Genomic DNA, 57671 nt, shown 5'->3' on the forward strand with positions numbered 1-57671 from the left:
CCGGGGCACGGGAGGCCTGTCCCGGCGGGACGACGGCACGTACGCCGTCGAGGCCGAGGCCACCGAGGCGCGCGGCACCGGCGCGGTCCGGCTCGGCCCACTTCCGCAGCGCCGCCTTGCTCGCGAAGTCGGCGACGTTCTTGTCCAGCGGGTCGCTGGTGTACTGGTGGAAGCGCCAGGTGGCCTGGATGCGGGGCTTGCCCGCGGTCACGTAGTCGGCGATCCACAGGGCGTCCCCGGCATAGGACGTGGTGTCGACGTTCAGCCAGAAGTCGCGGTTGCAGTAGAGGACGACCCGGTTGTCCGGCCGCAGCTCCTTCAGCTTCTTGATGAAACGGTCCTTCTCGGAGTTGCTCGCGTGCGTGCCCTCGCTGGTCCGCTCCCAGTCGACGGCGAGGAGGTCACCGGGCCTGTCGGGGGCCTTGCCGACGAAGTACTCGGCCTGGGCGGTCAGGTTGCCCGGCCACAGGAAGTGGTAGAAGCCGACCACCATCCCGGCGTCGCGGGCGCGCTGGGTCTGCGCACCGAGCCGGGGGTTGACGTAGGAGCGGCCCTCGGTCGCCTTGACGAAGACGAACGAGAGGCCGTCGGTGTCGTACGAGGAGGACTGATAGGCGCTCACATCGATGCCGTGCAGCATGGGAACTCCCGAAAGGGACCGAACCGGCTGGGAGTTGGGTTATGCCCCGGCGCCGCGCGGTCGATCCTCCGCTGAAACGGAATCGCCCGTTCACTGGGTGGCTCCGGTGGTCCAGCGGCGCGCGGTCAGCACTCGATGATGTTGACCGCGAGCCCGCCCCGCGCCGTCTCCTTGTACTTCACCGACATGTCGGCGCCGGTGTCCTTCATGGTCTTGATGACCTTGTCCAGCGACACCTTGTGCGTGCCGTCGCCGCGCATCGCCATCCGCGCCGCCGTGACCGCCTTGACCGCGGCCATGCCGTTGCGCTCGATGCACGGGATCTGGACCAGACCGCCGACCGGGTCGCAGGTCAGGCCCAGGTTGTGCTCCATGCCGATCTCGGCGGCGTTCTCCACCTGTTCCGGGGTGCCGCCCAGCACCTCGGCCAGCGCCCCCGCCGCCATCGAGCAGGCCGAGCCGACCTCGCCCTGGCAGCCGACCTCGGCGCCGGAGATGGAGGCGTTCTCCTTGAAGAGCATGCCGATCGCGCCGGCGGCCAGCAGGAAGCGGACCACGCCGTCCTCGTCCGCGCCGGGCACGAAGTTCATGTAGTAGTGCAGGACCGCCGGGATGATGCCGGCCGCCCCGTTCGTCGGGGCGGTGACGACCCGGCCGCCCGCCGCGTTCTCCTCGTTCACCGCCATCGCGTAGAGCGTGATCCACTCCATCGCGTGGGCCGCCGCGTCGCCCTCCGCGCGCAACTGGCGGGCGGTGACGGCGGCGCGCCGGCGCACCTTCAGGCCGCCGGGCAGGATGCCCTCGCGGGACATGCCGCGCGCCACGCACTCCCGCATCACCCGCCAGATCTCCAGCAGGCCCGCGCGGATCTCCTCCTCCGTGCGCCAGGCCCGCTCGTTCTCCAGCATCAGCGAGGAGATGGACAGGCCCGTCTCCTTGGTCAGGCGCAGCAGCTCGTCCCCCGTGCGGAAGGGGTACTTCAGGACCGTGTCGTCCAGCTTGATGCGGTCCGCGCCCACCGCGTCCTCGTCGACGACGAAGCCGCCGCCCACCGAGTAGTACGTCTTGGCCAGCAGCTCGGCCCCGGAGGCGTCGTACGCCCACAGGGTCATGCCGTTGGCGTGGTAGGGGAGGGCCTTGCGGCGGTGGAGGATCATGTCCGCGTCGAAGTCGAACGCGATCTCCCGCTCGCCGAGGAGGTTCAGACGGCCGCCGGCCTTGATCGCCTCCACCCGCTCGTCGGCCGTCTCCACGTCCACCGTGCGCGGCGAGTCGCCCTCCAGTCCCAGCAGCACCGCCTTGGGGGTGCCGTGGCCGTGGCCGGTCGCGCCCAGGGAGCCGTACAGCTCCGCGCGCACGGTGGCGACGGAGCCCGTGAGGCCCTCGTTGCGCAGCCGCCGGGCGAACATGCGCGCCGCGCGCATCGGGCCGACCGTGTGGGAGCTGGACGGGCCGATGCCGATCGAGAACAGGTCGAAGACCGAGATGGCCACGGGAACTCCTCAAGACGGGGGTGGTGCACAGGGGGCGGGCGCCGCGCCCGCTCGTGGCGGGCACGGCGCCCAGGGGCCGGGGGTCCGGCCCCTTCGCCGGTCCTACTCGCCCGGACCGGCGTAGAGCGGGTGCTTGCCGGCCAGGGCCTTGACCCGGGCGCCCAGCGCCGCGGCGTCGTAGGACGGCTTCAGCGCCTCGGCGATCACGTCCGCGACCTCGGCGAAGTCCTCGGCCGTGAAACCGCGGGTGGCCAGCGCCGGGGTGCCGATCCGCAGACCCGAGGTCACCATCGGCGGGCGGGGGTCGTTCGGGACGGCGTTGCGGTTGACCGTGATGCCGATCTCGTGGAGGCGGTCCTCGGCCTGCCGGCCGTCCAGCTCGGAGTCGCGCAGGTCGACCAGGACCAGGTGGACGTCCGTGCCGCCGGTCAGCACCGAGACGCCCGCCGCCTTCACGTCGTCCCGCACCAGGCGCTCGGCCAGGATGCGGGCGCCTTCCAGCGTACGACGCTGCCGCTCCTTGAAGTCCTCGCTCGCGGCGACCTTGAAGGCGACCGCCTTGGCGGCGATCACATGCTCCAGCGGGCCGCCCTGCTGACCGGGGAAGACCGCGGAGTTGATCTTCTTGGCGAGCTCGGCCGTGGAGAGGATCACACCGCCGCGCGGGCCGCCCAGCGTCTTGTGGGTGGTGGTGGTGACCACATGGGCGTGCGGCACCGGGTTGGGGTGCAGCCCGGCCGCCACCAGGCCGGCGAAGTGCGCCATGTCGACCATGAGGTACGCGCCGACCTCGTCGGCGACCTTGCGGAACGCGGCGAAGTCCAGCTGCCGGGGGTAGGCCGACCAGCCCGCCACGATCAGCTTGGGCCGGTGCTCCCGCGCCAGCCGCTCGACCTCGGCCATGTCGACCAGGCCGTCGTCGCCGACGTGGTAGGCGACGACGTCGTACAGCTTGCCGGAGAAGTTGATCTTCATGCCGTGGGTCAGGTGCCCGCCGTGGGCGAGGTCCAGACCCATGATCGTGTCGCCCGGCTTGAGCAGCGCGAACATCGCGGCGGCGTTGGCCTGGGCGCCCGAGTGCGGCTGCACGTTGGCGTGCTCGGCGCCGAACAGCGCCTTGACGCGGTCGATGGCGATCTGCTCGACCACGTCGACGTGCTCGCAGCCGCCGTAGTAGCGGCGGCCCGGGTAGCCCTCGGCGTACTTGTTGGTCAGGACCGAGCCCTGCGCCTCCATGACCGCGACCGGGGCGAAGTTCTCCGAGGCGATCATCTCGAGGGTGGACTGCTGGCGGTACAGCTCGGCGTCGACCGCGGCGGCGACGTCGGGGTCGAGCTCGTGCAGGGGCGTGTTCAGAAGCGACATACGGTCCACTGCCCCTCAGCCGGCGACGAAGGCGGTGTACTCGTCCGCGGAGAGCAGGTCGGCCGGCTCCCCGGCGACGCGCACCTTGAACAGCCAGCCGCCCTCGAAGGGCGCGGAGTTCACCAGCGACGGGTCGTTGACGACGTCCTCGTTGATCTCGGTGACCTCGCCGGAGACGGGGGAGTACAGGTCGGACACCGACTTGGTCGACTCCAGCTCGCCGCAGGTCTCACCCGCGGACACGGTGTCGCCGACCTCGGGGAGCTGGACGAACACGACGTCGCCGAGCGCGTTGGCCGCGTGCTCCGTGATGCCGACCGTCGAGACGCCGTCCTCGGCGGCCGACAGCCACTCGTGCTCCTTGCTGTAGCGCAGCTGCTGGGGGTTGCTCATGGCCTGAATTCTCCTGTACGCGAGGGAGTGCTGGTGACGGGGGGACTGCTGGGACCGCTGTGACCAGCGGAAATGTGCGCGGCGTCACGCCGGGCGGCCGATGGCCGCCCGGCGGCTACTTCCGGCGCTTGTAGAACGGCAGCGCCACGACCTCGTACGGCTCGTGGGTGCCCCGGATGTCCACGCCGACGCCGGCGGTGCCCGGCGCCGCGTGCGCCGCGTCGACGTACGCCATCGCGATCGGCTTGCCCAGGGTGGGGGAGGGGGCGCCGGAGGTGACCTCGCCGATCACCTCGCCGCCGGCGACGACCGCGTACCCCGCGCGCGGCACCCGGCGGCCCTGGGCGACCAGGCCGACCAGGACGCGCGGCGGGTTTTGCTCGGCGCGGGCGGCGGCCTCGGTGAGCGCCTCGCGCCCCACGAAGTCGCCGTCCTTCTCGAACTTCACCACCCGGCCGAGCCCGGCGTCGAAGGGCGTCAGGGAGGTGGTCAGCTCGTGTCCGTACAGCGGCATGCCCGCCTCCAGGCGCAGCGTGTCCCGGCAGGACAGGCCGCACGGGATCAGGCCGACGCCCCCGCCCGCCTCGGTCAGCGCCTGCCACAGCTCCACCGCGTGCTCCGGCCTGACGAACAGCTCGAAGCCGTCCTCGCCGGTGTAACCGGTGCGCGCGATCAGGGCGGGCACGCCCGCGACCGTGCCGGGCAGCCCGGCGTAGTACTTCAGCCCGTCCAGGTCGGCGTCGGCCAGCGACTTCAGGATGCCCGGGGACTGCGGACCCTGGACCGCGATCAGCGCGTACGCGTCCCGGTCGTCGCGGACCTCGGCGTCGAAGCCGGCGGCGCGCTCGGTGAGGGCGTCCAGCACCACCTGGGCGTTGGAGGCGTTGGCGACCACCATGTACTCGGTCTCGGCGAGCCGGTAGACGATCAGGTCGTCCAGGATGCCGCCGTCCTCGCGGCAGACCATGGTGTAGCGGGCGCGGCCCGGCTTGACCGCGCCGATGTCGCCGACCAGGGCGTAGTCCAGCAGGGCGGCCGCCTGCGGGCCGGTCACCGTGATCTCGCCCATGTGCGACAGGTCGAAGAGACCGGCCCGGGTGCGCACGGCGTTGTGCTCGTCACGCTCGGAGCCGTAGCGCAGCGGCATGTCCCAGCCGGCGAAGTCGGTCATCGTCGCCCCCAGCGCGCGATGGACGGCGTCGAGCGCGGTGCGGCGCAGCGGGGACACAGAGGATTCGGTACTGCTCATCGGTCGGTCGTCTCCCAAGTACACGACAGGCGAGGTCATTCCTCCCCATCTGTCATCGGAACCTGAGAGGTTCGCCATGACCACACACGTGGCCCTGGCTTGCACCTTGGGTGGGACCACCGCACGGCGGCGGCCCGCTTTTCAGATGTGCCTCGCCCGCGCGGTAACGGGGCCTGAGAGATTCAAGGGAGGGACTTGCTCCTTCGGCGCCCCAGCCCGAGGCTGGGAACTCTCCCGCGCGGATTCAAACGGCCGGTATGCAGTTGGCGCGCTCATCATCGCACGCCTCGCCCGATCGCGGCAGGCCGCCATCTGTAACCGGTCCGTGGCACTACGCGCACGAAAACGCGAGGACCGCTGATTACCTTCTCTTTACACTCGAGGGGGAGGGAACTCGTGAACCGCCCCAGGGGAGACGATCACGGTGAACAGGACCACGGCGTACGCCACGACCTCGGGCCTCGCGCTGCCCGGGCAACCCTCCACCCCGGCCCCGGAGGCGTGCGGCCCGCTGCCCGCGCCGGTCGTCCGTGACCTGCGCGACCGGGCGGGCCGCAGCCCGCACGCGCTTCTCTTCGGGCCCCGCGACCTCGTCGTGGTCACCGGCCTGCCCGGCAGCGGCAAGTCCACGCTGATGCGCCGCACCGTGCGCGGCCGGCGGGTGGACTCCCAGGACACCCGCGACCGCTGGGACCGACGCATGCCCCGCTTCCTGCCCTACGCCGTCTACCGCCCCCTGGTCCGCCTCGCCCACTACGCCGGGCTGCGCCGCGCGCTGCGTTCCGGCGAGGGAGTGGTCGTGCACGACTGCGGCACCCAGTCGTGGGTGCGCGCCTGGCTGGCCCGCGAGGCCCGGCGCCGGGGCGGCACCCTGCACGTGCTGCTGCTCGACGTCGGTCCCGACGAGGCGCTGGCCGGGCAGCGCGACCGCGGCCGCGGGGTCTCCCGCTACGCCTTCCGCCGCCACCGCGCGGCCACCGCCCGCCTGCGGCGCGCCGCGCTGCGGGGCGACCTGCCCCTCGGCTGCGCCTCGGCGGTGCTGCTGGACCGGGCCGCGGCCGACGCGCTGCGCCGGATCGGCTTCACGGGCTGAGCGCGCCGGAGGCCCGGCACGCCGTCCGGCCCGGCGGGTCTCCGGCCGCCCCCGCTGCCCGTACGGCCGGACGGGTTAGCCTTTTCAGCCACAGCAGTGGCTTCGGACCAGGCGGTAGGCAGATGGACTTCCCGGCGGGTTTCTCCGCGGACTTCCCGGCGCAGGCGCACCCCCATTCGCACGGCGGATGGCCCGGCAACGAGCTGGAGGAGGTGCTGTCGGCCGCGCTCGGCGCCGGCCCGTCGGCGAATGGGCGGATCGTCGAGGTGCTGGGCCGCAGCTTCCTGTGGGTGCCGCTGCCGAACGGCGGCGGCCCGCACAGCGGTCCCCTGGACCTGCCCGCGCTGGAGATCGAGGGCCAGGCGTACGTCCCGGTCTTCAGCTCCGAGGAGCAGTTCCGCCAGGTCGCCGGCGCGCACATGTCGTACACCATCGCCCCCGCCGTGGAGTTCGCCCGCGGGCTGCCGCCGCAGGTGGGCATCGCCGTCAACCCCGGCGGCGTGGTCGGCGTCCCGCTGCCGCCGCCCGCCGTGGCCGAGTTGTGCCGGGCCGGGCGGACCCCGCTGGACGGGGCCGCGAGCGGCGGCCGGGTCCGCCTCTTCGAACCCGACTGGCAGGACGACCCGGTCGACTTCCTCACCGCGGCCTCCGGCGAGTTCGACGCCACCGGCGTCGTCCGCACCGCCCGCCGCTGCCTGGCCGCCGTCGAGACCGCCGATCCGGTGATGTTCGTCGGCGTCGAGCTGACCCACTGGGAGGGCGACGCGCGCGCGGTCCCGCTCGACGCCCTCGGCCGGGCCCTGGGCAAGGTGCCGGTGACGTGGCCGGTCAACCTGGTCCTGCTGGAGGCAGCCCAGGACCCCGTGTGCGACTGGATGCGGGAGAAGGTCCAGCCCTTCTACCAGAGGGGACGGTGAGCGGCCGGACCGACGGCGCCGCACGCTGAACGGTCCTCCCCCGGGACCGCATAACCTGGTTTCATAGCGCGGTCGAGGGTGTTGCACGAAGGGGCGGTAGAAGAGTGAGCGCGAGCGGCACGGCCGCGGCCGGCCAGGTCGAGCACATGCTGCGCCAGGTGACGCCCGGGCGCTACGACGCCTACGAGGCGCTGCTGCGCGCCCTCGCCACCCCCGGCTCCGGCCAGGTATGGATGCTGCTGTGGCACGGTCAGGCCGGCGCGGCGGACGCCCAGTACGCGGGCATGCAGGTCGACGGCTACGGCTACGCGCCCTGCGTCACCTCCGCCCAGGAACTCTCGGCCAGCGGCTGGAACCGCTCCTACGAGGTGGTCGACGGCCTGGAGGTGGCCCGCGCCCTCTACCCCGACCACTACGGACTCTGGCTCAATCCGCACGCCCCCGGCGGCGGCGTCGGCATCCCCTGGCTGGACCTGCGCCGGATCGCCATCGGCCTGGAGCGGCAGCCCGCCGGACCGCTGCGCCTGTCCGAACCGGCCATCGAACTCCCGCAGTTCTACGCGCTGCTCGCGCAGAACGCCCACCGCACCCCGGCGATCCGCTCGCTGCGCCGCGCCTGGGTGCAGCCGGCGCTCGGGGCGCCGTACCTCGCCATCGGCCTCGACGTGTACGACGCCTCCCCGGCCGCCGTGGACTCGGTGCGGGCGATGATGCGGCAGTCGATCGGCGCGGTCCCGGACGGACTCCCGGTGTCGACCGTGGCGATGTCCGACGCGCACGACCCGGTGGCGCTGTGGCTGCGCGCCAACGCCCGCCCCTTCTACGACCGGGAGGCCCATGTGGCCCCCGCCCAGGCCCCGGCCGCCGGCTACGGCTACCCGCCGGCCCCCGGCCGCCCCTGACCGGCCCCGGCGGCTCCTGAGCAGGGCCGGGCCCCGCCCGGTCCGCTTCCGGAGACGGCGGCAGAGGCTCTCGCGGAGACCGGCCGCTCCCGTGCGGACCCGGTGGCTCCCGTACGCTCGGCCCCTCCCGGACAGACCCGGCCGCTTCCGGCGGCCTTCGGCACGCTCCCGTGCGGACCCGGCCGCCTCCGGGCAGCCCCCGGGAGCTCCCGTGCGGACCCGGCCGCTTCCGATTGACGCCCGGCCGCTTCTGGACCGCCCGGAGCCGGGATCCACCCCCGACCGCCCGGAGCCGGGATCCACCCCCGACCGCCCGGAGCCGGGACCCACCCCCGACCGGCCGCCGCCGGAGCGGCGACCGTTCCATGAACGGCCCGCCGCGCGCGCCACGGGGTGGATCTTCGCGCGTAGAGGCGGGCGGAAGACGCCGGTCTACCCCCGATGCCCCGATTCACCCGCGTCCGGCCCCCGCTACCCGCCGTCCGGATAACGGAAGCCCTCTGACAGCATCACGGTTGCGCATCCTTTCCCCGCCAAGGCTGGCAACTGATCGCCTAAGCGTTGAAGACTCCCGCACCAAGGGGCGTTCGCCCCTGTGTACGACGGACTGACCACGCCGCTACAGCGGCAAGTGCGGGCCGGCTACCGCCGGTTGAGAGGGGTCCCTGCCAGATGACGGCACCATTGCACGAGCCGACCGCGGAAGCGGCCCCGAGTGCGGCTGAGGAAGCGGCGGCAGCCGGCGCCGAGGCGAAGGCCGTCCAGGGCCGCTCCCTGGGGCGGATCGCCTGGGAGCGCCTGAAGCGGGACAAGCTCGCCCTCGCGGGCGGCATCGTGGTCCTCTTCCTCGTCGTGGTCGCGCTGCTCGCACCGGTGATCACGAGTCTGGTCGGGCAGGACCCCGAGACGCACCACGAGGATCTGATCGACCCGCTGTTCGGCACGCCCATCGGATCCTTCGGAGGCATCAGCGGCGAGCATCTGCTGGGCGTCGAGCCGGTCAACGGCCGTGACATCTTCGCCCGGATCGTCTACGGCGCCCGGATCTCGCTGCTCGTCGGCTTCCTGTCGGCGGTCGTCGCGGTGGTCCTCGGCACCGTCCTGGGCATCCTGGCGGGCTTCTTCGGCGGCTGGGTGGACTCCCTCATCAGCCGGGTCATGGACGGCCTGCTCGCCTTCCCCCAGCTGCTGTTCATCATCGCGCTGGTCTCCGTCATGCCGAACCAGATGCTGGGGCTCACCGGCACGGGCGTGCGCGTGTTCGTGATGATCCTGGTCATCGGGTTCTTCGGCTGGCCGTACATCGGGCGCGTGGTACGCGGCCAGACCATTTCGATGCGAGAGCGCGAGTACGTGGAGGCGGCCCGGTCGCTGGGCGCGGGGCGGTTCTACATCCTGTTCAAGGAGCTGCTGCCCAACCTGGTCGCGCCCATCATCGTGTACACGACCATGATGATCCCCACCAACATCCTCACCGAGGCGGCACTCAGCTTCCTGGGCGTGGGCGTCAAGCCGCCCACGGCCTCCTGGGGGCAGATGCTTTCGAGCGCGATCGACTACTACGACTCGGATCCCCTGTACATGGTGATCCCGGGTGTGGCGATCTTCGTCACCGTTCTTGCCTTCAACCTCTTCGGCGACGGCGTGCGCGACGCGCTGGACCCGAAGGGCTCCCGCTGAACCGCCGTACCGCAAGCGACCCGTGGCACCGCGCACGGGGTCTCTCATCTAATCCGGAGGATCCGAGATCGTGACTACCCAACGCACCTCAGGGCGGCGCAAGCAGGCCATGGCCGCTGCCGCCGTGGTCGCCGCGCTGCTGACCACGGCGGCGTGCGGCGGCGGCGACGGCGACAGCGGCGGTTCGAAGAACGGCGCGGCCGGCTTCGACGCCGCGAACAACAAGGTCGCCCAGGCCTCGCTGGCCAAGAAGGGCGGCACCCTGAAGTTCGCGGGCGCCCAGGACGCCGACTCGTGGGACACCACGCGCGGTTACTACGGCTTCATGTGGAACTTCGCGCGCTACTACAGCCGCCAGCTCGTCACGAACAAGACGGAGCCGGGCAAGGCCGGCGCCGAGCTGACCCCGGACCTCGCCACCGGTCTCGCCAAGATCAGTGACGACGGCAAGACCTACACCTACACGCTGCGCGACGGCATCACCTGGGAGGACGGCCAGCCGATCACCTCCAAGGACATCAAGTACGGCATCGAGCGGGTCTGGGCGCAGGACGTGCTCTCCGGCGGTCCGACGTACCTGAAGGACGTGCTGGACCCCGAGGGCGAGTACTCCGGTCCGTACAAGGACAAGTCCAAGGACAAGCTCGGCCTGAAGGCCATCGAGACGCCGGACGACAAGACCATCGTCTTCAAGCTGCCGAGGCCCAACTCGGACTTCGAGGAGATGCTGGCGCTGACCTCCGCCTCCCCGGTCCGCCAGGACAAGGACACCAAGTCCAAGTACGGGCTGCGCCCGTTCTCCTCGGGCCCGTACAAGTTCCAGTCCTACAACCCGGGCAAGGACCTCACGCTGGTCCGCAACACCGAGTGGAAGCAGTCCTCGGACCCGGTCCGCAAGGCGTACCCGGACAAGATCACGGTCAAGTTCTTCTCCAACGCCAACGACATGGACGCCCGGCTCATCGCGGGCGACTACGACCTGGACATCATGCAGACCGGCATGTCGCCCCAGGGCCGCACCACCGCCCTGAAGCAGCACAAGGAGAACCTGGACAACCCGATCTCCGGCTACATCCGGTACGCGGTCCTCGCGCAGAACGTGAAGCCGTTCGACAACATCCACTGCCGCAAGGCGGTTCTCTACGGCGCCGACCACGTCTCCCTCCAGACCGCGCGCGGCGGCCCCGTCGCCGGCGGCGCGATCGGCACCAACATGCTGCCGCCGTCCGTCCCCGGCGCCGAGGGCCAGAAGTACGACCCGTACGAGATGGCCGGCGCCAACAAGAACGGCAACGTCGCCAAGGCCAAGGAGGAGCTGAAGGCCTGCGGCAAGCCCGACGGGTTCAAGACCACCATCGCGGTCCGCAACAACAAGCCGGTCGAGGTGGCCACGGCCGAATCGCTCCAGGCGTCGCTGAAGAAGGTCGGCATCGACGTCGAGATCGACCAGTACGACGGCGCGCAGAACTCCAGCGTCGTCGGCAGCCCTTCGAACGTGAAGAAGAAGGGCTACGGCGTCATCATCATGGGCTGGGGCCCTGACTTCCCGTCCGTCCAGGGCTTCGGCTGGCCGCTGTGGCACAGCAAGGCCATCCTGGAGAGCGCCAACAACAACTACGCGCTCATCAAGGACAAGGCGATCGACGGCCTCTTCGAGGATTACGTCAACACGCTGGATGAGGCGGGCAAGACGAAGATCGCCACGGAGATCAACCACAAGGTGATGGAGGGCGCGTACTACCTGCCCTTCGTCTTCGAGCGGTTCATCAACTGGCGCTCGGACCGGTTGGCGAACGTCTACACCACCGACGCGTACAGCGGTCAGTACGACTTCGTCAACCTCGGTCTGAAGTCCGCGAAGTAACCGGCACACCCGCCGTACGGCACGAAAGGCAGGTGAAGGCCGGCGCGGCGTGACCGCGGGCCCCGGAAGACCTCCGGGGCCCGCGGTCCGCGGCGGGCCGTTAGCTGTGCTCGCTTACCTCATCAGGCGGTTGTTCGCCGCCGTAGTGATGCTCGTGGTCATCATCATGGTGGTCTTCAGCATCTTCTTCCTCATTCCCAAATGGGCGGGCGTCGACGTCGCCCTGAGCTTCGTGGGCAAGCAGGCCGACCCCGCCGCCGTCGAGGCCGTGCGGGTGAAGCTGGGGCTGGGCGAACCGGTCTACGTCCAGGTCTGGGAGTTCTTCAAGGGCATCTTCGCGGGCCGCACCTACGCGGCCGGCGGCGACGTCACGCACTGCTCCGCGCCGTGCTTCGGCTACTCCTTCCGCAGCGAACAGGCCATCTGGCCGGTGCTGACCGACCGCTTCCCGGTGACCCTGGGGCTGGCGCTCGGCGCGGCCGTGCTGTGGCTGGTCTTCGGCCTGGCCGCGGGTGTGCTCTCCGCTCTGAAGCGGGGCAGCCTCTGGGACCGGGGCGCGATGATCGTCGCCCTCGCGGGTGTCTCCCTGCCCATCTACTTCACCGGTCTGCTCAGCCTGGCGGTCTTCTCCTACGGGCTGGGCTGGCTCGACGCGCAGTACGTACCGCTGGGGGACAGCTTCACCGGCTGGCTCGGCGGCATGATCCTGCCCTGGATCACCCTCGCCTTCCTCTACGCGGCGATGTACGCCCGCATCACCCGCGCCACCATGCTGGAGATCCTCGGTGAGGACTACATCCGCACCGCCCGCGCCAAGGGCCTGCGGGAGCCGGTGGTCATCCGCAAGCACGCCATGCGCTCGACGATGACGCCCATCCTCACCATGCTCGGCATGGACCTGGGCGCGCTCATCGGCGGTGCGATCCTGACCGAGACCACGTTCAGCCTGCCCGGCCTCGGCCAGGCGGTCCTCAACGCGATCAAGAACCAGGACCTGCCCGTCATCCTGGGCGTCACCCTGATCACTTCTCTCGCGGTGCTCATCGCCAACCTCGTGGTGGACGTCCTGTACGCCGTGATCGACCCCCGAGTGAGGCTCTCATGACCGAACTCAGCAAGACCGGAGCGGCCGTGGGCGAGCCCACCGTGGCGTCCCCCGCCCCCACCGCCTTCCTGGAAGTGCGCGATCTGAAGGTGCACTTCCCGACCGACGACGGCCTGGTCAAGTCCGTCGACGGGCTCAGCTTCCAGCTGGAGCGGGGCAAGACGCTCGGCATCGTGGGCGAGTCGGGCTCCGGCAAGTCGGTGACCTCGCTCGGCATCATGGGCCTGCACACCGCCGGCCAGTACGGCAAGCGCAAGGCGCGGATCTCCGGCGAGATCTGGCTGGACGGCACCGAGCTGCTGTCCGCCGACCCGGACCACGTCCGCAAGCTGCGCGGCCGCGAGATGGCGATGATCTTCCAGGACCCGCTGTCCGCGCTGCACCCGTACTACACGATCGGCCAGCAGATCGTGGAGGCGTACCGCATCCACCACGACGTCGACAAGAAGACCGCCAAGCGCCGCGCGGTCGAGATGCTCGACCGGGTGGGCATCCCGCAGCCGGACAAGCGCGTCGACAACTACCCGCACGAGTTCTCCGGCGGTATGCGCCAGCGCGCGATGATCGCGATGTCACTGGTCAACAACCCCGAGCTGCTCATCGCGGACGAGCCGACCACCGCCCTGGACGTGACCGTCCAGGCGCAGATCCTCGACCTCATCCGGGATCTCCAGAAGGAGTTCGGCTCCGCGGTCATCGTCATCACCCACGACCTGGGCGTCGTCGCCGAGCTCGCCGACGACATCCTGGTGATGTACGGCGGCCGCTGCGTCGAGCGCGGCCCGGCCGACAAGGTGTTCTACGAGCCGCGCCACCCCTACACCTGGGGCCTGCTCGGCTCGATGCCCCGGCTCGACCGCGACCAGCAGGAACGCCTCATCCCGGTCAAGGGCTCCCCGCCCTCCCTCATCAACGTCCCCTCCGGCTGCGCCTTCAACCCGCGCTGCCCGTACGCGGACGTGCCCAAGGACAACGTCACCCGCACGGTCCGGCCGGAGCTGGCCGAGGTCGGCAGCCGGCACTGGGCCGCCTGCCACATGACCAAGGAGCAGCGGGAGCGTATCTGGACCGAAGAGATTGCGCCGAAGCTGTGAGCGAGAACGCCAAGGACGAAGCAGTGGCCATCCCCGCACCAAGTGACGGCGCACGACGCGAGGGTGTGCGCGGCGACGGCGACATCCTGCTGAAGGTGACCGGGCTCCAGAAGCACTTCCCGATCAAGAAGGGCCTGCTCCAGCGGCAGGTCGGGGCGGTGCACGCGGTCGACGGCATCGACTTCGAGGTCCGGGCCGGCGAGACCCTGGGCGTCGTCGGCGAGTCCGGCTGCGGCAAGTCGACCATGGGCCGGCTGATCACCCGGCTGCTGGAGCCGACCGGCGGCACCGTCGAGTTCGAGGGCAAGGACATCACCCACCTCGGCGTGAGCGGGATGCGCCCGCTGCGCCGCGATGTGCAGATGATCTTCCAGGACCCGTACTCGTCGCTGAACCCGCGCCACACCATCGGCACGATCATCGGCGCCCCCTTCCGGCTCCAGGGCGTCGAGCCCGAGGGCGGGATCAAGAAGGAGGTGCAGCGGCTGCTGTCGGTGGTCGGGCTCAACCCCGAGCACTACAACCGCTACCCGCACGAGTTCTCCGGCGGCCAGCGCCAGCGCATCGGCATCGCCCGCGCGCTCGCGCTCAACCCCAAGCTCGTCGTGGCCGACGAGCCGGTCTCCGCGCTGGACGTGTCGATCCAGGCACAGGTGGTGAACCTGCTGGACGACCTCCAGGAGGAGCTCGGCCTGACGTACGTGATCATCGCGCACGACCTGTCGGTCGTCCGGCACGTGTCGGACCGGATCGCGGTGATGTACCTCGGCAAGATCGTGGAGCTGGCCGACCGCGACCAGCTCTACAAGGCGCCGATGCACCCGTACACCAAGGCCCTGCTCTCGGCGGTGCCGATCCCGGACCCGGCGCGCAGGTCGGCCAAGAGCGAGCGGATCCTGCTCAAGGGCGACGTCCCCTCGCCGATCTCCCCGCCGAGCGGCTGCCGCTTCCACACCCGGTGCTGGAAGGCGACGGAGATCTGCAAGACCACCGAGCCGCCGCTGGCGGAGCTGCGGCCCGGCCAGCGGGTGGCCTGCCACCACCCGGAGAACTTCGCGGACCAGGCCCCGCAGGACACGGTCCTGCTGTCGGCCGCCAAGGAGGCGGCGGAGCTGGTGTCTCAGGAGGCGCTGGCCCAGTCGGCGGCGACGTCGGCGGCGGTGGCCGCGGAGGTGCGGGCCGCCGCGGAGACCGGGGCGGCGGACCCCGGGGCGACGGCCTCCGAGGCGCCGGACTCGCAGGGGACCCCCGCCGAGGAGCCCGGCAAGAAGTCCACGGGTACCTGACAGGGACGCTCCGACCGCTCAGCGAGCCCCCGCCTTCGTTTGCAAGGCGGGGGTCCGTCGGCAGGTGAGAATGGCAGGGTGCTCCAGCAACTCTTCAGCCCGTCCGTCCAGCACACGCTCGACCTGATCGGCATCTTCGTCTTCGCGATCTCCGGCGCGCTGCTGGCCGTCCGCAAGAACTTCGACGTGTTCGGCATCGCCGTCCTCGCCGAGGTCACCGCGCTCGGCGGCGGGTTGTTCCGGGACCTGATCATCGGTGCCGTACCGCCGGCGGCCTTCACGGACCTCGGGTACTTCGTCACCCCGCTGCTCGCCGCGACCCTGGTCTTCTTCCTCCACCCGCACGTGGAGCGCATCCAGGCCGGGGTCAACGTCTTCGACGCGGCGGGCCTCGGCCTGTTCTGCGTGGCCGGGACGACCAAGGCGTACGAGTACGGACTGGGCCTGACCGCCTCCGCCTGCCTGGGCCTGGCGACCGCGGTGGGCGGCGGCGTCCTGCGCGACGTGCTCGCCAACGAGGTGCCGTCGCTGCTGCGCTGGGACCGCGACCTGTACGCCGTCCCGGCGATCGTCGGCGCCGCCATGGTCGCGCTGTGCATCCGCTACGACGCGCTCACCCCGCTGACCAGCGGTCTGGCGGTGGTCACCGCCTTCGTCCTGCGTCTGCTCGCCATGCGGTTCCACTGGCGGGCCCCGCGGGCGTGGAACCGGCGGTCGGCGGCGCGGGAGGAATAGGGCGGGCCGTGCGGTCGTGGCCCTGGCCTGAAAGCTACCGCTTAGTAGTTTGCTGTTGTACCGTTCAGCCATGTCAGAAGCAGCCTCCGCGCCGGCCGCGCGGGCCAGGATCGGCGACAGCGAGTTCGACCGCGACACCGCCGTCACCCGGCGCGAACCCGGGGTCTACGACATCGGCCTCTCGGCCGGCTGGACGATCATCAACGCCGTCAACGGCGGTTATCTGCTGGCCGTCCTGGGCCGCGCGCTCGGGGACGCCCTGCCGCACCCGGATCCGTTCACCGTCTCGGCCCACTACCTGACCCCCTCCCGGCCGGGTCCCGCAGTCGTCCGCACCGAGGTCGTGCGCACCGGCCGGACCCTGTCCACCGGGCAGGCGTCGCTCTTCCAGTACGACGACGAGGGGCGGGAGGTCGAGCGCATCCGCGTCCTGGCCTCCTACGGCGACCTGGACGCGCTGCCCGACGACGTGCGGACGGCCGCCAAGCCGCCCGCCATCCCGCCGATCGAGCGGTGCTTCGGCCCCGACGACGCTCCCGCCGCCGCCCCCGTCCCCGGCAGCAACGCCATCGCCGACCGGCTGATGCTCAAGCTGGACCCGGCCACGCTGGGCTGGGCGCTCGGGCAGCCCTCGGGCAAGGGCGAGATGCGGGCCTGGTTCGGGCTGGCCGACGGCCGGGACGCCGACCCCCTCGCGCTGCTCCTGGCGGTGGACGCCCTGCCCCCGACCGCCTTCGAGCTGGGGCTGAGCGGCTGGGTGCCCACGGTGGAGCTGACCGTGCACGTGCGGTGCCGTCCGGCCCCGGGGCCGCTCCGGGTCTCGGTCACCACCCGCAATCTCGCCGGCGGCTTCCTGGAGGAGGACGCCGAGGTGTGGGACAGCGCCGACCGGCTGGTGGCGCAGTCCCGCCAGCTGGCCCGCGCCAGGCTCGGCTGACCCGCACCCGGGCCCGGCCGCCCGCGCCGGGCCCGGTGGCCAGGGCCGATCAGAGCCGATCAGTCCAGCCAGTGGCGGCGGCCGATGCCGATCAGGCGCAGTTGGCGGGCCGCGACCCGGGTGACGCGCGCCCGCTCCTCCTCGGAGGCGTCCAGGGTCTCCAGGAAGAGGGACGCCGCCATCAGCATCTGGTCGACGTAGAGCCCCGCGAGCATCAGCAGATCGTCGTCGTCCCAGCCCGCCGACACCGGGTCCTGCGCCAGCCCCGCCCTCACCTCCTCGGTGAAGCGGGCCAGTTGGGACCGGATGGCCTCACGCACCGGCCGCACCCCGCCATGCCGCTCCCGCGCGATGAAACGGACGTGGGCGGGACAGGCGCGTACATGGCCGGCGACCAACTCGACCGCGCGGGCGATGCGTTCCTCGCCGTCACCCGTCGTCGACACCATGGTGCGGATCACCGGGTGCAGGCTGCCCAGCGCCTCCTCGACCAGCGCCACCCCGAGGTCCGCCGTGGAGTGGAAGTGGCGGTAGAACGCGGTCGGCGCGACGCCCACGGCGCGCGTGACCTCGCGCAGGCCCAGGCTGCTCAGGCTCTGCTCCTCCAGCAGCCCGAGCGCCGCGTCCAGGAGCGCCCGCCGGGTCTTCTGCTTCTGGGCCTGCCGGATGCCGAGGGTGTGACTCATGCCATGCAGTTAACAACTGTTCTCTGGAATTGAGAAGCCATCAGGAACGCTAGGCTGGGAAGTCAGTGAACAAGTGTAGCCACAGTCGTTCACCGAACTTGGGGGTCCCGATCATGCTGTTCCTCGTCGCGGCGCTCCTGCTCCTCGGCGTGGTGCTGGGCACCGTGGCCCACGCGCCGCTCCCCTTCTCCGTCGCCGCGGGCGTCGTCATCGCCGTCTGGCTCGCCGTCTTCGCCGTCCGTGAGCGGCACGGACGCCGCCGCGGCACACCCGCCCGCTGACGCCGCCGCCCGCCGGCGGCCTCGCCCGGCACGACCGCCCTCCACCCGACGGGAGCCGACCACCATGCGCTTCACCGCACCGGCCCGCCGCTCCACCGGTCTGCGCGACGCCGACGGCATGGCCGTCGCGTCCTTCGTCCTGGGCCTGCTCGGCCTGCTCGTCCTCAACGTGATCCTCGGGCCCGTCGCCATCGCCCTGGCCGCCGCGGCCCTGTGGCGGGGCACCGCCCGCCGCGGCCGGGCCGCCCTGGGCCTGGGCCTGGGCGTCGCGGACCTGCTCGTCCTGATCGCGTTCATGCGGGCGGACCAGACGCTCTCGTGGAGCTTCTGACCGGACGGCCCCCTGAGCGTCCGGCCGCGCCGGGGCACCGCGGCCCGCACCGCCGCCCGGACCCGGCCCGCACCGCCGCCCGGACCCGGCCCGCACCGCCGCCCGGACCCGGCCCGCACCGCCGCCCGGACCCGGCCCGCACCGCCGCCCGGACCGCGCACGCTCCCGGCCCGGGTCCTTGCCCAACCGTGACCTGAGGCCCGCCGGGAACGCCCCGTAGAATCGGCCTCACCATGGCTTACCTCGACCACGCCGCGACCACCCCGATGCTTCCCGAGGCAGTCGAGGCACTCGCCGCGCACCTGAGCGTCACCGGCAACGCCTCCTCCCTCCACGCATCCGGCCGCCGGGCCCGCCGCACGGTCGAGGAGGCCCGGGAAACCCTCGCCGAAGCCCTCGGCGCCCGCCCCAGCGAGATCGTCTTCACCTCCGGCGGCACCGAGGCGGACAACCTCGCCGTCAAGGGCCTGTACTGGGCCCGGCGCGCCGCCGACCCGGCCCGCACCCGCGTCCTGGCCGGCCCCGTCGAGCACCACGCCGTCCTGGACGCCGTCCACTGGCTCGCCGAGCACGAGGGCGCCACGGTCGAGTACCTGCCCGTCGACGGCCACGGCCGCGTCCACCCCGAGGCCCTGCGCGAAGCCATCGCCCGCGACCCCGACGACGTCGCCCTGGCCACCGTCATGTGGGCGAACAACGAGATCGGCACGGTCATGCCGGTCCGGGAACTGGCGGACGTCGCGCGGGAATTCGACGTTCCGCTGCACGCCGACGCCGTCCAGGCCGTGGGTCAGCTCCCGGTCGACTTCACCGCCTCCGGGCTCACCGCGATGACCGTGTCCGGCCACAAGATCGGCGGGCCGTACGGGATCGGCGCGCTGGTCCTCGGCCGCGAGTACAGCCCCGTCCCCGTCCTGCACGGCGGCGGCCAGGAGCGCCACGTCCGCTCGGGCACCCTGGACGTACCGGCCATCGCCTCCTTCGCGGTCGCCGGCCGTCTCGCCGTCGAGCGGCGCGCCTGGTTCACCCGCGAGATCGGCGCCCTGCGCGACGACCTGATCGCCGCGGTCCGCGCCGCCGTCCCGGACGCGATCCTCGGCGGGGACCCGTCCCCCGAGGGCCGCCTGCCCGCCAACGCCCACTTCACCTTCCCCGGCTGCGAGGGCGACTCGCTGCTGCTCCTGCTCGACGCCCAGGGCATCGAGTGCTCCACCGGCTCCGCCTGCACCGCGGGCGTCGCCCAGCCCAGCCATGTCCTGCTGGCCACCGGCACCGACCCCGACCTGGCCCGCGGCACCCTCCGCTTCTCCCTCGGCCACACCTCCACCAAGGCCGACGTCGACGCGGTCGCCCAGGCCATCGGCCCGGCGGTGGAGCGGGCCCGGGCGGCGGGACTGAGCTGAGGGAGCCGGCTGACCCGAGGGGCCGCTGAGGGGCGCTGAGGAGCCGCCCCCGGAGGCCCGCCCACCGCTCAGGCGTGTGCCGTAGCCGCGCGCCGCACCAGCCGCAGATACCGGTCCCAGTCCCAGTGCGGGCCCGGATCGGTGTGGTCGGTGCCCGGCACCTCCACATGCCCGATGATGTGCTCGCGGTCCACCGGGATGCCGTACCGCGCGCAGATCCCCGCCGTCAGCCGCGCCGAGGCGGTGTACATCGCGTCCGTGAAGTCCTCCGGCCGGTCCACGAACCCCTCGTGCTCGATGCCGATGCTGCGCTCGTTGTAGGCGCGGTTGCCCGCGTGGTACGCCACGTCCAGCTCGCGGATCATCTGCGTGACCCGGCCGTCCTGGCCGACGATGTAGTGCGTGGCCGCCTGGTGCGCCGGGTTCTGGAAGGCCCGCACCGCGCCGGCGAAGCTGCCCTGGGTGACATGGACGACCACCATGTCTATGCCGTAGTCGTCGGGCCGGTCCGCGCGCCGCCAGTTGGCGTCCGACGCCGCCACCCAGCGGGCGCCGGCGTAGTCCACCTCGCCCTCCTTGCGCGGCTTGACGACACCGGGCGCCCGCCACCACAGACGGCCCAGCTCGTCCCGCGCCAGCACCGCCGTGCCCGCGGCCGCCACCGCCCCGCCGACCAGCAGAGCCCGCCGCCCGATGCGCCGGTCCCCGTCCCTCGATGCCTGTCTCGCGCCCATGTGTGCGTGAACGCGTACTCGGCCGCCGCGGTTCCCGCGCCCCGTACCCTGGAGGGGTTATGACTGACACCCCGCAGCGCACCCGCCCCCTCCGTGTCCTGGCCGCCATGTCCGGCGGCGTCGACTCCGCCGTCGCCGCCGCCCGCGCGGCCGAGGCGGGCCACGACGTGACCGGCGTCCACCTCGCGCTCTCCGCGAACCCGCAGTCGTTCCGCACCGGCGCGCGGGGCTGCTGCACCGTCGAGGACTCGCGCGACGCCCGCCGTGCCGCGGACGTCATCGGCATCCCGTTCTACGTGTGGGACCTCGCCGACCGCTTCCGCGAGGACGTCGTCGAGGACTTCGTCGCCGAGTACGAGGCCGGGCGCACCCCGAACCCGTGCCTGCGCTGCAACGAGAAGATCAAGTTCGCCGCGCTGCTGGACAAGGCCCTCGCCCTGGGCTTCGACGCCGTCTGCACCGGCCACTACGCCAAGGTGATCGTGAACGAGGACGGCACCCGCGAGCTGCACCGCGCCTCCGACCTGGCCAAGGACCAGTCCTATGTGCTGGGCGTGCTGGACGACCGGCAGCTCGCGCACGCGATGTTCCCCCTCGGCGACACGGTCACCACCAAGGAGGAGATCCGCGCGGAGGCCGAGCGGCGGGGCCTGGCGGTGGCCAAGAAGCCCGACTCCCACGACATCTGCTTCATCGCCGACGGCGACACCCAGGGCTTCCTGGCCAGGCGGCTGGGCAAGGCCGAGGGCGACATCGTCGACGAGGCGGGCAACCGGCTCGGCACCCACGAGGGCGCGTACGGCTTCACCATCGGCCAGCGCAAGGGCCTGCGGATCGGCACGCCCGCCCCCGACGGCAAGCCCCGCTACGTCCTCGACATCTCCCCGGTGACCAACACGGTCACGGTCGGCCCGGCGGCCGCCCTGGACGTCACCGCCCTGACCGCGATCAAGCCGCGCTGGTGCGGCTCGGCGCCCACCGGCCCCGGCACCTACACGGCCCAGCTGCGCGCCCACGGCGACGAGACCGAGGTGACCGCCGAGACCGTCGACGGCGAGCTGCGCGTGCGCTTCACCGAGCCGGTGCGCGGCGTGGCGCCCGGCCAGGCGATCGTCCTGTACGACGGCACGCGCGTGGTGGGGTCGGCGACGATCGCGGCCACGCAGCGGGCCACGGCCGGCGCGGCCTGAACCGGCACGGTCCCCGCCGGGTCCGGCGGGGCGTGCCACCGAGCGCCCCGCGCGTGCGCCGTCGGGCCGGCCGCCGGGGGAGCGGTCAGCCGGCCAGGAACTCCGCCAGCACCGGTGCCAGCACCCCCGGCTCCACCATGTGGGTCTGACGCTCCAGCGAGCGGTAGGAGCCCTCCCGGACCGTCCCCGCGACCGTCCGGGCCGCCTCGTGGAACCACCCCGGGCTCGCCTCCCCCGCCAGGGCCAGCACCGGCACGGAGACCGAGGCCAGCAGGGACAGGGGCGGGCGCCCGTCACCGAGGACGGCGTCGTCGTGCGCCAGGCTCGGCGCGAGTCTCTCCAGCCCCGCCCACAGGGGGGCCTGGCGAGCGCCCCGGATGACCTCCTCGCCCAGCCCGGTGTGGCGCAGGAACAGCTCGACCGCGTCCCCGCGGCGGTCCTCCGACAGCGCCCGGTCCAGCTCCCGCGTGTACCGCGCGCGCTCGTCCGCCCGGGCGTCGTCCAGGGCGTAGGGCACCTCGTACACCGCGACCCGGCGCACCGGCAGCCCGCTCGCCGCCGCCCGCAGGGCCAGCGCGCCGCCCGACGAGACGCCGTACAGGGCCGCCTCGCCGCCCGCCGCCTCGATCAGCGCCGCGAGGTCCTCCACCTCGCGCTCCACCGCGTACGGCGGCGTGTCACCGCTCCCGCCGCGGCCCCGCCGGTCGTAGACGACCACGCCGAAACGGTCCGACAACTCCGCGGCCAGCGGCGCCATCGTCGCCCCCGTCGACAACGCACCGCTCACGAGGATCACCACGGGCCCCTGCCCGGTGCGCTCGTAGGCGAGCGGTGTGCCGTCGCGTGAAACAGTCTGCTTCTCCATGCCAGTGCAGACTGCCCCACGGCGCCCGATTAAACGCTCACGACACTTCCACCTCGTAGAAGCACAGGTGGTCCTTGATCTCCGCGACCTCCGGCTCGGGAGCCGGGTACGCCCACACCACGTCGGCGGCGTCCGGCAGCGACCAGTACGACGCGGTGCCCTTGAACGGGCAGTGCGTGCTGGTACCGGACGGGGTGAGCTGGTCGAGCCGCACGTCCTCGGCCGGGATGTAGTAGCGCTCGGGACAGCCCGTCTCCCGCAGCAGCAGGGCCCGGTCGCTCTCGGCCAGGACCTGCCCGCCGTGCACGACGCGTACGTGCCGGCCGCTGGGCTCGACGGTGATGCGGTGTCCTGTGGTCACGATCGCCCTCCTTGGGTAGCCGAGTCCTCCGGTGCAGCGCACTCTGGAGCCGAGTTCTTCCCCGCTTCGCACACCGGCCGATCCGGTGTGCGCCCGCAGGAGGTCCCATGCGAGCCACGCACCCGGCCAGGAACCGCAGCAGCCTCACCCATCAGATCCGCTACGCCCTCGGCCATCCCGGGCGCGTCCCCGCTCACGCCCGGCGGGCCGTGCGCGACGCCCTGCTGCGGCTGCGCTACCGCCACGACCACATCGGCTACTACCGGGCCGTGATGGCCTCCGACACCGCCCGCAGCGCCGAGGCGGCCGTGGGGCACAACCCCTCGCGCGAGCAGTGGGCGCGCATCGGGCGGATGCAGTTCGACTATCTGGTGGGGCACGGGCTGAGGCCGCACCACCGGATGCTGGAGATCGGCTGCGGCAACCTGCGCGCCGGCCGGCTGTTCATCGATCACCTCGACACCGGCCACTACTACGGCATCGACATCTCGCCGCACATCCTGCTCGCCGCGCAGGACACCCTCGTACGGGAGGGGCTCCAGGCCAAGCTGCCCTATCTGGTGCTCGCCGACGACCTCACCTTCTCGTTCCTGCCCGACGGGCACTTCGACGTCGTGCACGCGCACAGCGTGTTCTCCCACTCGCCCCGGCACGTCATCGAGGAGTGCTTCGCCCACGTCGGGCGCGTCCTCGCGCCCGGCGGATTCTTCGACTTCACCTTCGACCGCACGGAGGGGGAGGAGCACCAGGTGCTGCACGAGGACTTCTACTACCGGACGCAGACCCTGGTCGACCTGGCCGCGCGGCACGGCCTGGCGGCCCGCCTCATGGACGACTGGGAGCGGATGCCGCACCGCCAGTCCAAGATCCGGGTGACCGCGCTGCCGGAGCCTGCCCGTACGGTGGGGGCATGAACATCTGCGTCTTCCTCTCCGCCGCCGACCTCGACGACCGCTACACCCGCCCCGCCAGGGAGTTCGCCGAGCTCATGGGCAAAGGCGGGCACACCCTGGTGTGGGGCGGCTCGGACGTCGGGCTGATGAAGGTGGTCGCCGACGGCGTCGAGGAGGCCGGCGGGCAGCTCCTGGGCGTGTCGGTGGAGTTCCTGTCGGACCGGGCGCGCAAGGGCGTCGAGGAGATGGTGGTCGCCCGCGACCTCGCCGAGCGCAAGCGGCTGCTGCTGGAGAAGGCCGACGCCGTGGTGATCATGGTGGGCGGCACCGGCACGCTGGACGAGGCGACCGAGATCCTGGAGCTGAAGAAGCACGGGCACACCGACAAGCCGGTCGTGCTGCTGAACACCGCGGGCTTCTACGACGGGCTCAAGGAGCAGTTCCGCCGCATGGAGGACGAGGGCTTCCTGCCGCGCCCGCTCGCCGAGCTCGTGTTCTTCGCCGAGGAGCCGGTCGGCGCGCTGGCCTACCTGGAGGAGGCGCTCGGCGTCCAGTGAGCCGGTGATGCGAGCATGGCGGGCATGGCTACACATGTGATCACCGGAGCGGGCTCCGGCATCGGCGCGGCCGTGGCCCGCCGCCTGCACGCGCGCGGCGACGACCTCGTGCTGCACGCGCGCGACGCGGCCCGCGCCAAGGAGCTCGCCGCCGGGTTCCCCGGCGCCAAGACCCTGGTGGGCGACCTGGCGGACCCCGGCAAGCTGTCCTGGGCCCTGTCGCACCAGACGCTGCCGGACCGCGTGGACTCCCTGCTCCACATCGCGGGCGTGGTCGACCTCGGCCCGGTCGGCGAGCTGACCCCGAAGAGCTGGCACCGCCAGCTCAACGTCAACCTGATCGCCCCCGCCGAGCTGACCCGCCTGTTCCTGCCCCAGCTCCGCGTCGCCCAGGGCCACGTGGTCTTCGTCAACTCCGGAGCCGGGCTCAGCGCGCACGCCGAGTGGGCGGCGTACGCGGCCTCCAAGCACGGACTGAAGGCGCTGGCCGACGCCCTGCGCCAGGAGGAGCACGGGAACGGGGTCCGTGTGACCTCCGTCTACCCGGGCCGCACCGCCAGCCCCATGCAGGCCAAGGTGCACCAGCAGGAGGGCAAGGAGTACGACCCCGCCCGGTGGATCGACCCCGAGTCGGTGGCCACCGCCATCCTGATGGCCCTGGACCTGCCGAGGGACGCGGAGGTCAATGACCTGACCGTGCGCCCGGGACGGTGACCGGTACCGCCCGCTGAACGCCCGGGGGACCGGCGCCGGGTTCTCCCGGAACCGGCTCCGCCGCCTCCCCGGGCCGCCGCCGGAGCCCTCCCGCGGGCTCCGCACCGGCCACCGGACCGCCCGCCGCCCGGCCCGCCGGGAGGCTCGGGGCGGCCCGGCCGCCGCGCCCCGCGCCACCGTCGTCGAACCTCCCGGGCCGGGTTACGTACTCTTCCGGGGTGAGCGAAAACAGCCAGTTCAGGTTCGGTCCCGCCACCGGCGTCGGGTCCATGCCGGGCGCGGACGCGCGCGAGGCCGTCAAGACCGTCACCGGCACCTTCGAGGACTTCCCGTTCCTGCCCGAGCTGCCCGCCCGCGGGCCCGGCGCCGACATGACCGGACGCAGCGCCGGGATGCTCGTCGAGCTGTACGCGCGCGTGGAGCCCAGCGGCTGGCGGCTCGGCGACCGGCCGGGCCGGGACACCAAGCGGGCCCGCTCCTGGCTCCGCGAGGACCTCGACGCGCTGGAGGAGTACACCCAGGGCTACGAGGGACCGCTGAAGGTGCAGGCGGTCGGCCCCTGGACGCTGGCCGCCGCCCTGGAGCTGAGGAACGGCGAGGCCGTCCTCTCCGACCCCGGCGCCTGCCGCGACCTGGCCGCCTCCCTCGCCGAGGGGCTGCGCCTGCATCTGGCGGAGGTACGGCGCCGCGTCCCCGGGGCACAGGTCGTGCTCCAGCTCGACGAGCCGTCCCTCACCGCCGTCCTGCGCGGCCGGGTGAAGACCGCCAGCGGCTACCGCACCCACCGTGCCGTCGACCGGCAGGCCGTCGAGTCCACGCTGCGCGACGTCGTCGGCGCGCACGGCGGCGGCCCGGTCGTGGTGCACTCCTGCGCCCCCGACGTCCCCTTCGCCCTGCTGCGCCGGGCGGGCGCCGCGGGCGTCTCCTTCGACCTCTCCCTCCTCACCGAGCGTGACGACGAGGCGATCGGCGAGGCGGTGGAGGGCGGCACCCGGCTGCTGGCCGGTGTCGTGCCGGGCACGGACGGCCCATTGTCAGACCCGGCAGGTAGCGTCATGGGGGTCAGGACGCTGTGGCGCAGGCTGGGGCTGCATCCGGGGCTGCTCGCCCGGGCGGTCACGATCACGCCGTCGTGCGGACTCGCGGGCGCGTCCCCCGAGTACGCGCGCCGGGCGCTCGCCCACTGCGTCCGGGCGGCGAGATCCCTCGCGGACAACCCAGAGTAACGGGAGGACAACACGGTGGCCGGCGACAAGCAAGCGGAGACGACGAACGTGCCCGCCGAGGCGCGGGAGAAGCACGTGCAGCTCGCTGAGCAGATCGAGGAGCACCGCTTCCGGTACTACGTGAAGGACGCCCCCGTCATCAGCGACGCGGAGTTCGACCGGCTGCTGCGTTCCCTGGAAGCCCTGGAGGACGAGTACCCCGAGCTGCGCACGCCCGACTCGCCGACCCAGAAGGTCGCCGGCTCCTACGAGACGGAGTTCACGGCGGTCGAGCACCGCCAGCGGATGCTGTCCCTGGACAACACCTTCAACGACGACGAGCTCGCCGCCTGGGCCGACCGGATCGCCAAGGAGCTGGGCGACCAGACCTACCACTTCCTGTGCGAGCTGAAGGTCGACGGCCTCGCCGTCAACCTCACCTACGAGCACGGCCGCCTCACCCGCGCGGCGACCCGCGGCGACGGCCGCACCGGTGAGGACATCACGCCCAACGTCCGCACCATCGCCGAGATTTCGGAGCGCCTGACGGGGGAGAAGGTCCCCGCCCTGGTGGAGATCCGCGGCGAGGTCTACTTCCCGATGGAGAAGTTCGAGGAGCTCAACCGCCGTCTGGTCGAGGCCGGCGACAAGCCCTTCGCCAACCCGCGCAACGCGGCGGCCGGTTCCCTGCGCCAGAAGGACCCGCGCGTCACCGCCACCCGCCCGCTGCACATGGTCGTCCACGGCATCGGCGCGCTGGAGGGCTTCACGGGCATGACCCGCCTGTCCCAGGCGTACGACCTGCTGAAGTCCTGGGGCCTGCCCACCTCGCGGCACAACCGGGTGGTCGACGGCCTCGGCGGCGTACGGGAGTTCATCGCGTACTACGGCGAGAACCGGCACTCCGTGGAGCACGAGATCGACGGGGTCGTCGTCAAGCTGGACGAGATCCCGCTCCAGGGCCGGCTGGGCGCCACCTCGCGCGCGCCGCGCTGGGCGATCGCCTACAAGTACGCGCCGGAGGAGGTCAACACCAAGCTCGTCAACATCCGCGTGGGCGTGGGCCGTACGGGGCGGGTCACCCCGTACGCCCAGGTGGAGCCGGTCACCGTCGCGGGCTCCGAGGTCGAGTTCGCCACCCTGCACAACCAGGACGTGGTCAAGGCCAAGGGCGTCCTCATCGGCGACACGGTGGTGCTGCGCAAGGCCGGTGACGTCATCCCCGAGATCCTCGGCCCGGTGGCCGACCTGCGCGACGGCAGCGAGCGCGAGTTCGTGATGCCGGACGAGTGCCCCGAGTGCGGGACGCCGCTGCGGCCCATGAAGGAGGGCGACGTCGACCTGCGCTGCCCCAACGCCCGCACCTGCCCCGCCCAGTTGCGGGAGCGGTTGTTCTACCTCGCCGGCCGCAAGGCCCTGGACATCGAGCACTTCGGCTATGTGGCGGCGACCGCGCTCACCAAGCCGCTGGAACCGGCGGAGCCGCCGCTGAAGGACGAGGGCGACCTGTTCGACCTCACCGTCGAGCAGCTGCTGCCCATCCGGGCCTACGTCCTCGACCAGGACAGCGGTCTGCCCAAGCGGGACCCCAAGACCGGCGAGGAGAAGATCGCGACGGTCTTCGCCAACCAGGAGGGCAAGCCCAAGAAGAACGCGCTCGCGATGCTGGAGAACATCGCCGCCGCCAAGCAGCGCCCGCTGGCGCGCGTCCTCACCGGTCTGTCGATCCGTCACGTCGGTCCGGTCGCCGCCGAGGCGCTGGCCCGCGAGTTCCGGTCCATCGACCGCATCGAGCAGGCGAGCGAGGAGGAGCTGGCGGCCACCGAGGGCGTCGGGTCCATCATCGCCGCCTCCCTCAAGGAGTGGTTCGCCGAGGAGTGGCACCAGGAGATCCTGCGCAAGTGGAAGGCCGCCGGCGTCCGTATGGAGGAGGAGGGTTCCGGCGAGGACGAGGGACCCCGGCCCCTGGCAGGGCTCACCGTCGTCGTCACCGGCACCCTGGAGCACTACACCCGGGACGGCGCCAAAGAGGCCCTTCAGACCCGGGGCGCGAAGGTGACCGGATCGGTGTCCAAGAAGACCTCCTTCGTCGTGGTGGGTGACAACCCCGGCTCCAAATACGACAAGGCCATGCAGATGAAGGTTCCGGTCCTGAACGAGGACGGATTCCACGTCCTGCTCGAACAAGGGCCCGAGGCAGCGGCGGACGCGGCACTTCCGGCCGGGGAATAGCGGTTGAAGGCCACTCGTTCGGCGCATATCAGATGCATACGGGTGGCCAGGGCGCATTCGGGCAACCGTCGACGACCGCTGCCCGGGAAAGCCTTCTGCGGCCTACTGTTGAGGTGTGCGCCTGCCGTGCCCAGCTGCGGTTGGGGCATCTCCGCGCTCTGCCAAGAGCACGGGGAAGGGGTTTCCGACGCGGTGCCGTTGATGGTGGTCGAGGCGCGGGCCGCGTGGCGTGGGCACCGCCGGCTGTGAGAGGGACGGGAATGGAACCGACCGAGAGCGCCGCTGCGGGCTCACGGCTGCGCCGGTACCGCATGGCGAGCGCCTGGCGGGGCAGCCGGTGGGCCGGGTGGTCCGAGGAGCGCGGCGATGCCAAGGGGCGCACCGCTCCGCCGCACGCCCCCGCGGAGATCCGGGCCGCCGGACCGCGCGAGGCCGGCGACCGCGAGGGCGCGCCGCACACCGCGCCCGGCGCCGGCGCGGCCTCGCCGGCCGCCGAGGGCGGCCACGGTCTCGGCGGTGCCGACGCCGAACGGCACCCGTCCTGGCCCGCGTTGCCCGCGGCGGTCGTCGCGGCGGCCGGGTTCGTCCTGGGCGCCGGGTTCTACCGGGCGTTCAGCGGGGGCCACGCCCTTTTCCCGTCCGGCACCGCCGGCTGGTCCCTGGCCGTGCTCACCGGCATCATCGTCGGCCACCTCGTCATGCTCGGCCGCTCCCGCTGGTGGGGCGGCACCGGCTCGGGCGCCGCCCTCACCCTCGCCGTCCTGCTGCTGTACGGCTGGCTCCCGGCCGGCATGGTCAGCCTCACCGTCGTCGTGCTCGTCGGCGTCGCCCGCCGGGGCCGCTGGCGCCAGGGCGTGCTGCACGGCGCGGTGGACGTCCTCGGCATCGGCGCCGGGGCCCTGCTGCTGCGGGCCTGCGGCTCCGTGCCGTCCGTCGAGGCGCCCTGGGACCCCGACACCTGGACCCTCTACACCGCGCCCGAGGTGGCCGGCGTCGCCGTCGCCTACCTCGCCGTCACCCGCGTCCTGCTGTGGTACCTCCAGACGCCGCGCGCCGGCCTGCCCACCGTCGCCCGCACCGCCCTGCTCAGACAGGGCCTGGTCGCCGTCGCCCTGCTCGGCATCGCCCCGCTGGTCTGCGTGGTCGCCTTCGCGCAGCCCCTGCTGCTGCCGCTGTTCTCCATCCCGCTCATCGCCCTGGACTCCACCCTGTGGATCGCCCGCGCCCGCGCGGAGGAGCAGCTGCGCGACCCGCTCACCGGACTGCCCAACCGCCAGTGGCTGCTGGAGCGGATCTGGACCGCGCTGGACGACGCCGAGCGCATCGGCGCGCGCGCCGCCCTGGTCCTGATCGACCTGGACCGTTTCCGGTCGGTCAACGACACCCTGGGGCACCTGGCCGGCGACCGGCTGCTGCTCCAGACCGCCGAGCGGCTGCGGCTGGCACTGCCGCGCGGGGCGGAGGCGGCGCGGCTGGGCGGTGACGAGTTCGCCGTCTTACTCCCCGTCGCCGACTCCACGACGTCGGTGACCCGCATCGCCCGCAGCCTGACCGCGGCCCTCGGCTCCCCGCTCGACCTGGACGGCCTCACCCTGGTCCTGGAGGCCAGCGCCGGGGTCGCCGTCTTCCCCGACCACGCGCTGGACGCGGAGGGGCTGCTGCGCCGCGCGGACGTGGCGATGTACCAGGCGAAGCGGGACCGCACGGGCGTCGAGGTCTACGAGTCCAAGCGGGACTCGAACACGCCGGACCGGCTGGGCCTGCTCGGCGATCTGCGCCGGGCGCTGGACGCCCGCGAGGTCGAGCTGCACTACCAGCCCAAGGTCCGCTTCGACGGCCAGGTCGCCGGGCTGGAGGCCCTGGTGCGGTGGGTGCACCCCGAGCGGGGCAAGGTGCCGCCGGACGAGTTCATAGCGATCGCCGAGTCCTCCGGGCTGATGCCCCATCTCACCGAGTACGTGCTGGAGACGGCGCTCGGGCAGGTCGCCGCCTGGCGGGCCCAGGGCCTGTTCGTCCCGGTCGCCGTCAACGTCTCCCCGCGCGACGTCCACACCCCCGGCTTCGCCGGCTCGGTCGCCGCCCGGCTGGCCCGCCACGGCGTCCCCGCCGGGGCGCTGCAACTGGAGATAACCGAGCACGTCCTGCTGGAGGACCCCCAGCGCGCCGCCGACACCCTCGCCGGGCTCACCGGCCACGGCGTGAAGATGTCGCTGGACGACTTCGGCACCGGCTACTCCTCCCTGGTCCACCTGCGCCGGCTCCCCGTGAGCGAGCTCAAGATCGACCGCTCGTTCGTGGCCCGGCTGGCCGTCGACACCGAGGACGCCGAGATCGTGCGCTGCACGGTCGACCTCGCCCACTCGCTCGGCCTGCTCGTCGTCGCCGAGGGCGTCGAGGACGACGAGACCTGGGAGCGCCTGCGCGACCTGGGCTGCGACGCCGTCCAGGGCTGGCTGGTCGCCGCCGCGATGCCTCCCGAGGAGACCACCGCCTGGCTGCGCGCCCGGGGCTCGCGCGGCTGGCAGCGCCCCGCCGCCGCGCTCCCGGCCGCCGCCGGGGACGACCAGGGACGGGTCGGCTAGCACCGCATACGGAGCCATCCGGAGCCATCCGGAGTGCCCGGAGCCCCGGAGTGCCGGAATGCGGCGCGCCGCCATGATCGTTATGACGGTGCCGGCGGTGCGCACGGCACCGCCCGTCCGTGCCGGAACGACGCGCAGAGGTGACACGATGTCCCTGTTCATCCCGAGGTTCGACCCGTCCGTCGTCGTCCGGGACGCCGAGGCCGAGGTGGTCGGCGGCACGCCCGTGGCCGTCAAGCTGCTCGCCGACAGCGGTGCCACCGGCGGGGCGCTGTCCACCGTCCGCGTCACCCTCGCCGACGGCGCCGACGGCGCCCGCCCCCACCTGCACCGGAACTCCGCCGAGATGTTCTACGTCCTCGACGGGGCCGCCGAGTTCCTCTCCGGGGACGACGTCGTCACCGGCGAACGCGGCGACCTCGTCGTCGTACCCCCCGGCAAGCCGCACGCCTTCGCCGCCGCGCCCGGGACCGGCGCCGATCTGCTCATCGTCATCACCCCCGGCGTCGAGCGCTTCGAGTACTTCCGCCACCTCCAGCGCATCCGCCTCGGCGAGGCCGCGCCGGAAAGCCTGAAGGAGGTCCAGGACCTCTACGACAACCACTTCCTGACCAGCACGGCCTGGGACGAGCGGCGCTGACGGGGGCGCGGCCGGGAAACCGTTTCACGGGCACCCGGCCCGGCCCCATAGGATTGGGCCCAAACCACACACTCTCACCCCAGAGGAACGCTGCATGCCTGGCATCACGCGCGAGGAGGTCGCCCACCTCGCCCGGCTGGCGCGTCTGGAGCTGAAGCCCGAAGAGCTCGATCACTTCGCGGGACAGCTGGACGACATCATCGGCGCGGTCGCCCGCGTCAGCGAGGTCGCCGACCAAGACGTACCGCCGACCTCGCACCCGCTCCCGCTGACCAACGTCATGCGCCCGGACGAGGTCCGACCGTCGCTCAGCCCCGAGCAGGCGCTCTCCGGCGCCCCGGCCCAGGAACAGCAGCGTTTCAAGGTGCCGCAGATCCTGGGGGAGGAGTAGCCCGCCATGTCGGACCCCGTCATCAAGCTGACCGCGGCCGAGATCGCCGCGAAGATCGCCTCCGGCGAGCTCACCGCGGTCGAGGTCACCGAGGCCCACCTGGCCCGGATCGACGCCGTCGACGAGAAGGTGCACGCCTTCCTGCACGTCGACCGCGAGGGCGCGCTCGCGCAGGCCCGCGCCGTCGACGAGAAGCGGGCCCGCGGCGAGAAGCTCGGCCCGCTGGCCGGCGTGCCGCTGGCGCTCAAGGACATCTTCACCACCGAGGGCGTGCCCACGACCGTCGGCTCGAAGATCCTCGAGGGCTGGATCCCGCCGTACGACGCGACGGTCACCAAGAAGCTGAAGGCCGCCGGCGTCGTCGTCCTCGGCAAGACCAACATGGACGAGTTCGCCATGGGGTCCTCCACCGAGAACAGCGCCTACGGCCCGACCGGCAACCCGTGGGACCTCACCCGGATCCCCGGCGGCTCCGGCGGCGGCTCCTCCGCGGCGCTCGCGGCCTTCCAGGCCCCGCTCGCCATCGGCACCGACACCGGCGGCTCCATCCGCCAGCCCGCGGCCGTCACCGGCACGGTCGGCGTGAAGCCGACCTACGGCGGCGTCTCCCGCTACGGCATGGTGGCGTTCTCCTCCTCCCTGGACCAGGGCGGCCCGTGCGCCCGTACGGTCCTGGACGCGGCCCTGCTGCACGAGGTGATCGCCGGCCACGACCCGCTGGACTCCACCTCCATCGACGCCCCGGTCCCGCCGGTCGTCGAGGCCGCCCGCAACGGCAGCGTGACGGGCATGCGCGTCGGCGTCGTCCGGCAGTTCCGCGGCGAGGGCTACCAGCCCGGCGTCATCCAGCGGTTCGACGAGTCCGTCGCGCTGCTGAAGGAACTGGGTGCCGAGATCGTCGAGCTGGACTGCCCGTCCTTCGACCTCGCCCTGTCGGCGTACTACCTGATCGCCCCCTCGGAGTGCTCCTCCAACCTCGCCCGCTTCGACGGCCTGCGCTACGGCCTGCGCACCGGCGACGACGGCACGCGCTCCGCCGAGGAGGTCACCTCCCTCACCCGTGAGGCGGGCTTCGGCCCCGAGGTCAAGCGCCGCATCATGCTCGGCACGTACGCGCTCAGCTCCGGCTACTACGACGCGTACTACGGCAGCGCCCAGAAGGTCCGCACCCTCATCAAGCAGGACTTCGAGAAGGCGTTCGAGCAGGTCGACGTGATCGTCTCCCCGACGACCCCGACCACCGCCTTCCCGATCGGCGAGCGCGCCGACGACCCGATGGCGATGTACCTGGCCGACCTGTGCACCATCCCGGCCAACCTGGCGGGCAACGCGGCCATGTCGCTGCCCTGCGGTCTCGCCCCGGAGGACAACCTCCCGGTCGGCCTCCAGATCATCGCCCCGGCCATGAAGGACGACCGCCTGTACAAGGTCGGTGCCGCGGTCGAGGCCGCCTTCGTGGAAAAGTGGGGCCACCCGCTGCTCGAGGAGGCTCCGTCGCTGTGAGTGCACTGACCAAGGCCAAGGGCTTCAAGAAGTCCAAGTCCGGTACGTACCTGACCATGGCCACCACCGCCTTCGGCGCGATCGGTGCCGTGAAGCAGATCAAGAAGGCCCGCACCGAGAACGACACGCTGCGCCTGATCGACGCCGTCGTGACCACCGCCGGGATCGTCACCGGTCTCGCCGTCCTCTACCGCGAGCTCAAGCGGCTGGGCGACGACGACGTCCTGCTGGGCTGAGAGGGAATTTCCACCGTGACCACCACGACCGACCTGGTGTCGTACGAGGACGCGCTCGCGTCGTACGACCCCGTCATGGGCCTCGAAGTCCATGTCGAACTCGGCACCAAGACGAAGATGTTCTGCGGCTGCTCGACCGCGCTGGGCGCCGAGCCGAACACCCAGACCTGCCCGGTCTGCCTCGGCCTGCCCGGTGCGCTGCCGGTCGTCAACGCGACCGGTGTCGAGTCCGCCATCAAGATCGGCCTCGCGCTGAACTGCGAGATCGCCGAGTGGTGCCGCTTCGCCCGGAAGAACTACTTCTATCCGGACATGCCGAAGAACTTCCAGACCTCCCAGTACGACGAGCCGATCGCCTTCGACGGCTACCTCGACGTGCAGCTGGAGGACGGCGAGACCTTCCGCGTGGAGATCGAGCGCGCCCACATGGAGGAGGACACCGGCAAGTCGACCCACGTCGGCGGCGCCACCGGCCGTATCCACGGCGCGTCCCACTCCCTGCTCGACTACAACCGCGCCGGCATCCCGCTGATCGAGATCGTCACCAAGCCGATCACCGGTGCCGGGGAGCGCGCTCCCGAGGTCGCGCGGGCGTACGTCCGTGAGCTGCGCGAGCTCATCCGCGCGCTCGGCGTGTCCGAGGCCCGCATGGAGATGGGTCAGATGCGCTGCGACGTGAACCTGTCGCTGATGCCGAAGGGCGCCGAGAAGTTCGGCACGCGCTCCGAGACGAAGAACGTGAACTCGCTGCGGTCCGTGGAGCGCGCGGCCCGCTACGAGATCCAGCGGCACGCCGCCGTCCTCTCCTCCGGCGGCACGATCGTCCAGGAGACCCGCCACTTCCACGAGGACACCGGGTCCACGACCTCGGGCCGGGTGAAGGAGGAGGCCGAGGACTACCGGTACTTCCCGGAGCCCGACCTCGTGCCCGTCGCCCCGTCCCGCGAGTGGGTCGAGGAGCTGCGCGCCGGGCTGCCCGAGCTGCCGCTGGTGCGCCGCAACCGGCTCCGCGAGGAGTGGGGCGTCTCCGCCACCGACATGCAGGCGATCCTCAACGCAGGCGCGCTGGACCTGATCGTCGCCACGATCGACGCCGGTGCCGACGCGGCCTCCGCCCGCAAGTGGTGGATGGGCGAGCTGGCCCGCAACGCCAACGAGTCCGGCAAGGCCCTGGACGAGCTGGCGATCACGCCGCAGCAGGTCGCCCGCGTCACCGAGCTGGTGGCCTCCGGCGACCTGAACGACAAGCTGGCCCGCCAGGTCATCGAGGGTGTCCTCGCCGGTGAGGGCACGCCGGACGAGGTCGTGGAGAAGCGCGGCCTGAAGGTCGTCTCCGACGAGGGCGCGCTCACCGCGGCCGTCGACGAGGCGATCGCCGGCAACCCGGCCATCGCGGACAAGATCCGCGGCGGCAAGGTGGCCGCGGCCGGTGCCCTGGTCGGCGCCGTCATGAAGGCGACCCGGGGCCAGGCGGACGCGGCGCGCGTCAAGGAGCTGATCCTTCAGAAGCTGGGCGTCGGCGAAGGCTGAGGTCTCGCACCTGCCCGAGGGGGCGCGCCGGTCGCCGGCGCGCCCCCTCGGTGTGTTCCCCCGCCCGGCCGACGGATGCCGTCACCCCCGTGGGCCCCTCCTGCCGCCGGGTGCCGTCACCCGCGTTGGCCCGCCCCGCCGCCGGGTGCCCCCCCCGCGGTGGGCGCCGGGCTCGCCCGCTCCCCGCCGCGTCGTCCCGGCGTGTCGTCCCGGCGGTGTGAGGAAGCCCACGAACTCCGCAAACAATCACTATCCCCTGCAAGAGTGGCCTTCGCATCACTCATGCGCTCTTTGCGGGCCGTTCACGTCCTGAACGACTGTTCCCGGTCAAAGATCCACAATCGGTCATCCTGGGAGCACGTCCGTGGCAGCCCTCGCACGCTGGTGTGTCCAACGCCGCTTCGTCACCGTCCTGCTCTGGCTCCTCGCCCTGGCCGGGGTCGCCGCTGCCGCGGCCGCCACCGGCTCGGCGTACTCCGACGACTACGAGGTCCCCGGAACCGAGTCGGGCCGCGCCTCCCGGCTGCTCGCCGAGAACTTCCCCGGCCTGGGCGGCGACAGCGACACCCTCGTCTGGCACACCCCGTCCGGCACCGTGCGGGCCGCCGACGTCGAGCAGACGATGACCCGCGCCCTGGACCGCGTCGAGGACCTGCCCGGTGTCGCCGCCGTGGCCGGGCCCTACGGCACCGAGGGCGCGGGCCGGATCAGCGAGGACGGGCGCACGGCGTACGCCACGGTCACCTTCGACGGCCGGCAGGAGGACCCCTCCGGCTCGTCGGCCGGGGCCCTCGCCGAGGCCGCCGAGGCCGCCGGCGGCGACGGGCTCCAGGTCGAGCTGAGCGGCGGCGCCGTCGCCGTCACCGAGTCGCCGGGCGGCCACCTCGCCGAGGCCGTCGGCGTCGCCGTCGCCGCGGTCGTGCTGTTCCTCGCCTTCGGCTCCCTCGCCGCCTCGCTGCTGCCCATCGCCACCGCCCTGGTCGGCGTCGGCACCGCCTACGCCGGGATCACGCTGCTCGGGCACGCCATGACCGTCGCCGACTTCGCGCCCATGCTGGGCCTGCTCATCGGCCTCGGCGTCGGCATCGACTACGCGCTGTTCATCGTCACCCGGCACCGGCGCGGCCTGAAACGCGGGCTGTCCGTCACCGAGGCGGCGGCGGAGGCCGTCGCCACCACGGGGCGCGCGGTCGTCTTCGCGGGCGCCACCGTGTGCATCGCCCTGCTGGGCATGCTGATCCTGCGGCTGGACTTCCTCAACGGGGTCGCCGTCGCCGCCTCGCTGACCGTCGTCCTGACCGTCGCGGCCTCCGTCACGCTGCTGCCCGCGCTGCTGGCCTGGATCGGCCCGCGGGCGCTCAGCCGCCGCGAGCGGCGCCGGCTGGCCGAGCACGGACCGGAACCGGAGCTGCCCACCGGGTTCGCCGCCCGCTGGTCGGCCCTCGTAGAACGCCGCCCCCGGCTGCTCGGCGCCCTCGCCCTCGTCGCCGTCGCCGTCCTCGCGCTGCCCGCCGCCGGCCTGCGCCTGGGCACCGCCGACCAGGGCAACGACCCCCGGGGCAGCACCACCCGCCAGGCGTACGACCTCCTCGCCGAAGGCTTCGGCCCCGGCGTGAACGGGCCGCTCACCCTCGTCACCGAGGTCAGCGGCGCCCAGGACCGGCTCGCCCTGGACAACCTCGACGCCACCCTGCGCGCCACCGGGGGCGTCGCCTCGGTGACGCCGGTGCGGTTCGACTCCGGCGGCGACACCGCGTACCTCACCGTCGTCCCCGGTTCCGGCCCGCAGTCCGAGGCGACCAGCGACCTCGTGGACCGGCTGCGCACCGAGGTGCTGCCGCGCGCCGAGGCCGGGACCTCGCTGGACGTGCACGTCGGCGGCGTGACGGCCGGTCACGACGACTTCGCCGACGTCATCGTCGGCAAGCTGCCCCTCTTCGTCGGCGTCGTCGTCGGCCTCGGCTCTCTGCTGCTCCTGCTGGCGTTCCGGTCCGTCGCCATCCCGCTGAAGGCCGCCGCGATGAACACGGCCGCCGTGGCCGGCTCCTTCGGCGTCGTCGTCGCGGTCTTCCAGTGGGGCTGGGGCAGCGAACCGCTCGGCCTCGGCAGCGCCGGGCCGATCGAACCCTTCCTGCCGGTGATCATGGTGTCGGTCCTCTTCGGCCTCTCCATGGACTACCAGGTCTTCCTGATCAGCCGGATGTACGAGGAGTGGCTGGAGACCGGCGACAACCGGCGGGCCGTCCGCGTCGGCCTCGCCGAGACCGGCCGCGTGATCAACTCCGCCGCGGTCATCATGATCTCCGTCTTCCTCGCCTTCGTGCTCAGCGGCGACCGCGTGATCGCCATGTTCGGCATCGCGCTCGCCGCCGCCGTCGCCATCGACGCCTTCGTCCTGCGCACCCTGCTGGTGCCGGCGCTGATGCATCTGCTCGGCAGGGCCAACTGGTGGCTGCCCCGCCGGCTCGACGCCCGCCTGCCGAGGATCAGCATCGAACCCCCCGAAAGCCGCACGGCCCCCGCTCGGCCGGCCGCCGTGCCGGACGCCGGGGCGGCGGACGTCCCGGCGGAGGGGGAGCGGCGGGACGGCGGGGCACGCCCGCGTGCCGCTCACAACGATCATTAAGAGACCTCTCAGACAGCGTCCGTACGGTGCGGGGCATGGGAACGAAGACAGTGGACGAGACCGGGGCCGCGACGCAGGCCGACGAGGAGGCGGCCGGGGCCGCCGCGGCGGACGGCGCCGACACGGCGCAGGGGGCCGCGGAGGAGACCGGGCGCGCCCCGGAAGCCGGGGAAGGCACGGACTCCGGGGAGGCGAAGGACGCCGAGACGGCCGGGGAGGCGGGCCCCTCCGGGGTCGGCCAGGGCGCGGGCGCCGTCGTCTCCGCCGGGCTCGGCATCGTCTCGCTGACCGGCGGCTGGATCGGGACCGTGGCCTCCGCGCGCCAGTCGCTGATCGGCCAGCTGGAGACCTCGTCCTCGTCCGACGTCGCCACGATGATCGACAAGGGCTACGGCGACGCCTGGCACGCCACGGCGCTGTGGGGCGGCCTGTTCGCCCTGGCCGCGCTGATCGTCGGCGTCGTGGTGCTCGCGCGGCCCGCCTTCGGGGCGCCGGGCCGGCCGCAGGCCCCGTGGATCAAGTCGGTCGCCTGGGCGGGTGTCGCCCTCGGCGTCATCGGCCTGCTGCTGGCCGTCCTCAAGTACACCGACGTCCTGCTCGGACTGCCGTCCACGAGCTGACCTCACCAGGCTCACGAAGGGGCCCCGGGCCTCCGTACGCGCGCGACGGAAGCCCGGGGCCCCTTGGCGTCCGGTCGGGTCCGAGCGGCCTCACGCACCGCTTCCCGTCCGGAACACGCATCCCGTCAATCCGGACCGGGACGTACGCTGGACGGGCGAGCCCCAGGGAGGCACCGTGTTCAACGTCCTGCACGAACTGTTCGCACCCGGCCGGAAACACACCCGGGACGAACAGAACCGGCTGGAGCTGACCCGGCAGGACGTGGGCGACGGCGACTTGGGCCGCGGGCCCATAGACCTCGCGTCGGGCAAGGTCGTCGTACGGCCGCCCCGGCGGCCGGAGGCGGAACCCGCCGCGGAGTGACCCGGCGCGATCCGGACGACAGACGTACTCTCGCCGCATCGGCCGAAAGCCCGAGTACGTCCAGTACGAGGGCTTCCGGCACTCCCCCGGCCTTCGGCCGGGGGAGTGCCGGAGCACGCACCGGACGCCGTTCCTTGACGGGCAAACGCTGCCTGCCGCGGCACTAGGTCACCCTGAGCTCCAGAATCCGGTCGTCCCCCTTCTCGGGGTCGCCGCGGCCGTCCGTGTTGCTGGTCACCAGCCACAACCGGTCGCCGCCCGCCGCGACCACCGTGCGCAGACGTCCGTACGCGCCCTTCAGGAAGGACTGCGGGTCGGCCGCGGCCCCGGTCCCCTTCAGCGGGACGCGCCACAGACGCTCGCCGCGCAGTCCGGCCGCCCACAGGGATCCCCCGGCGTGGGCGAGGCCGCTGGGGGAGGCGTCCTCCGTGCTCCACTGGGCCAGCGGGTTGTGGAAGGAGGCGTCGCCGGACCTGCCCTCGGCTTCCGGCCAGCCGTAGTTGTCACCCGGCTCGATGGCGTTCAGCTCGTCCCAGGTGTGCTGGCCGAACTCGGAGGCGAACAGGCGCTGCCGGGTGTCCCAGGCCAGGCCCTGCACGTTGCGGTGGCCGTAGGAGTACACGGGGGAGCCGGGGAAGGGGTTGCCCGGCGCCGGCTCGCCCTCCGCGGTCAGGCGCAGGATCTTGCCGCCGAGGGAGTCCTTGTCCTGGGACAGTCCCGTGTCGCCGCTCTCGCCCGTGCCCACGTACAGCATCCGGTCCGGGCCGAACGCGATCCGGCCGCCGTTGTGGATCACCCCCTTGGGGATGCCCTTGAACACCGTGTCGGGCGCGCCCAGTTGCTCGCCGGACGGCTTGTCCTCGTCATAGATCACGCGCACGACGCGGTTGTCCGAGGCCGAGGTGAAGTACGCGTAGACCATGTGGTCCGAGGCGTAGCCGGGGGAGAGCGCGATGCCGAGCAGGCCGCCCTCCCCGTCCGGTGCCACCCCGGGCACCTCCCCCAGCTCCGTCTTCTCGCCGGAGCGGGTGTCGACCCGCGTGATCGTGCCCTCGTCCCGCGAGGAGACGAGCAGGTCGCCGTCGGGGAGCGGGGCCAGGCCCCAGGGGCTGTCCAGGCCGGTGGCGACCGTGCGGACCACCTTCACGGAGCCCTTGGCCGCAGGGCTCGGCGCGGCCTCCGTCCGGGTGGGCGACGGCCGCGCGGTCGTACGGCCGGGAGAGGCGCCCTCGTCTTCGTCCGATGCTCCTCCGCCGCCGGAGGAGCAGCCGGCCGTCAGCATCAGCGCGGCGGCGGCCAGTACGGCCGTCACGGCTCGACGTCCCACGATCATGGTCCTTTCGACGCGGCGGGTCCTTCCTGTCATACACCGCCCGCGCCCCACGGGTCCCGCTCCCGGGAACCCGGATCGCGGGCACCGCGCCCCGCGACGGCCGGATCTCAGTCCCACGACCCCCGCGCGGGCGGCAGGCCGGCGATCTCCGCGAAGTCCCGGGCCGTCAGCCGCAGCCCCGCCGCCGCCGCGTTCTCCGCCACCCAGCGCTCCCGCTTGGCGCCCGGCACGGGGACCACGTGCCGCCCCTGGGCCAGCACCCAGGCCAGGGCCACCTGCGCGGGGGTGACCTCCTCGCCGTGCCGGGCCGCGATCCGGCGCAGCCCGGCCACGATCGGCTGGTTGGCGGCCATCATCTCGGCGGTGAAGCGGGGGTGCCGGGCCCGCACGTCGTCCGGCTCGAAGCCCTCGCCGGGCGTCAGCGTGCCGGTCAGGAAGCCGTTGCCGAGCGGCATGGCGGCCAGGAAACCGACACCGTGCGCCTCGCACCACGGCAGCAGCGCCCGCAGCGCCTCGGGCGACCACACCGACAGCTCGGCCTGCACGGCACCGACCGGGAAGACCTGCTGGACCCGCTCCAGCTGGCGGATCGTCGCGTCGTGCAGGTCCGACCCCGGCCGCCGCGCCGACCGCGCCCCCACCGCGCACAGCCCCAGCGTCCGCACCTTCCCGGCCCGGACGAGCTCCGCCATCGCGCCCCAGGTCTCCTCGACCGGGACCTCCGGATCGGCGCGATGGAGCTGGTAGAGGTCGATGACGTCGGTCTGGAGGCGGCGCAGCGAGGCGTCGCAGGCCCGCCTGACGTATCCGGGACGGCCGTTGGCCACGATGTGCTGGTCCCCGACCAGCAGCCCGACCTTGGTGGAGACGAACGCCTCGGACCGCCGCTCCCTCAGGACCCGTCCCAGCAGCAGCTCGTTGGTGAACGGGCCGTACATGTCGGCCGTGTCGAGCAGGGACGATCCCACGTCGAGCGCCCGGTGCACCGCCCTGAGCGACTCCTCGCCCCGCCGTCGCGACGCGCTGTACGCCCAGCTCATCGGCATGCACCCGAGCCCGACGGCCCCCACCGCGAGTGCCCCCGCGCCGATCGTCCTGCGCTCCACCTGGTCGTGACCCTCCCTCGTTAGGCCACCCCAACCTAACCTCTGCGCCGTCACGCCCCTGACATAGCCTCCAGGCCATGATGACTGCTGATGTGTGGCTGCCCATCCCGCCCGACGAGATGGCGGGACTTCCCGAGGGCCCCTGCTACCGCTTCTGGGACGGCGCGGAGGACTTCCCCGCGGACCCCGCCGACTGCGCGTTCTACGTCGTGCCCTATATGAAGCCCAGCCCGCTGTGCGTCCGTCCGCTGCCGCGGATGAGCTCCCTGCGGGTGGTGCAGACCCTGTCCGCCGGGATCGACCACGTGGAGCCGGGGCTGAAGGACCTGCCCGCCGGGGTACGGCTGTGCAACGCGCGCGGGGTGCACGAGGCCAGTACCGCGGAGCTGACGCTCACGCTGATCCTGGCGTCGCTGCGGGGCGTCCCCGACTTCGTCCGCGCCCAGGGGCGGGGGGAGTGGCTCGGCGGGTTCCGGCCCGCGCTGGCCGACAAGAACGTGCTCATCGTGGGGTACGGCTCGATCGGCGCGGCGATCGAGGACCGGCTCGTGCCCTTCGAGGTGGCGCGGGTGGCGCGCGTCGCGCGCTCTGAGCGCACCACGGCGCGCGGGCCCGTGCATCCACTCACCGATCTGCCCGCCCTCCTCCCGGAAGCGGACGTCGTCGTCCTGTCCACACCGCTCACCGAGACCACCCGCGGCCTGGTGAACGCGGACTTCCTGGCCCGGATGAAGGACGGCGCCCTGCTCGTCAACGTCGCCCGCGGCCCCGTCGTCGACACCAAGGCGCTCCTCGCCGAGGTGGACAGCGGCCGGATCACCGCCGCCCTCGACGTCACCGACCCCGAGCCGCTGCCGCCGGGGCACCCCCTGTGGCAGGCGCCGGGCGTACTGATCAGCCCGCACGCCGGCGGGCCGACGAGCGCCTTCCTGCCGCGCGCGAAGCGGCTGCTGACCGACCAGTTGCACCGCTTCGTGAACCGGGAGCCCCTGCGCAACGTGATGCTCACGACGGGCACGTCAGGCGTGTGATCCGCGGGTCCGGCGCGGTGACCCCGTGACCGGACGCCCGGCGCCTCCGGCGCACCCGGCACAACGAAAAGAGCGGCCCGTGCGCCCGCGCGCCGGCGTGGAAACCGTCCAATCCACGCGACCGGCGCACGTTGCGCACCAGGGGCGTAAACCGCTTCCCGTGCGGTACGCGACCTACCGGAAAAGGCCAGTTCTCGCATATTCCCTGGTCGTCACGGAGAGTAGAGAACCTATGTCCCTGAGTGACGGCACTGGTGTATCGTCCCGACAGGGGCTGCGCCGCGCACGTTCGGCGCCGGGGATGGACATTTCAGACGGTGAGGGGGGCGACGGGCGATGCACGGCCTATGGACCAACGATCCGACGCGGCGGGGCCGCCGCCGGCGACCCCCGCGCACGGTCGCGGGCAGACACGGCCACCGCGACCACCACAGCCACAGCCCTCTCCAGCGCCGGCAGGCAGGCCGCGAGCGGCCCGTCCAAGGAGCGCGCCCGGACCCGCGGGATCCGGCAGCGACGCGGACCGGGAGGCCCCGGTGAGTTCGCCGCCTCCCATTTCCGCACCCGCCTTCGACCGCGCGCTGGGAGCTCAGCCGGCGCCGGGTGTCCTGCTGGCCCCGCCGGTCCCCGCCGGCCGCACGTTCCTGGGCCGGCAGCTGGCCGTCGCGCTGCTCTGCGCGGCGTACGCGATCGGTTCCGCGTTCGGCTGGGGATCGCGTGAGCTGGCCACCGTCATGGGCGACTTCGGCCTGGCCGCCGCCGCGGGCGCCGCGGCCGTGTCCTGTTTCCTCCACGCCCGCAGGCACCGCGTCCGCTTCCGGGCCGCCTGGCTGCTGTTCGCCCTGTCCTCGGCGATGGCCTGCCTGGGCAACCTGGTCTGGGGCTGGTACGAGGTCGTGCTCGGACAGCCCGTGCCGCACCCGAGCTACGCGGACCTGTTCTTCCTGTGCTTCGCGCCGCCCGCGATCGTCGGGCTGCTGGTGCTCGCCAAGCGGCCGGTGACCAAGGCGGGCTGGGGCTGCCTGGCCCTGGACGCCTGGCTGATCGGCGGCTCCCTGCTGACGCTGGCCTGGAGCCTGGCGCTGGAACAGGCGGCGCGGGCCGACGGGTCCAGCGTCGCGCACATCGCGCTGGCGCTGGCCTACCCGCTGCTCGACATCGCCCTGATCAGCATGGTGCTCGCGCTGCACTTCCGCCGCGCGCCGGTGTACCGCTCCGCGGTCAACACCGCGATCGGCGCCCTCGCCCTGACCGTCATGTGCGACGCCCTGTTCACCTCGCCCCTGCTGCACGGCAGCTACCGTTCCGGCCAGTTGCTGGACGCCGGCTGGTTCGCCGGGTCGCTGCTGCTCGCCTACGCCCCCTGGGCGCCGCCGGGCCGCGGACAGCCACCGGTGGACGAGGCCCCCGAAGGGCACACGCGGGCGGCCGGGCACCTGCCCGGGCAGCGGGTCACCGGACACTGTCCCGCGCCCGCGCCGGGCGGCGAACCCGGCCGCTATCCGGCCGGCCGGCCCATCGCCGGATCGCTGGCCGCGCTGACGCCGTACCTCGCCGCAGCGGTCTGCACGCTGGGGATCCTCTACAACGTCCTCAACGGCCGCAGCGTCGACCGCGTGGTGCTGCTGACCGGCGGCACCGTCGTCCTCGCGCTCGTGGTGCGCCAGGGCATCATGCTGCTCGACAACATCACCCTCACCCAGGAACTCGCCCAGAAGGAGAACCACTTCCGCTCCCTGGTCCAGGGCTCCAGCGACGTCATCATGATCGCCGCGCCCAACGGCATCCTCCGGTACGTCTCCCCGGCCGCCGCCGGCGTCTACGGCCGCCCCGCGGAGGAACTGGTCGGCACGGAGCTGGCACATCTGATCCACCCGGACGACCTGGGCTGCGTGGTGCACGAGGTGCGCCGCTTCCTCGCCGCCGACCCGGTCGAGGAGCCCACCACGCGCATCGAGTGCCGCTTCCGGTCCGGCGACGGCGGCTGGCTCAACGTCGAGTCGACCGTCAACCGCCACCACGGCGGCCTGATCTTCAACAGCCGGGACGTGACCGAACGCGTGCGCCTTCAGGCGCAGCTCCAGCACAACGCCGAGCACGACCCGCTCACCGACCTGCCCAACCGCGTCCTGTTCACCAAGCGCGTCCAGCAGGCCCTGTCCGGCCGCCGTGCCCTGGACCGGGGCGCCGCCCTGCGCGGTACGGCCGTGCTCTTCATCGACCTCGACGGCTTCAAGGCCGTCAACGACACCATCGGGCACCAGGCCGGGGACGAACTGCTCGTCCAGGCCGCCCGCAGACTCCAGGAGGCGGTCCGCCAGGGCGACACCGCCTCCCGGCTGGGCGGCGACGAGTTCGCGGCCCTCATCGCGGGGGACGGCACCCGCGACCGGGCCGCCCGCGAACGGCACATCCTGGAGCTCGCCGACCGCCTCAGGCTCACGCTGTCCCACCCGTACCTCATCGACGGCAACGACGTCCGCGTCAACGCCTCGATCGGGGTGGCCTTCGCCGAGCCGGGCATCGGCGCGGGCGAACTGCTGCGCAACGCCGATCTGGCCATGTACCGCGCCAAGGCCGGCGGCAAGGGCCGCGTGGAGCTGTACAAGCCGCAGATGCAGCAGGACGTCGTGCGCAAGGCCGAGCTGGCCACCCGGCTGCGGGCCGCCCTGCACGACGGCGAGTTCGCCCTGCTGCACCAGCCGGTGGTGTCCCTCCAGGACGGCCGGATCGCGTCGGTCTCCGCCCAGGCGCGCTGGCGTTCCTCGCAGGGCGTGCTCTTCACCCCCGCGGAGTTCCTGCGCGTGGCCGAGGACGGCGAGAAGACGGCCGAACTGGACCGCTGGATCCTCCAGGAGGCCATCGCGCAGGCCGCCGAACGCGCGGCGGCCGGGCTGTCGGTGCCCGTGGCCGTCCGCATCGGCGCCCGCCGGCTGCTGGACCGCTCCCTGCCGCTCGGCTCCGTCGAGGCCCTGCTCACCCGGCACGGCCTGCCGCCCGGCTCCCTGCTGATCGAGCTGTCCGACATCGACCCCCGGGTCGGTCTGGACGAGCTGGAGCGCCGTCTGAACGCCCTCAAGCGAGTCGGCGTGCGGATCGCGCTGGACGGCTTCGGCGGCGGCTGCGCGGCGATCACGGCGCTCAGGCGGCTTCCCCTCGACGTCCTCAAGCTGGACCGGAGCATGGTCGAAGGAGTCGTGGAGTCCGCCCGGCTGCACAAGATCACCAGTGGACTGCTGCGCATCGCGGCCGATCTCGGGCTGAAGTCCGTGGCCGAGGGAGTGGACCTGCCCGAGCAGGTCGTCGCCCTGCGCGCGATGGGCTGCACGCACGGGCAGGGCATGGCCTTCTCCGGGCCGCTGGACGAGTACCGGCTGCGCCGGGCGCTCGACACCGGTCCCTACCCGCTGCCGCACACTCCGGCCGGTTCGGCCCTCGCGGGCGGCGGCGCGGGGATGTACGCCAGCGGGGTGGTCAAGGGGATGACGAGCGCGGTCGCCAAGGGCAGGCCCGGCACCGTGGCCGGTGGCGTCTCCGGCGGCGTCACCAGCAACGTTCCGGCCGTCTTCTCGGGCGGCACACCCCTCCGTTCACATAATGAGACTCCCGTCCCACCCACTTGACAGTATGTGCGTGCCGGGGGGAGGGTCAGTGCCATGCGCACCCGAATTCTCGTACTTGGACAGCGCGTCGGCTGAAGCTGGTGACGTCCGGACCGACCCGGAACCCCAGCGATCCCCACCCGGCGCGCTCCCCTCGCTTGCCTTTCGGCACGAGGGGTTTTTTGTTGCACCAGCACCTGCCGAACCGCGGTTCACCACCGCGCAAACTTCGCAAAAACCCTCAGCATCGAGAAGAGAATGCCGATGACCGAGCAGGCCACCGGGGCCCCTCATCCGCAGCCGCGGCCCCGATCCGGAGGACAGCAGTCCGCGCCCGTCGAGCACGTCACGGGTGCGCAGTCCCTCATCCGCTCGCTTGAGGAGGTCGGGGTCGACACCGTATTCGGCATTCCCGGGGGGACGATCCTTCCCGCGTACGACCCGATGATGGACTCGAGCCGGGTGCGCCACGTGCTCGTCCGTCATGAGCAGGGCGCGGGCCACGCGGCCACCGGTTACGCCCAGGCGACCGGAAAGGTCGGCGTCTGCATGGCGACCTCGGGCCCCGGTGCCACCAACCTGGTGACGCCGATCGCCGACGCGAACATGGACTCGGTGCCGCTGGTCGCGATCACCGGCCAGGTCGTCACCAAGGCGATCGGCACGGACGCCTTCCAGGAGGCGGACATCGTCGGCATCACGATGCCGATCACCAAGCACAGCTTCCTGGTCACCAAGGCCCAGGACATCCCGAAGACGATCGCGGAGGCGTTCCACATCGCCTCGACCGGCCGTCCCGGCCCGGTCCTGGTCGACATCCCGAAGGACGTGCTGCAGGCGCAGACGACCTTCTCCTGGCCGCCCGCCCTGGACCTGCCCGGCTACCGCCCGGTGACCAAGCCGCACGCCAAGCAGATCCGCGAGGCCGCCAAGCTGATCACCTCCGCCAAGCGGCCGGTCCTCTACGTCGGCGGCGGCGTCCTCAAGGCCGGGGCCACCGCCGAGCTGAAGGTGCTGGCCGAGCTGACCGGAGCGCCCGTCACCACCACCCTGATGGCGCTGGGCGCGTTCCCCGACAGCCACCCGCTGCATGTGGGGATGCCGGGCATGCACGGCGCGGTCACCGCCGTCACCGCGTTGCAGAAGGCCGACCTGATCGTCGCCCTCGGCGCCCGCTTCGACGACCGCGTCACCGGCAAGCTGGACAGCTTCGCCCCGCACGCCAAGATCGTCCACGCCGACATCGACCCCGCCGAGATCGGCAAGAACCGGGCCGCGGACGTGCCGATCGTCGGTGACGCCCGCGAGGTCATCGCCGACCTGATCCAGGCCGTCCAGAAGGAGCACGCCGAGGGCCACACGGGCGACTACGCCGCCTGGTGGAAGGACCTCAGCCGCTGGCGCGAGACCTACCCGCTCGGCTACGACCAGCCCGGCGACGGCTCGCTGTCCCCGCAGGCGGTCATCGAGCGGATCGGGCAGCTCGCCCCCGAGGGCACGATCTTCGCGGCGGGCGTCGGCCAGCACCAGATGTGGGCCGCGCACTTCATCCAGTACGACAAGCCCGCCACCTGGCTGAACTCCGGCGGCGCGGGGACGATGGGGTACGCCGTCCCGGCCGCCATGGGCGCCAAGGCCGGCGCGCCGGACCGGACCGTCTGGGCGATCGACGGCGACGGCTGCTTCCAGATGACCAACCAGGAGCTCACCACCTGCGCCCTGAACAACATCCCGATCAAGGTGGCCGTCATCAACAACGGCGCCCTCGGCATGGTCCGCCAGTGGCAGACCCTGTTCTACAACCAGCGCTACTCCAACACCGTGCTGCACTCCGGCCCGGACGACGTCAACCCCGAGGCCCGGGGCACCCGCGTCCCCGACTTCGTGAAACTGTCGGAGGCCATGGGCTGCTACGCCATCCGCTGCGAGGACCCCGCCGACCTCGACAAGGTCATCGAGGAGGCGAACTCGATCAACGACCGCCCGGTCGTGGTGGACTTCATCGTCCACGAGGACGCGATGGTGTGGCCGATGGTCGCCGCCGGCACCTCCAACGACGAGATCATGGCCGCCCGGGACGTCCGCCCCGACTTCGGCGACGGCGAAGACGACTGAGCGAGGAAGAGCGAAGAGGAAGACCAGACATGTCCAAGCACACGCTCTCCGTCCTGGTGGAGAACACGCCGGGCATCCTCGCCCGGATCGCCGCGCTGTTCTCCCGCCGCGGCTTCAACATCGACTCCCTCGCCGTCGGCGTCACCGAACACCCCGACATCTCCCGCATCACCATCGTGGTGAACGTCGAGGACCTGCCGCTGGAGCAGGTGACCAAGCAGCTCAACAAGCTGGTCAACGTGCTCAAGATCGTCGAGCTGGAGCCGTCGCAGGCCGTGCAGCGCGAACTGGTCCTGGTGAAGGTGCGCGCCGACAACGAGACGCGCTCCCAGATCGTCGAGATCGTCCAGCTGTTCCGCGCCAAGACCGTCGACGTCTCCCCGGAGGCCGTCACCATCGAGGCCACCGGCTCCGGCGACAAGCTGTCCGCCATGCTCAAGATGCTGGAACCGTTCGGCATCAAGGAGCTGGTCCAGTCCGGCACGATCGCGATCGGCCGCGGCGCCCGTTCCATCACCGACCGTTCGCTGCGCGCGCTGGACCGCACCGCCTGACGACCCCCGGGCGGCCGCCGGCCGCCCGAATTCCGAGATCCCCGAACTTCCCTTCCCCCCGCCGTCATACGGTGGGACGCGACACCTGCACACAAGGAGAGAACCCAAAGTGGCCGAGCTGTTCTACGACGCCGACGCCGACCTGTCCATCATCCAGGGCCGCAAGGTCGCGGTCATCGGGTACGGCAGCCAGGGCCACGCCCACGCCCTGTCGCTGCGCGACTCCGGTGTCGACGTGCGCGTCGGTCTGCACGAGGGCTCCAAGTCCAAGGCCAAGGCCGAGGAGCAGGGCCTGCGCGTGGTGACCCCGGCCGAGGCCGCCGCCGAGGCCGACGTCATCATGATCCTGGTCCCGGACCCGATCCAGGCCCAGGTCTACGAGGAGTCCATCGCCCCGAACCTGAAGGACGGCGACGCCCTCTTCTTCGGCCACGGCTTCAACATCCGCTTCGGCTTCATCAAGCCCCCGGCCGGCGTGGACGTCTGCATGGTCGCCCCGAAGGGCCCGGGCCACCTGGTCCGCCGCCAGTACGAGGAAGGCCGCGGCGTGCCCTGCATCGTCGCCGTCGAGCAGGACGCCACCGGCAACGGCTTCGCGCTGGCCCTGTCGTACGCCAAGGGCATCGGCGGCACCCGCGCCGGCGTCATCAAGACCACCTTCACCGAGGAGACCGAGACCGACCTCTTCGGCGAGCAGGCCGTGCTGTGCGGCGGCACCGCCGCGCTGGTGAAGGCGGGCTTCGAGACGCTGACCGAGGCCGGCTACCAGCCGGAGATCGCGTACTTCGAGTGCCTGCACGAGCTGAAGCTGATCGTGGACCTCATGTACGAGGGCGGCCTGGAGAAGATGCGCTGGTCGATCTCCGAGACCGCCGAGTGGGGCGACTACGTCACCGGCCCGCGCATCATCACCGACGCGACCAAGGCCGAGATGAAGAAGGTTCTCGCCGAGATCCAGGACGGCTCGTTCGCCCGGACCTGGATGGACGAGTACCACGGCGGTCTGAAGAAGTACAACGAGTACAAGCAGCAGGACGCCGAGCACCTGCTGGAGACCACCGGCAAGGAGCTGCGCAAGCTCATGAGCTGGGTGAACGACGAGGCGTGAGCCTCAGGGCCTCTCGTTTGGGAACACGCCGGGCCCGCGGGGTCCGGCACCGCGCCTCGCCGCGTGTCGTCGGTTGCCATGGCTCCGCCCTCGGCGCCCTCCTCCGCCTGGCGGCGCACGGCATCAGACCCCGCTCCCTTATCGGCCTGATCCGAACGAAAGACCCTGCGGCCGAAGGGGCCGGAGCGAGCTGCTCCGGTCCCTTCGGCGGGCCCGGGGTGACGCCGGGGCTCCGGCGTTGTCCAACCCGTCCAGCCACGGACGGGTGATCCTTCCGAAGCGGCGTAAGACGACGCTCTGGGCGCCACTACACTGCTGCACAACATACGCGTCAGGCCCACAGCGTCGTGCGTCTTCCACGCGGCTAGCCAACCTCCACCGCCTGCGGCCGTCGGGACGGCCGTCCGCATTGGACTTGTGAGGACTCACGTGAGCTCGAAACCCGTCGTACTCATCGCTGAAGAGCTGTCGCCCGCGACTGTGGACGCGCTTGGGCCGGACTTCGAGATCCGCCGCTGCAACGGGGCGGACCGAGCGGAACTGCTGCCCGCCATCGCCGACGTGGACGCGATCCTGATCCGCTCGGCCACCAAGGTCGACGCCGAGGCGATCGCCGCCGCGAACAAGCTCAAGGTCGTCGCGCGCGCCGGCGTCGGCCTCGACAACGTCGACGTCTCCGCCGCCACCAAGGCCGGCGTGATGGTCGTCAACGCCCCCACCTCGAACATCGTGACCGCGGCCGAGCTGGCCTGCGGTCTCCTGCTCGCCACGGCCCGCAACATCCCGCAGGCCAACGCCGCGCTGAAGAACGGCGAGTGGAAGCGCAGCAAGTACACGGGCGTCGAGCTGGCCGAGAAGACCCTGGGCGTCGTGGGTCTGGGCCGGATCGGCGCCCTCGTCGCGCAGCGCATGTCGGCCTTCGGCATGAAGGTCGTCGCCTACGACCCCTACGTGCAGCCCGCCCGGGCCGCGCAGATGGGCGTGAAGGTGCTGTCGCTGGACGAGCTGCTGGAGGTCTCCGACTTCATCACCGTCCACCTGCCCAAGACGCCCGAGACGCTCGGCCTGATCGGCGAGGAGGCGCTGCGCAAGGTCAAGCCGACCGTCCGCATCGTCAACGCCGCGCGCGGCGGCATCGTCGACGAGCAGGCGCTGTACTCGGCGCTGAAGGAGGGCCGCGTCGCCGGCGCCGGCCTGGACGTGTACGCCAAGGAGCCGTGCACCGACTCGCCGCTGTTCGAGTTCGACCAGGTGGTGTGCACCCCGCACCTGGGCGCCTCCACCGACGAGGCACAGGAGAAGGCGGGCATCGCCGTCGCCAAGTCCGTCCGCCTCGCCCTCGCCGGCGAGCTGGTCCCTGACGCGGTGAACGTGCAGGGCGGCGTCATCGCCGAGGACGTCAAGCCGGGCCTGCCGCTCGCCGAGCGCCTCGGCCGGATCTTCACCGCGCTGGCCGGTGAGGTCGCCGTCCGCCTCGACGTCGAGGTGTACGGCGAGATCACCCAGCACGATGTGAAGGTGCTGGAGCTCTCCGCGCTCAAGGGCGTCTTCGAGGACGTCGTCGACGAGACGGTGTCCTACGTCAACGCGCCGCTGTTCGCCCAGGAGCGCGGCGTGGAGGTGCGGCTGACCACCAGCTCGGAGTCGGCGGAGCACCGCAACGTGGTGACCGTGCGCGGCACCCTCGCCGACGGCGAGGAGGTGTCGGTCTCCGGCACGCTGGCCGGACCCAAGCACGTCCAGAAGATCGTCGCCGTCGGTGACTACGACGTGGACCTCGCCCTCGCCGACCACATGGTGGTGCTGCGCTACGAGGACCGTCCCGGTGTCGTCGGCACCGTCGGCCGGATCCTCGGCGAGGCGGGCATCAACATCGCCGGCATGCAGGTCGCCCGCGCGGCGGTCGGCGGCGAGGCGCTGGCGGTGCTGACCGTCGACGACACGGTGCCCGCCGGGGTGCTCGGCGAGGTCGCCGAGGAGATCGGCGCCACGTCGGCCCGGTCGGTGAACCTGGTCTGACCCACCTCGTCCTCAGACGCCGGACGGGCCGACGCTGTCGGCCCGTCCGGCGTTTTCCGTGCGCGTCCCCTGCCGCACCCCGGCCCGGCGCAGCGTCACCGACGCCAGGACCGCCGCCCCGGCGAGCACCGCCGCGCCCGCGAGCGCCGCGCCCTGCATGCCCTGGGTGAACGCCTCCCGGGCCGCCGTCGCCAGGGCGTCCCCCGCCCGCCCCGGCATCCGCTCGGCGACGGCCAGCGCGCCGCCCAGCGTCTCGTGGGCCCCGGCGGGCGCGGAGTCGGGCATCTCACGGCGGTAGACCGCCGTGCCGATGGAGCCGAGGACCGCCATGCCCAGCGCGCCGCCGAACTCCGCGCCGGTCTCCATCAGGGAGGACGCGGAGCCCGCCCGCTCCACCGGGGCGGCGCCCAGGGCGAGGTCCATGATCTGGGACATCACCGTGGTGACCCCGCCGGCCAGCACCCCGCAGGCCACGAGGACCAGGGTCAGCGAGTCCGGGCCGGCGAACGCCAGCAGGCCGAAGCCGCTCGCGGCGCAGACGAAGCCGGCCGTCACCACATGGGCGCGGTGGACGCCCCTGTGCACCAGCTGGGTCGCGGCCGGCGCCGCGAAGCCGATCGGCACCGAGGGAACCAGCGCCCACAGGGCCGCCTCCATCGCGCTCTTGCCCAGCACCGACTGGAGATACTGCGTGGTGAAGTAGGCCGACCCCATCATCGCGAACATGGTGACGAGGTTGAGGACGACGGCCGGGCCGAAGCCGCCGCCGCGCAGCAGCGCCGGCGGGATCATCGGCGACGCGGCCGTCCGCTGCCGGTGCGCGAACAGGGCCGCGAAGAGCAGACCCACGGTCACCGACATCACGTACCGGACGTGCCAGCCGTCGGCCGCGATCTCCTTGAGGCCGTAGACGACCGGGAGGACCGCGGCCATCGACAGCGGGATGCCGGTCCAGTCGAAGCGGCCCGGGGCCGGGTCCTTCGACTCGGGCAGCAGGACGGGGCCGAGGATCAGCAGCAGGACCATCGCGGGGAGGTTGACCAGGAAGACCGAGCCCCACCAGAAGAACTCCACCAGCACGCCGCTCAGCACCGAGCCGAGCGCCACGCCCGCCGTCATCACCCCCGACCAGACCGCGATGGCCTGCGCCCGTTGGCGGGCGTCGGCGAACAGCGAGCGGACCAGGGCCAGCGTCGAGGGCATCAGGGTGGCGCCGCCGACGCCGAGCAGCGCGCGGGCCGCGATGAGCATCCCGGCGCTGTCCGCGTAGGCCGCCGCCAGGGAGGCGGTGCCGAAGGCGGCGGCGCCGATCAGCAGCAGCCTGCGGCGGCCGATGCGGTCGCCCACCGAGCCCATCGTCAGCAGCAGGCCGGCCACAGCGAAGGCGTAGATGTCGAAGATCCACAACTGTTGGGTGCCGGTGGGCCCGAGGTCCGCGCTGATCGCGGGGACGGCGAAGTAGAGGACGGAGACGTCCATCGAGACCAGGAGCAGCGGAAGCATCAGCACGGCGAGCGCGGTCCATTCGCGGCGGCCGGCGCGGTGCGGGTTCGGCGTCATGCCGGTGACTGTACGCACGTCTTATACGGCTGTCTAGGACGTGTGTATAAGACGGCTGTATGGGTCGCGGAGTAGGGTGGGGCCATGGGACACCGCGAGGATCTGCTCGAAGGCGCCAAGCGCTGCCTGGTCGCCAAGGGGTTCGTGCGTACGACGGCCCGGGACATCGTCAGGGAGTCCGGGACCAACCTGGCGTCGATCGGCTACCACTACGGCTCGAAGGACGCGCTGCTGGCGCAGGCGTACGTGGAGCTGGTGGAGGAGCTGTCCGTCGCGTTCGACGGCGAGGTGCGGGGAGCGCCCGGTTCGCTGGAGCGGTTCGCCGTGATCTGGTCGAACATCATCGCCACCATGCGGGAGCCGGGCTCGCTGTGGCGGCTCAGCATGGAGATCGTGACCATGGGCGACCAGCTGCCCGAGGTGCGCGACCACCTCGCGCGGGCCCAGCGGGAGGGAGCGCGCGGGTTCGTCACGCTGTTCACGGGGATGCCCGAGGACGAGACGCCGGACGAGGTCGTCGACACGCTCGGCGCCTTCTACACGACCCTGATGATGGGCGTCATGGCCCAGTGGACCTTCGACCCGAAGACCGCGCCCGAGGCCGGCCAGCTCACCGAAGGGCTGCGCCAGGTGCTCGAGGCCGCCGCCCGGCGCTGACGGTCAGACGACGCGTCCCTCGCGCATCTCGGCCACCCGGTCCGCGAAGTGCCGTACGACCGCCCGGTCGTGGCAGATGAACAGGTAGCCGAGCCCCCGCTCCTCCTGGAGACCGGCGAGCAGGTTGAGCACACCGGCCCGGACCGAGGGGTCGAGGGCGGAGACCGGCTCGTCGAGGACGAGCAGGCGCGGCTCGCAGGCCAGGGCCCGGGCGATGCCGGCGCGCTGGCACTGGCCGCCGGACAGTTCGTGCGGGCGGCGGTCGCCGTACGCCGGGTCGAGGCCGACGCGGTCGAGGAGTTCGGCCACGCGGCCGGGGCCGTCCGCGCCGTTCCACCGGCCCCGCACCTTCAGCGGCTCGGCCACCGCGTCGCGGATGCGGTGGCGGGGGTTCAGGGAACCGTACGGGTCCTGGAAGACGGGCTGCATCCGGGGGCGCAGCGGACGCAGTTCGCGTTCCGTCAGGGTGGTCAGCTCCCGCCCCTCGAACCGGACCCGGCCCCCGTCCGGGCGGCGCAGCTGGAGCACCGCCAGGGCCGTGGAGGACTTGCCGCAGCCGGAGGGGCCGTTCAGCGCAAGGGTCTCGCCGGCCTCCAGCGAGAACGACACGTGGTCCACGGCCGTCACCGGGCCGTAGCGGACGACGAGGTCCCGGACGTCGAGCAGGGGCTGTGGCGCCCGGTCCGCCTGATCCGCCCGGTTCACCCGGCGCGTCCCGCTCGTCTCGCTCACACGAACTCCCGGATCGGCTCGGTCACTTCGTCCGCGCGGTGGCAGGCGACCAGCCGCCCGTCCACGGGCCGCGGCTGCGGCGGCAGGCGGTGGCAGACGTCCGCCGCCAGCGGACAGCGCGGGGCGAAGGCGCAGCCGGGCGGCGCGGCGCCCGGCGCGGGCGGGGCGCCGGGCAGGGCCGCCAGGCGGCGGCGCCGGGGCCCGTCCGGCCGGGGAAGCGAGGCCAGCAGGCCGGCCGTGTACGGGGCGCGCGGGCGGGCCAGCACCTCGGCGACGGGCCCGAGTTCGGCCGCCTGCCCGGCGTACATCACCAGCATCCGGTCCGCGTGCCGCCGTACCACGTCCAGGTCGTGGGTGACGAGGACCAGGGCGGCGCCGGTCGCCGCGCGCCGCCCGGCGAGGGTCCGCAGCACCTGGTCGCGGTGGCCGTCGTCGAGCGCGGTGGTGGGTTCGTCGGCGACGACCACGTCGGGCGCGTTCACCGTCGCCAGGGCGATCACCGCGCGCTGCCGCATACCGCCGGAGTACTCGTGCGGATACGCCCGCGCGCGGCGGGCGGCGTCCGGGATGCCGACCCGGTCGAGGGCGGCGACGGCCCGCGCCCGCGCCTCCCGGCGGGAGACGCGCGCCACGGACCGGACGGCGGCGGCGAGCTGCGCGCCGACGGAGTGGACGGGGGAGAGGGCGGACAGGGCGTCCTGCGGGACGAGGGCGATGTGGCGTCCGCGCTGGGCGGCCAGGTCGGCCGAGCCGCGCAGCCGGACGGTCCCGCTCGTCGCGGCCCCGCGCGGCACCATGCCCAGCAGGGCCCGGGCGGTGAGGGACTTCCCGGCGCCGGACTCGCCGACGATCGCGAACACCTCGCGCGGGCGGACCTCGAAGGACAGGCCGCGCACGGCCTCGGCCGCGCCGAAGGCGATCCGCAGGTCCCGCACCGACAGCAGCGCCTCAGTTTCCAACGGGGGCCTCCCTCCGCGCCGAACGATTCTTCCGCGTCCCCGGCTCGCGCACCGGGCGGGCCGCGCGGCCCTGCGCGTACGCCGCCGCCGACACCGCGAGTCCCGCCAGCAGGGCCAGCGCGGCGGCCGGGGCGAGGGCCGCCCAGGGAGCGCGCTCCACATAGGCGCGGGACTCGTCGAGCAGCAGGCCCCACTCCGGGGCGGGCGGCCGGGCGCCCAGGCCCAGGAAGCCGAGCGAGGCCAGGGCGAGGGCGATGCCGGGCAGCCGCAGCAGCGCGTGCCGGGCGACCGGGGCCGCCACCGACGGCAGGACGTGCCGGGTCAGGATCCGCCACGGGGTCGCGCCGATGGCCCGCTGCGCGGTCAGGAACGCCGACGCCCGCACCTCCTGCACCAGCGCCGCCGCGTGGGCGGCGAGCGGCGGCCAGGAGACCAGCGCGACCGCCACGGCCGCCCCGCCGGTGCCGGGACCGGCCGCCGCCGCGACCAGGATGCCGACGATCACCGGCGGCAGGGCGTTGGCGATGTCCGCCGCGCCCGCCGCGACGGCGGGCAGGAATCCCAGGGCCAGCGCGACCAGCAGGCTGAGCGCGCAGACGGCCGCCGCCGTGCCGACCGTCGAGGCGGCCCCGTGCCCGAGCCGGGCCAGCACATCGCGGCCCAGGCCGTCGGTGCCGAGCGGATGCGCCCAGGAGGGCGCCGCCAGCCGGGCGGCCGTGTCCACCGTGTACGGATCGCGCAGCACGCCCCAGCCGACCGCCACCGCCAGCACCGCCGCGAGGACCGCCGGGACGGCCGGGGGCGTGCGCGGGGGGCGGGGCGGCGGCAGGGAGAGCCCGGCCGCGCGCAGGGCGGGGCCGAGCAGCCGGCGCCGTACCAGCGCGGCCAGCGCGCCGGCGGTCAGTCCGGCGGCGAGCAGGGCGAGCACCGCCGCCTGGAGCAGCGGCAGATCCTGCGACTTGGCCGCGCCGAGGGCGGTGCGCCCGATGCCGGGCACGGCGAAGACGGTCTCCACGGCGACCGCGCCGCCCGTCAGCCCGACGGCGACCATCCCGAACTGCGGGACGAGCGGCGGCAGTACGCGCCGCAGCGCGGCCCCGGCGATCCGGGCCCGGCTCACCCCGGCGCCCCGCCACAGCTCCGCCCACCGCTCGTCGAGCACGGCGGGCAGCGCGTCCGCGACCAGCCGCCCCAGCAGCCCGCCCGCCGGGACACCGAGCGCCAGCGCGGGCAGCACCAGATACGCGGGCCCCTGCCAGCCGGAGGTCGGCAGCCACCCCAGCCACACCCCGAAGACCAGCAGCCCCACGGTCGCCAGCAGGAACTCCGGTACGGCGGCGAGCATCGCGGCGACCGCGCCGGCCGACGCCCGGCCCCGGACCAGGACGGGCGCGGCCAGCGCGGCGGCCAGCAGCACCGCCACGGCCAGCGCCGCGCCCATCAGCCCCAGCGACACCCGGAGCCCGGAGAGCACGGACGGCAGGACATCGCTCCCCGACACCCAGGAGGTGCCGAGATCGCCGCGCAGCAGCCCTGAGACCCACTTCCCCAGCAGCGCCGGGGGACCGGCGTCCAGACCGAGGTCGCGCCGTACGGCGTCCAGGGCCTCACGGGTCGGCTCCTGCTCGGCGGACCGGGCGCGCAGCACGGTCAGGGCGGGGTCCCGGCCGGAGAGCCAGGGCAGCAGGCCGACGGCGGCCACCACGGCGGCCAGGGCGAGGGTGCGGGTCAGCCCCGCCGCGGCCCGCCTCACTCGACGTGGGTGCCGAGCGTGACCAGCTCCCGCTCGCGCGGGTCGTGGGCGGCGCCCACCACCCCGGCGGCGTCGCCCTGGATCACGCGCTCGTGGAGCATGGGGACGGCGGCGTCGGTGGCGAGCACCGCGGCCTCGGCGGCGATGACGGCCTTGCGGCGGGCGTCACCGGTCGCGGTCCCGGAGGCCGCGGCGAGGGCCTTGTCGACGGCCGGGTCGGAGAGCTGGGAGAGATTGAAGGAGCCCTCGGAGGCGAAGTCGCTGTACAGGTAGGCGGCCGGGTCGCCGGAGTCGAGGACGGTGGCGCGGGAGAGGACGAAGGCGTCGAACTCGCCCGCCAGCGCGTCGGATTCGATGGCGGCGTACTCGCGCACGACGAGCTTCACCGTGAACCCGGCCCGCTGGAGCTGCTGCTGGAGCGCGGCGGCCACCTCGGGCAGCTCGG

At 72.8% G+C, this 57671-nt stretch carries 50 protein-coding genes, 2 pseudogenes and 1 riboswitch (1 of these 53 running past the window's edge); of the genes and pseudogenes, 36 read left to right on the forward strand and 16 right to left on the reverse strand.

From position 1 onward, the window contains the following. A pseudogene (locus tag AB0L74_RS08850) lies at positions 1-94 on the forward strand (carbon monoxide dehydrogenase subunit G); the annotation flags it as partial. Here AB0L74_RS08850 and AB0L74_RS08855 read toward each other — a convergent pair. The 5 genes and pseudogenes from AB0L74_RS08855 to gcvT all read right to left on the reverse strand — a co-directional run. Beyond that, positions 92-640: pseudogene (locus AB0L74_RS08855) on the reverse strand (glycoside hydrolase family 25 protein); the annotation flags it as partial. The pseudogenes AB0L74_RS08850 and AB0L74_RS08855 overlap by 3 nt on opposite strands. Before the next feature lie 125 nt (positions 641-765). Continuing rightward, positions 766-2133, reverse strand: a complete 1368-nt coding sequence (locus tag AB0L74_RS08860) for an L-serine ammonia-lyase (protein WP_365647539.1) — start codon at positions 2131-2133, stop codon at positions 766-768. A gap of 102 nt (positions 2134-2235) precedes the next feature. After that, a complete protein-coding gene (glyA, locus tag AB0L74_RS08865; RefSeq protein WP_365647542.1) occupies positions 2236-3498 on the reverse strand; it encodes a serine hydroxymethyltransferase in 1263 nt (420 codons plus the stop codon). A 15-nt stretch (positions 3499-3513) separates the two neighbouring features. Then, a complete protein-coding gene (gcvH, locus tag AB0L74_RS08870) occupies positions 3514-3891 on the reverse strand; it encodes a glycine cleavage system protein GcvH (protein WP_365647545.1) in 378 nt (125 codons plus the stop codon). A gap of 115 nt (positions 3892-4006) precedes the next feature. Then, the gene (gcvT, locus tag AB0L74_RS08875; RefSeq protein WP_365647548.1) at positions 4007-5140 is read right to left on the reverse strand and encodes a glycine cleavage system aminomethyltransferase GcvT; all 1134 of its coding nucleotides are present in this window, start codon (positions 5138-5140) and stop codon (positions 4007-4009) included. 151 nt (positions 5141-5291) lie between these two features. Beyond that, a riboswitch (glycine riboswitch) is annotated at positions 5292-5387 on the reverse strand. A 177-nt stretch (positions 5388-5564) separates the two neighbouring features. Here gcvT and AB0L74_RS08880 point away from each other — a divergent pair. The 10 genes from AB0L74_RS08880 to AB0L74_RS08925 all read left to right on the forward strand — a co-directional run bounded on the left by AB0L74_RS08880 (position 5565) and on the right by AB0L74_RS08925 (position 16753). Next, complete coding sequence (locus tag AB0L74_RS08880; RefSeq protein ID WP_365647551.1) at positions 5565-6233, forward strand: AAA family ATPase; 669 nt, start codon at positions 5565-5567, stop codon at positions 6231-6233. Positions 6234-6355: 122 nt separating this feature from the next. After that, positions 6356-7150 (forward strand): enhanced serine sensitivity protein SseB, encoded by a 795-nt coding sequence (locus tag AB0L74_RS08885; protein ID WP_365647554.1) that lies wholly within the window; start codon positions 6356-6358, stop codon positions 7148-7150. Positions 7151-7254: 104 nt separating this feature from the next. Continuing rightward, entirely contained in the window at positions 7255-8052 is a 798-nt protein-coding gene (locus AB0L74_RS08890) for an enhanced serine sensitivity protein SseB C-terminal domain-containing protein (protein ID WP_365647557.1), read from the forward strand. Positions 8053-8724: 672 nt separating this feature from the next. Further along, the gene (locus AB0L74_RS08895) at positions 8725-9732 is read left to right on the forward strand and encodes an ABC transporter permease (RefSeq protein ID WP_365647560.1); all 1008 of its coding nucleotides are present in this window, start codon (positions 8725-8727) and stop codon (positions 9730-9732) included. A gap of 70 nt (positions 9733-9802) precedes the next feature. After that, positions 9803-11596: an ABC transporter substrate-binding protein gene (locus AB0L74_RS08900; RefSeq protein ID WP_365647563.1), complete on the forward strand. Its 1794-nt coding sequence runs from the start codon at positions 9803-9805 to the stop codon at positions 11594-11596. A 106-nt stretch (positions 11597-11702) separates the two neighbouring features. Further along, positions 11703-12701 (forward strand): ABC transporter permease, encoded by a 999-nt coding sequence (locus tag AB0L74_RS08905; protein ID WP_365647566.1) that lies wholly within the window; start codon positions 11703-11705, stop codon positions 12699-12701. Further along, complete coding sequence (locus AB0L74_RS08910) at positions 12698-13795, forward strand: ABC transporter ATP-binding protein (protein ID WP_365647569.1); 1098 nt, start codon at positions 12698-12700, stop codon at positions 13793-13795. The genes AB0L74_RS08905 and AB0L74_RS08910 overlap by 4 nt, the downstream gene beginning before the upstream one ends. Positions 13796-13818: 23 nt before the next feature. Further along, on the forward strand, positions 13819-15081 hold the full coding sequence (locus AB0L74_RS08915; protein ID WP_365648164.1) for a dipeptide ABC transporter ATP-binding protein: 1263 nt from the start codon (positions 13819-13821) through the stop codon (positions 15079-15081). Between the two features lie 78 nt (positions 15082-15159). Further along, on the forward strand, positions 15160-15816 hold the full coding sequence (locus AB0L74_RS08920) for a trimeric intracellular cation channel family protein (RefSeq protein ID WP_365647572.1): 657 nt from the start codon (positions 15160-15162) through the stop codon (positions 15814-15816). Between the two features lie 70 nt (positions 15817-15886). After that, positions 15887-16753, forward strand: coding sequence for a thioesterase family protein (locus AB0L74_RS08925; RefSeq protein ID WP_365647575.1), 867 nt, complete (start codon positions 15887-15889; stop codon positions 16751-16753). Between the two features lie 59 nt (positions 16754-16812). Here AB0L74_RS08925 and AB0L74_RS08930 read toward each other — a convergent pair whose 3' ends face one another. Next, complete coding sequence (locus tag AB0L74_RS08930; protein ID WP_365647577.1) at positions 16813-17439, reverse strand: TetR family transcriptional regulator; 627 nt, start codon at positions 17437-17439, stop codon at positions 16813-16815. Positions 17440-17552: 113 nt separating this feature from the next. On the opposite strand from AB0L74_RS08930, the gene AB0L74_RS08935 reads away from it, so the two are divergent. The 3 genes from AB0L74_RS08935 (at position 17553) to AB0L74_RS08945 (ending at position 19454) form a co-directional block, all read left to right on the forward strand. Continuing rightward, positions 17553-17720: a hypothetical protein gene (locus tag AB0L74_RS08935; RefSeq protein WP_365647580.1), complete on the forward strand. Its 168-nt coding sequence runs from the start codon at positions 17553-17555 to the stop codon at positions 17718-17720. A 64-nt stretch (positions 17721-17784) separates the two neighbouring features. Continuing rightward, a complete protein-coding gene (locus AB0L74_RS08940) occupies positions 17785-18051 on the forward strand; it encodes a DUF4190 domain-containing protein (RefSeq protein WP_365647583.1) in 267 nt (88 codons plus the stop codon). A gap of 233 nt (positions 18052-18284) precedes the next feature. Continuing rightward, a complete protein-coding gene (locus tag AB0L74_RS08945) occupies positions 18285-19454 on the forward strand; it encodes a cysteine desulfurase family protein (protein WP_365647585.1) in 1170 nt (389 codons plus the stop codon). A gap of 68 nt (positions 19455-19522) precedes the next feature. Here the strand turns inward: AB0L74_RS08945 and AB0L74_RS08950 are convergent, their stop codons facing one another. Beyond that, the gene (locus AB0L74_RS08950; RefSeq protein ID WP_365647588.1) at positions 19523-20188 is read right to left on the reverse strand and encodes an N-acetylmuramoyl-L-alanine amidase; all 666 of its coding nucleotides are present in this window, start codon (positions 20186-20188) and stop codon (positions 19523-19525) included. A 59-nt stretch (positions 20189-20247) separates the two neighbouring features. Here AB0L74_RS08950 and mnmA point away from each other — a divergent pair, with 59 nt between their 5' ends. After that, positions 20248-21378, forward strand: a complete 1131-nt coding sequence (mnmA, locus tag AB0L74_RS08955) for a tRNA 2-thiouridine(34) synthase MnmA (RefSeq protein WP_365647590.1) — start codon at positions 20248-20250, stop codon at positions 21376-21378. 85 nt (positions 21379-21463) lie between these two features. Here the strand turns inward: mnmA and AB0L74_RS08960 are convergent, their stop codons facing one another. Continuing rightward, the gene (locus tag AB0L74_RS08960) at positions 21464-22243 is read right to left on the reverse strand and encodes an alpha/beta fold hydrolase (RefSeq protein WP_365647593.1); all 780 of its coding nucleotides are present in this window, start codon (positions 22241-22243) and stop codon (positions 21464-21466) included. Between the two features lie 37 nt (positions 22244-22280). After that, the gene (locus AB0L74_RS08965) at positions 22281-22604 is read right to left on the reverse strand and encodes a DUF427 domain-containing protein (RefSeq protein WP_365647596.1); all 324 of its coding nucleotides are present in this window, start codon (positions 22602-22604) and stop codon (positions 22281-22283) included. Between the two features lie 107 nt (positions 22605-22711). Here AB0L74_RS08965 and AB0L74_RS08970 point away from each other — a divergent pair, with 107 nt between their 5' ends. The 14 genes from AB0L74_RS08970 to AB0L74_RS09035 all read left to right on the forward strand — a co-directional run bounded on the left by AB0L74_RS08970 (position 22712) and on the right by AB0L74_RS09035 (position 38697). Beyond that, positions 22712-23518: a class I SAM-dependent methyltransferase gene (locus AB0L74_RS08970; RefSeq protein WP_365647598.1), complete on the forward strand. Its 807-nt coding sequence runs from the start codon at positions 22712-22714 to the stop codon at positions 23516-23518. Then, entirely contained in the window at positions 23515-24054 is a 540-nt protein-coding gene (locus tag AB0L74_RS08975; RefSeq protein WP_365647601.1) for a TIGR00730 family Rossman fold protein, read from the forward strand. Before AB0L74_RS08970 ends, AB0L74_RS08975 begins: the two co-directional genes overlap by 4 nt. A gap of 24 nt (positions 24055-24078) precedes the next feature. Then, positions 24079-24768 carry an SDR family oxidoreductase gene (locus AB0L74_RS08980; protein WP_365647604.1) on the forward strand — a complete coding sequence of 230 codons (690 nt, stop codon included), beginning with the start codon at positions 24079-24081 and terminating at the stop codon, positions 24766-24768. A 218-nt stretch (positions 24769-24986) separates the two neighbouring features. Next, entirely contained in the window at positions 24987-25994 is a 1008-nt protein-coding gene (locus AB0L74_RS08985) for a methionine synthase (protein ID WP_365647607.1), read from the forward strand. Positions 25995-26009: 15 nt separating this feature from the next. After that, positions 26010-28205, forward strand: a complete 2196-nt coding sequence (gene ligA, locus AB0L74_RS08990) for an NAD-dependent DNA ligase LigA (RefSeq protein WP_365647610.1) — start codon at positions 26010-26012, stop codon at positions 28203-28205. A 260-nt stretch (positions 28206-28465) separates the two neighbouring features. Continuing rightward, entirely contained in the window at positions 28466-30787 is a 2322-nt protein-coding gene (locus tag AB0L74_RS08995) for a bifunctional diguanylate cyclase/phosphodiesterase (RefSeq protein WP_365647613.1), read from the forward strand. 148 nt (positions 30788-30935) lie between these two features. Further along, the gene (locus AB0L74_RS09000) at positions 30936-31427 is read left to right on the forward strand and encodes a cupin domain-containing protein (RefSeq protein WP_365647616.1); all 492 of its coding nucleotides are present in this window, start codon (positions 30936-30938) and stop codon (positions 31425-31427) included. Between the two features lie 94 nt (positions 31428-31521). Next, entirely contained in the window at positions 31522-31818 is a 297-nt protein-coding gene (gatC, locus tag AB0L74_RS09005; RefSeq protein ID WP_029381524.1) for an Asp-tRNA(Asn)/Glu-tRNA(Gln) amidotransferase subunit GatC, read from the forward strand. 6 nt (positions 31819-31824) lie between these two features. Continuing rightward, on the forward strand, positions 31825-33321 hold the full coding sequence (gatA, locus tag AB0L74_RS09010) for an Asp-tRNA(Asn)/Glu-tRNA(Gln) amidotransferase subunit GatA (RefSeq protein WP_365647619.1): 1497 nt from the start codon (positions 31825-31827) through the stop codon (positions 33319-33321). Further along, positions 33318-33557: a hypothetical protein gene (locus AB0L74_RS09015; protein ID WP_365647622.1), complete on the forward strand. Its 240-nt coding sequence runs from the start codon at positions 33318-33320 to the stop codon at positions 33555-33557. Before gatA ends, AB0L74_RS09015 begins: the two co-directional genes overlap by 4 nt. A gap of 15 nt (positions 33558-33572) precedes the next feature. Next, entirely contained in the window at positions 33573-35087 is a 1515-nt protein-coding gene (gene gatB / locus AB0L74_RS09020) for an Asp-tRNA(Asn)/Glu-tRNA(Gln) amidotransferase subunit GatB (RefSeq protein WP_365647625.1), read from the forward strand. A 364-nt stretch (positions 35088-35451) separates the two neighbouring features. Next, the gene (locus AB0L74_RS09025; RefSeq protein ID WP_365647628.1) at positions 35452-37713 is read left to right on the forward strand and encodes an MMPL family transporter; all 2262 of its coding nucleotides are present in this window, start codon (positions 35452-35454) and stop codon (positions 37711-37713) included. A gap of 35 nt (positions 37714-37748) precedes the next feature. Continuing rightward, on the forward strand, positions 37749-38333 hold the full coding sequence (locus AB0L74_RS09030) for a hypothetical protein (RefSeq protein WP_365647631.1): 585 nt from the start codon (positions 37749-37751) through the stop codon (positions 38331-38333). Positions 38334-38508: 175 nt separating this feature from the next. Then, positions 38509-38697, forward strand: a complete 189-nt coding sequence (locus AB0L74_RS09035; RefSeq protein ID WP_365647633.1) for a DUF6191 domain-containing protein — start codon at positions 38509-38511, stop codon at positions 38695-38697. A 163-nt stretch (positions 38698-38860) separates the two neighbouring features. On the opposite strand, the gene AB0L74_RS09040 is transcribed toward AB0L74_RS09035, so the two are convergent. Continuing rightward, complete coding sequence (locus AB0L74_RS09040; RefSeq protein WP_365647636.1) at positions 38861-40030, reverse strand: PQQ-dependent sugar dehydrogenase; 1170 nt, start codon at positions 40028-40030, stop codon at positions 38861-38863. Positions 40031-40137: 107 nt separating this feature from the next. Continuing rightward, complete coding sequence (locus tag AB0L74_RS09045) at positions 40138-41136, reverse strand: aldo/keto reductase (protein ID WP_365647638.1); 999 nt, start codon at positions 41134-41136, stop codon at positions 40138-40140. Between the two features lie 80 nt (positions 41137-41216). Between AB0L74_RS09045 and AB0L74_RS09050 the strand changes: the two genes are divergently transcribed. From AB0L74_RS09050 to serA, 6 genes are all read left to right on the forward strand, one after another. Further along, on the forward strand, positions 41217-42167 hold the full coding sequence (locus tag AB0L74_RS09050; protein ID WP_365648167.1) for a 2-hydroxyacid dehydrogenase: 951 nt from the start codon (positions 41217-41219) through the stop codon (positions 42165-42167). 536 nt (positions 42168-42703) lie between these two features. Beyond that, positions 42704-45790, forward strand: a complete 3087-nt coding sequence (locus AB0L74_RS09055) for an EAL domain-containing protein (RefSeq protein WP_365647641.1) — start codon at positions 42704-42706, stop codon at positions 45788-45790. Between the two features lie 243 nt (positions 45791-46033). Then, a complete protein-coding gene (locus AB0L74_RS09060; protein ID WP_365647644.1) occupies positions 46034-47884 on the forward strand; it encodes an acetolactate synthase large subunit in 1851 nt (616 codons plus the stop codon). A 29-nt stretch (positions 47885-47913) separates the two neighbouring features. Continuing rightward, entirely contained in the window at positions 47914-48438 is a 525-nt protein-coding gene (ilvN, locus tag AB0L74_RS09065; protein ID WP_365647647.1) for an acetolactate synthase small subunit, read from the forward strand. A 109-nt stretch (positions 48439-48547) separates the two neighbouring features. Further along, positions 48548-49546 (forward strand): ketol-acid reductoisomerase, encoded by a 999-nt coding sequence (gene ilvC, locus AB0L74_RS09070; protein WP_365647650.1) that lies wholly within the window; start codon positions 48548-48550, stop codon positions 49544-49546. A 429-nt stretch (positions 49547-49975) separates the two neighbouring features. After that, the gene (gene serA / locus AB0L74_RS09075; RefSeq protein ID WP_365647653.1) at positions 49976-51565 is read left to right on the forward strand and encodes a phosphoglycerate dehydrogenase; all 1590 of its coding nucleotides are present in this window, start codon (positions 49976-49978) and stop codon (positions 51563-51565) included. Between the two features lie 12 nt (positions 51566-51577). On the opposite strand, the gene AB0L74_RS09080 is transcribed toward serA, so the two are convergent. After that, entirely contained in the window at positions 51578-53125 is a 1548-nt protein-coding gene (locus AB0L74_RS09080; RefSeq protein ID WP_365647656.1) for an MFS transporter, read from the reverse strand. Between the two features lie 84 nt (positions 53126-53209). On the opposite strand from AB0L74_RS09080, the gene AB0L74_RS09085 reads away from it, so the two are divergent. Beyond that, entirely contained in the window at positions 53210-53782 is a 573-nt protein-coding gene (locus AB0L74_RS09085; protein WP_365647659.1) for a TetR/AcrR family transcriptional regulator, read from the forward strand. 3 nt (positions 53783-53785) lie between these two features. Here AB0L74_RS09085 and AB0L74_RS09090 read toward each other — a convergent pair whose 3' ends face one another. The 4 genes in view from AB0L74_RS09090 to AB0L74_RS09105 are tightly spaced (at most 23 nt apart) and all read right to left on the reverse strand, a layout consistent with a single transcriptional unit that may run on beyond the window. Further along, entirely contained in the window at positions 53786-54487 is a 702-nt protein-coding gene (locus AB0L74_RS09090) for a dipeptide/oligopeptide/nickel ABC transporter ATP-binding protein (RefSeq protein ID WP_365648170.1), read from the reverse strand. A gap of 23 nt (positions 54488-54510) precedes the next feature. After that, the gene (locus AB0L74_RS09095) at positions 54511-55473 is read right to left on the reverse strand and encodes an ABC transporter ATP-binding protein (protein WP_365647662.1); all 963 of its coding nucleotides are present in this window, start codon (positions 55471-55473) and stop codon (positions 54511-54513) included. Then, complete coding sequence (locus AB0L74_RS09100) at positions 55463-57226, reverse strand: ABC transporter permease subunit (protein WP_365647665.1); 1764 nt, start codon at positions 57224-57226, stop codon at positions 55463-55465. Before AB0L74_RS09100 ends, AB0L74_RS09095 begins: the two co-directional genes overlap by 11 nt. After that, positions 57223-57671 carry the 3' portion of an ABC transporter substrate-binding protein gene (locus AB0L74_RS09105; protein WP_365647667.1) on the reverse strand. The gene runs 1042 nt beyond the window's last position, so only the last 449 of its 1491 coding nucleotides appear in the window; its start codon lies off the right edge, out of view; its stop codon occupies positions 57223-57225. The genes AB0L74_RS09100 and AB0L74_RS09105 overlap by 4 nt, the downstream gene beginning before the upstream one ends.

It is taken from the genome of Streptomyces sp. NPDC052020 (assembly GCF_040680575.1).
In the GTDB taxonomy this organism is placed as follows: Bacteria; Actinomycetota; Actinomycetes; order Streptomycetales; family Streptomycetaceae; genus Streptomyces.

What these genes read in the sequence shown, in the direction of transcription:
- AB0L74_RS08940 (WP_365647583.1), top strand. Translation starts at nt 17,785, where the DNA reads ATGCGCTTCACCGCACCGGCCCGCCGCTCCACCGGTCTGCGCGACGCC.
- AB0L74_RS08975 (WP_365647601.1), top strand. Translation starts at nt 23,515, where the DNA reads ATGAACATCTGCGTCTTCCTCTCCGCCGCCGACCTCGACGACCGCTAC.
- AB0L74_RS09085 (WP_365647659.1), top strand. Translation starts at nt 53,210, where the DNA reads ATGGGACACCGCGAGGATCTGCTCGAAGGCGCCAAGCGCTGCCTGGTC.
- AB0L74_RS08945 (WP_365647585.1), top strand. Translation starts at nt 18,285, where the DNA reads ATGGCTTACCTCGACCACGCCGCGACCACCCCGATGCTTCCCGAGGCA.
- gatC (WP_029381524.1), top strand. Translation starts at nt 31,522, where the DNA reads ATGCCTGGCATCACGCGCGAGGAGGTCGCCCACCTCGCCCGGCTGGCG.
- AB0L74_RS08885 (WP_365647554.1), top strand. Translation starts at nt 6,356, where the DNA reads ATGGACTTCCCGGCGGGTTTCTCCGCGGACTTCCCGGCGCAGGCGCAC.
- ilvN (WP_365647647.1), top strand. Translation starts at nt 47,914, where the DNA reads ATGTCCAAGCACACGCTCTCCGTCCTGGTGGAGAACACGCCGGGCATC.
- AB0L74_RS08970 (WP_365647598.1), top strand. Translation starts at nt 22,712, where the DNA reads ATGCGAGCCACGCACCCGGCCAGGAACCGCAGCAGCCTCACCCATCAG.
- AB0L74_RS08960 (WP_365647593.1), bottom strand. Translation starts at nt 22,243, where the DNA reads ATGGAGAAGCAGACTGTTTCACGCGACGGCACACCGCTCGCCTACGAG.
- AB0L74_RS08895 (WP_365647560.1), top strand. Translation starts at nt 8,725, where the DNA reads ATGACGGCACCATTGCACGAGCCGACCGCGGAAGCGGCCCCGAGTGCG.
- AB0L74_RS09030 (WP_365647631.1), top strand. Translation starts at nt 37,749, where the DNA reads ATGGGAACGAAGACAGTGGACGAGACCGGGGCCGCGACGCAGGCCGAC.
- gatA (WP_365647619.1), top strand. Translation starts at nt 31,825, where the DNA reads ATGTCGGACCCCGTCATCAAGCTGACCGCGGCCGAGATCGCCGCGAAG.
- AB0L74_RS08950 (WP_365647588.1), bottom strand. Translation starts at nt 20,188, where the DNA reads ATGGGCGCGAGACAGGCATCGAGGGACGGGGACCGGCGCATCGGGCGG.
- mnmA (WP_365647590.1), top strand. Translation starts at nt 20,248, where the DNA reads ATGACTGACACCCCGCAGCGCACCCGCCCCCTCCGTGTCCTGGCCGCC.
- gcvT (WP_365647548.1), bottom strand. Translation starts at nt 5,140, where the DNA reads ATGAGCAGTACCGAATCCTCTGTGTCCCCGCTGCGCCGCACCGCGCTC.
- AB0L74_RS09000 (WP_365647616.1), top strand. Translation starts at nt 30,936, where the DNA reads ATGTCCCTGTTCATCCCGAGGTTCGACCCGTCCGTCGTCGTCCGGGAC.
- AB0L74_RS08980 (WP_365647604.1), top strand. Translation starts at nt 24,079, where the DNA reads ATGGCTACACATGTGATCACCGGAGCGGGCTCCGGCATCGGCGCGGCC.
- AB0L74_RS09040 (WP_365647636.1), bottom strand. Translation starts at nt 40,030, where the DNA reads ATGATCGTGGGACGTCGAGCCGTGACGGCCGTACTGGCCGCCGCCGCG.
- AB0L74_RS08925 (WP_365647575.1), top strand. Translation starts at nt 15,887, where the DNA reads ATGTCAGAAGCAGCCTCCGCGCCGGCCGCGCGGGCCAGGATCGGCGAC.
- AB0L74_RS08995 (WP_365647613.1), top strand. Translation starts at nt 28,466, where the DNA reads ATGGAACCGACCGAGAGCGCCGCTGCGGGCTCACGGCTGCGCCGGTAC.
- AB0L74_RS08935 (WP_365647580.1), top strand. Translation starts at nt 17,553, where the DNA reads ATGCTGTTCCTCGTCGCGGCGCTCCTGCTCCTCGGCGTGGTGCTGGGC.
- glyA (WP_365647542.1), bottom strand. Translation starts at nt 3,498, where the DNA reads ATGTCGCTTCTGAACACGCCCCTGCACGAGCTCGACCCCGACGTCGCC.
- AB0L74_RS09050 (WP_365648167.1), top strand. Translation starts at nt 41,217, where the DNA reads ATGACTGCTGATGTGTGGCTGCCCATCCCGCCCGACGAGATGGCGGGA.
- AB0L74_RS08910 (WP_365647569.1), top strand. Translation starts at nt 12,698, where the DNA reads ATGACCGAACTCAGCAAGACCGGAGCGGCCGTGGGCGAGCCCACCGTG.
- AB0L74_RS08930 (WP_365647577.1), bottom strand. Translation starts at nt 17,439, where the DNA reads ATGAGTCACACCCTCGGCATCCGGCAGGCCCAGAAGCAGAAGACCCGG.
- gcvH (WP_365647545.1), bottom strand. Translation starts at nt 3,891, where the DNA reads ATGAGCAACCCCCAGCAGCTGCGCTACAGCAAGGAGCACGAGTGGCTG.
- AB0L74_RS09060 (WP_365647644.1), top strand. Translation starts at nt 46,034, where the DNA reads ATGACCGAGCAGGCCACCGGGGCCCCTCATCCGCAGCCGCGGCCCCGA.
- AB0L74_RS09080 (WP_365647656.1), bottom strand. Translation starts at nt 53,125, where the DNA reads ATGACGCCGAACCCGCACCGCGCCGGCCGCCGCGAATGGACCGCGCTC.